This window comes from Paenibacillus sp. FSL R10-2771 (genome assembly GCF_038000205.1).
GTDB lineage: Bacteria > Bacillota > Bacilli > Paenibacillales > Paenibacillaceae > Paenibacillus_AQ > Paenibacillus_AQ phytohabitans.
Map to the genome: position 1 here is coordinate 2,479,876 of NZ_JBBOBM010000001.1, position 57,671 is coordinate 2,537,546.

Genomic DNA, 57,671 nt, shown 5'->3' on the forward strand with positions numbered 1-57,671 from the left:
TGTTGTACTCGATCATTTGTCTGAGTATGGTGTAATCAACCGGGCTCGTCCATTTCATACGCACCAGCAGCTTGGTATGATCTAAGCCAGCCTGCTTAATGGCATCGGCAAAATGATCCATTCCCGCCTTCTCGGGGGCAACCGCCATATGCGCTTTGGATACACTGAAGCCGATAATATAGGTTCCGTGATCGGTGAACATCGGCTGATTCCAGGCGATTTTCGGCGTTAATTGGGGAAATTCCTGGATCACCCAAGCCAGTACCTCTTCCGTCGCAGCGCGGTGTACCGGATTATCGATTTTAGCTAAATACTCTGCAAACTCTTCCACGGCTGTCCCTCCTGATCTGTAATCACTCTCATGCCATCTATCTTATAGTTTCGTACCCGGTTAGTCAAAAAAATGAATACACAAATTAAGGGATTCGCCTATCCGTCAAAGAATGTTACGACAGAGTGCTGCATACCATCTTTTACCTGTATTATAATAAGAATCCAATAGATTTTTATTATGAACGTAGTGGGGGAAGTGAATGGAAAAGTTGATCACACATCAAGGCAAACGTCCTGCTGAAATTGGGGTGACGATAAGCTTTACTTTACTGATATTATCCTGGCTATACTTATTAATAATATATAATAGAACTAACCGATTTGATCTTTTCTTGTTTTATTTACTCATCATAATATCAGGTGGAATTATCATGGGGATATTAATTTATCGCTTGTTGACATGTCGCAGAGTGTTCGTCATTGAGATTAAACCTGAAGCCCTTCAGATCAAGAATATTGAGATAGAAGCGGGCAAGGTTAAGAAGATTTTTATCAAAGGATACTTTAAGCCCGTAATCGCGGTTAAGCCCAAAGCTAATTTGCTGGTGCCGTACAAGTACTGCTTCTGTTTCTCAGCCAAAGAGGATCAAGGGATAAAGGACCTGAAGGAATGGGCAGATCAGCATCAGATTGAAGTGTTGCACAAACGGTTTACGCGATGGCTGTAGTTATTAGACCATTAACACAGCTTCAAGCTGAAGATATTGCATACCATTGGCATTATGCAGGTGAATATTCTTTTTATGATATGGATGCAGACGAGGATGATTTAATCGAATTCCTGGACCCGGCCGGACGTGGGGATCATACATACGCTGTATCGCAAGACGATGAGTTTATAGGGTATTTTACTGTTCAGCCGGTTGAGGGTAACATTTGTGATATAGGTTTAGGCATGAGACCCGATCTAACCGGGCGTGGCGCAGGGCAAGCTTTCCTGAAGTCGGTGCTGCATTATGTTACTGTGAATTTCCATCCTGAACGGATAACGCTGGCTGTAGCAACCTTTAATGCGAGGGCTATCAAAGTGTATTTAAAAGCCGGATTTACCGCAGCAGATACCTACATGCAGAATACAAACGGAAGCACTTACGAGTTTATGAGCATGGTATACAAGTGCTAAAATCATCTGAAGAGGTAACTCTTTAAAACATAAAGGAGGCACCGCAATGAAAGTAACCGGATTTAGCCATATGACACTCAATGTTCGCGACCTGCAGACGTCCCTTGATTTCTATCATGGCATTCTCGGTATGACCTTAAGACACCGAGGCAGAACGGATGCTTATCTGGAGTGGGGAAGTGCCTGGGTCTGCCTTGTTGAACGTGCGGGTACTGAGGACCACGCAGAAGGATTTGCCGGGATGGATCATGTGGCTTTTTATATCGCAGAGAACGATTTCAATGAAGCTGTGGGCATCCTGAAGCAAAGTAATGTAACCATTGTAAGAGGCCCGATACAGCGTGGAGTAGGCTGGTCCGTTAATTTCTTGGATCCGGATGGAATCCAGCTAGAACTGCATACTTCTACCCTCGATGAGCGGATGAAGATCTGGCGCTGAGAAACGTTTCGGGTATATGATTATAGAATATATTTATAGAAGCCAAACCAGAATCGAGGACGCTAGATGAATAATCCTTTTACAGAAATTCTGACTTCAGAAGCTGAGCTTAGAGAACTCCTGGGCTATCCCAGTGAGGTGGTGAAGCGTAAATCGATCCATCATCTGGATCATAATTGCCGCAATTTAATCGCTATGTCACCGCTCTTATTCCTGTCCACCGCAGATGAACACGGCTCTTGCGATGTCTCTCCACGCGGGGATGCACCCGGATCGGTAGTGGTGCTGGATGACGGTCATTTGGTGATTCCGGAGCGGCCGGGCAACCGCAGATTTGATTCCTTGCTAAATATCATCGCTAATCCCAATGTAGGACTAATCTTTATCATCCCGGGGCTTGAAGAGACCCTGCGGATTAACGGGCAAGCTTACGTGATCAGAGATGAGCATATTCTGGATAGGATGAAGGCCCGGGATAAACGGCCAACCTTGGGAATTGGTGTGAAGGTGGAGGAGTGCTATATGCATTGTGCCAAGGCTTTTAAAAGATCGCAGCTATGGGACAGCGGATCCTGGCCTGCCGAAAACTCGCTTCCGTCTGCTCCGGCGATTATCGCGGATCATGTGAATTCTGCCGAGTTTACTGTGGAAGTAGTCCGGCAAGGCATACAGGAGAGCTACGAGAAACGACTCTATTAATGAATGGGGTGACCGGCGCAGATGGATAAGCAGAAGCTGATCCGTATTTTTGATAAACAGGCCACAGACTATGCCCGCAAAAGAGAAGATCCCAAACAGCAACGCTGGCGCCGGAATCTTATAGGTCATGCCGAGGGGGATGTGCTTGAGCTGGCAGTGGGGGCGGGGGCTAACTTCCCTTACTATTCCCGGGAGGTCAAGATTACTGCAGCGGATTTCAGTAGTGCAATGCTTGAGAAAGCGCGGCAGGCAGCACAGCATTACCACGTGAACGCCAATTTTGTATGTGCAGATATGGAAGAAATGAGCTTCCCCGGGCAATCCTTCGATACTATTGTTTCTACGTTATCCTGTTGCAGCTATCAGAATCCCCTGGAGATGCTGAAGAAGATGAACCGCTGGTGTAAGCCGGACGGAACCATCCTGCTGATGGAGCATGGGATCAGTTCTAACTTCGTGGTGTCAACGCTGCAACGGGCACTGAATCCGCTGCTGTACCGGGTCTATGGATGCCATCACACCCGGGATATTATTGGACTGGTCCGGGAGTCCGGGATGCAGATCAGCAGGGTTGAGAGCTACTCGCTGAATATGATTCATCTGATCTGGGCCCGGCCGCAGCCGCAACTACGAACTGAACGTTAGGAGAAGTGGAATGGACAGCATTATTTTTGATCTGGATGGCACGTTATGGGATTCATCAGATGTAGTAGTGGCGGGATGGAATAGTGTGCTCAGTAATTACCAAGGCGTTGTGAACGGAGTAACCAAGGAAGATTTACAGGGAATCATGGGTCTGCAGGTAGATGAGGCTGGCCGGAAGCTGTTCCCGAACATCGATGAGGACACCCGGCATAGAATTCTCAGAGAATGCTGTGAAGTAGAGTGTCTTTGTCTGGCGAAGCAAGGCGGAAGGCTGTATGAAGGGCTGGAAGAAGTACTCAGGGCGTTATTGGCAAAATATAAGCTGTTCATCGTGAGCAACTGCCAGGCGGGGGATATTGAAGCTTTTTATGAATACCATCAGCTGCAGAAGTATTTCATAGACTACGAGAATCCGGGCAGAACGGGGCTATCCAAGGGTGAGAACATTAAGCTGGTGATGGAGCGGAATCACTTAAGCATTCCTGTCTATGTGGGCGATACGGAGGGAGATAGGAGGGCGGCGGGGATTACCGGGATTCCTTTTGTGTACGCAAGTTACGGATTTGGCGAAGTGAGCAGCTATGATTATGTGATTGATCGTCTGGATGGGTTATTGGGGTTGTTTGATGAATAGTATAGGCTGGGCGAAAACACATCGGCAGTAGGATACATTTTATTAAGCACTATAGACAAATTAAGCGCTATAAACAAAATTGTTGTACGTTTTGCAACTTTGATGCTTAGATACCCGGGTACTAGGGAAGATTGTTGTATGAAATACAACAATAATTCTGCTAAGCTGCTTGGAAGAAGAGAAATCCTGCCTTTTGTACAACAATTTTGATTTTGGGCCGATTAAATCAGGATAATGTTGTATTATGTGCAGGATTTCACTAGGTGATCTTACGTTCAGCCTACATAAATCCATGGGATGATGAACAAGCTATGGATGAGGTGGTCCATATGCCATTATTAAGCAAAGGCTCAGCAATAATCTTATCCCTGTTACTCGCGCTTGCTACATCCCCCATAACTATTAATGCTCAAAATTTACCAACGTCTGGGGTCGGTAATCCCGAAGAGACCGCTAAACAAATGGAACAGCTGAAATTTCGCCTGAAGCAGCTGGAGCCGCGCGAACCCGTTACCATTATGAACTCGCCAGAGGAAGCGGCGGCTGCGGCTCACCAGCCTACAGATACAATATCCATTTCCAGAGTAATACATGAAGGCACGAGGATTCCTTTCTTTATTATAAAGAATGACCCTCTCTATCAGAGACCTGTGTACGAAAAGCACTGGCATAGCACCTATAGTGGAGGAAGATGGAGTTACATGCCTACGCGGATACAATACGCACTCCACCGGTTATTTACAACCTACGACATTGGTCTATCCAGCCAATACGATTTCCAGCAAAATGTAGGCATTCAATTCCCGCTGTTCCAGAACAAAACGGATCTGGATCTGTATATCATTGCTTTTCAAACGGAGATTACAGCTGTGTATACCAAAGGCAATCAGGTAGTTGTCACAGGTACCCCCAAACATGGTGGCGTTCAAGTCGCAACTATCAAAACAGGTGATCTGCATCCCTCTGATCTCAAGAAGGCATTGCTCATTCAGTTATCCACTCGGCAAGGTGATGAATTGGATTATTCATACATCGGCTACGCACAGCCGGATTTCTGGTCACAGCAAATACGGAAGCGAAAAGAGCGTGAAGAGTAAGAGGAGTGTAACATAGCAAGCGCCGGGAAGCGGGAGTATCCGCAGGTACCGGCGCTTGCTTTTTTATAGGAGGGTATAACTGAAATATAAACATAGCGAGAGTACACAGCGGACAAGCACATGAAGCAGATGGATATGCCCCTGAAGCACGTATCCGTTGCGAAGTGCACAGCAAAGTAACACGATTAGCCCAAACGGTAGAAAAAGCGAAAGAAACGGTGTACAGAGCAGCGCTAATGAACCAAGAAGGTTAGCCGCTGTCAGAGGGGGCGGAGGAAAATGCAGATTGGAGCGTTTGTCAGAGAGATGGGGACAACGGCAGATACCGTGCGCTACTACATGGAGCTGTCTTTGCTGGCACCGGAGCTGAAGGGGAAGCGTTATTCTTTTGGAGAGAAGGAAGTCCGGGATTTCCAGGCCATCGCACAGCTGAAGCAGTGGGGCTTTGCGGTGAAGGAGATTCAATGTCTGTTCGGACATAAGGCGCAATCCGGCTGCGGGACAGCAGAGGTGCTCCGCTTCGCCCGTGACATGCTGCAGGAACGTGTGCATGCCATTGACAGCAGTATTGCGGAGCTGGGCAGGCAGCGGGAAGGGGTTCTGGTGAATCTGGCTGAGGTGGAGGCGGTGCTGGGGCGGGTGGAATAATAGTGCAACTCATGCTCATAGCTTGCGGATTGCCGGGAGAGATTTAGAAGATATCCGCTCCTCATTAATCACTCCACTTCCCCCGCATCAAACTCATACACACCTGGGATTCCTCATCAACGCTTCTGCAGGGTTCACACACCTCAAATCCAAACTTGTGCACACTGGCTATTGATGCAGCATTGTGTGGATGGGTCAGGATATAAATGCAATCCACTTTAAGATGTTCGAAGCAGAGCTTGATGAGTACAGGCAAGGCTTCGGACATATACCCCTGTCTCCAATACTCTTTCCAGATATCATAGCCGATCTCGACTTGCTTCAGCTCACGATCCCAGTAATGATAGCCGCAGGTCCCGATAAATGCATCCGTTTCAATATCAAACATGCCGTAACGGTGATGGCCTTTTCCCTCTGGACTGGCGTAATGTTCAATGATTTCTAGGGCTTCTTCATAGCTGCATGGCGGTTCGCTGAAATGTTTGCACATCTCCGGATCTGAGAATTGTTTATACACTACATCAATATCCTCTACATTCAGCAAGCGGAAGTGCAGCCGCTCCGTCTTAAACGCTTCTGATAATTTCATAATTGCTCTCCTGTTCATAAAAAACCATTAATATACAATCATTATGATTTTTTGCCTCTATATTGTCTATGATAATTCACAAGACGCTACTTAATGGAAGTGAGGAAAGCGATCATGCTCTTATTCAGCTCAGCAATAGTATTTTCCGGTTTGATTTGTATCATCATTCTTTTTCAGGCTGCGTTGGCTCTTGGTATGCCGTGGGGAGAATTCGCGATGGGTGGAAAGTTCACAGGGAAGCTTCCAGCGCCAATGCGTGCCGCTTGCCTGGTCCAGATTACGGTTTTGGCATTCCTGGCGCTGATTGTGCTGAGCAAGTCGGAGATTATACTTCCTGGGTGGCTTGGATTTGCAGCTGCGGCCATTTGGTTTGTTGTTGGTTTTTCAGTGCTTGCTTCGATCCTGAATATCATTACACGGAGTATGTGGGAGAGAAGAATTTGGGCACCGGTCAGTGTGATGATGCTTATTACTAGTTTAATAGTTGCTACTGCAGTCTAACTAAGTCACCGGAGGGTTACACAAATGGAGAATGCTATTAAGGACATATTTGAACAGAAAGATATTATGCGTATTGCCGCAAACCGCTATGGAATCAACCCTGATGAGTTAACTTACATAGGCGGGTTTCAGAACTTCGTGTACGAATACCAGCGGAGCGGTGGAATGTATATTCTAAGAATTACTCCAGGAATCCATCGTACTGCAGAGCAGGTTAGGGCAGAGCTGGACTGGATTATGTATTTGACCCGCAACGGAATTTCGGCATCGGGCCCGATTCTTCCTACTAATGGTAACTTGACTGAAGCTATTGAGACGGTGGAGATGTGTTTTACAGCTGTCTGCTTTGACAAAGCCAATGGCAACAGGATCGGTTATCCCGAATGCCTGAACGATAACGCAACCTATGAGGAGCTGGGCCGGATTACAGGGAAGATGCATGCGCTTGCCAAGCGGTATGACAATCAGGATGCTACTGTGCGGCGGCATGACTGGAATCTTAATTATTATCTGCAAAATATAGATATCCTGCCCCCCTCGCACCATCGCGTAAGAGAGACGTATTACAGCATCATCGATACTCTCCAAGAGTTACCCAAGGACAGAGAGGTTTACGGACTTATCCATGGGGATATGGGTTTCGGGAATTTCCATGTGAGTGATCAAGGCAAGATCACGTTATTCGATTTCGATGAGGCGCAGTACAGCTGGTTTGTAGAGGATATCGCCATTCAGCTATATTATCTGGTCTATGTATACGGCGGAGAAGAGGGCCGGGACAACCGTGAGGAACAGGCACTTCGGTTTATGGATCATTTCATGAAGGGGTACAGCCGGGAGAACACCTTGGAGCAGTATTGGCTGGAGCAAATCCCTGTATTCCTCAAGCTTAGAGAGCTGATTGTTTACATCGGGGCATACCGGAATTTCGACGGTGACGAAACATTCAGTTCATCAGATAATGAATGGTTCAAGGACTGGATCAGCGAAAGCAGAGAGAGGCTTGAGCATAACGAACCTATTGTTAATGTGTGGTAAAATGATAGTTATATCTCAGGATCTCTGAAAGGTGTGTGTTCATGAGACAAACTATATTTACGAAAAGCATAGCAGCCGCACTCGGCTCAGCAATGCTATTGACGGGTGCCGGTATTACCGTCTTTGGTGCCTTCCCTCAATATACAGAGGCAGCGGCGGTGAAGCCTACGGAAGCCTTCAGCTTATTTGAGCAAAGAGTGAAGAATCCTTCCACGCTCAGTCTGGCCCAGGCGACCTTAGTTAACCGTATTAGTCAAATGACGCAGGCAGAGGCCAATCTGGCCGTTTTGTATCTGGAAAATGCTTTGAAAGCTTATCTGCCCACAGCCACCAAACGCATGAATACACCTGCCATTCAAAAAGATATCAAAAGCATATACACCTACGGCATGACCATGGTGCTGGCGCGCTCCAAGGTGAAGCAGTACGATTCCCGCGTGGTACTGCAGGACTTGACGGCCATGGACTATAAGCTGGGAACGGACGGCGGCCGGTTTATTCCGCTCATTCAGTACAAGAGCTTCAAAGTATTCAAGCCGTACATCAGCAAAGATCTGCAGGCTTACATTGATCTGATGGCAGCAGAGTCGGAGCAGCCGTCTGTGATTAACGGGACTTTACAGGTGGACTGGTACCAAGTCGTGGAACGGGCAGTGCAATATGAAGCCTTTGTACAGACTTACAAGAACTCTAACCGTAATGCGGCGATGAAAAAAGCTTTTGAAGTATCCAAAAGGTATGTGTTCTACGGAACCCCCAATACCCCGTTGTTCGACCAGAAGACACAGGTCATCAATGAAGAAGCAGTTATCGCTTATGAGAATACACTTTCCGAAGCCGGTCCAGAGCAGACCGATGGCAGCAGGCTGCTGACACAGCTTGGTGATTTCCTGTTGCTACTTGAGAAGAACGGCGATAAGAAAACGCAGGCGGTGATTGATTTTCTGGAAGCTATGTGAAGTGAGCGGTAAAATAATCATGATCAATTTACGGATTTATAGAAAAACCGGGCTGTTACCGTCGCAGCTCCGGTTTTTTTGTATGTATTTTTGGCTGATAAGACCCACAATGCATAGTATCCAATAGGCCGGAAGCGTCATTAATCACAGAAAAGGAAAACGATTACAATTATAATGTAAGCGTTATCTAAATGCTGTTTACATTATTACGCAAAGGGAGGAAGAAGACTTGAGTTTGCACAAGGTTTCCTTTAACATGCTTGTAATTATGGGTTTTAGCATTCAGTACGCATTAATGCATCTTTTTTCTGCAGGCGAGGTCATTGCGATATCATCGGCTGAGCTTATTATTTATATGGTGTTCACTTTTGCCGGGCTGGGCCGGTTCTTTCAACGCAGAAGACAGGTGCTGAACGAGCATGGCTGCGGGTCTGCCGGACTTTTTTTCAGCGTGTTATGGACCGTTTCGCTCTGTTCTCAGTTCCGGAAAGAGAACTACCCGGACGCACTGACAATCATTAATTCACTGGGCGTGTCTGCTGCCGGGCTAATTCTGATTACCGAAATTGTTATCTTATTTAAGGCTTGAGATACATAAAGTTATTTGTACTGGAGCAGTGCGGTCTGCCGGATGAAGGAGCTTCTGTCATTTTAGATGACAGAGGCTTTTTTGATTTATTCAATCCCCGTGCGGGTGTCCCGGTTTACTGTATTAACAAACCGTTTGCCCCATTCACAAAGCGGATCAAGAACCATCCTAATTGACCGTCCGCTATCCGTCAGCTCATACACCACTTTAGGAGGCACTTCCGAGAATACGGTCCGGAGAATAAGCCCGTCTGCTTCAAGCTCCTTTAACTGCTGGGTAAGCATTTTTTGGGTGACGGGTGACAGCGTGCGAAGCATCTCTCCATTGCGCATGCTTCCTTGCTCGGCCAGCAGGCAGAGAATCGCTGTCTTCCACTTGCCGCCGATCCGCTCCAGGGTGGCTTCGGTAGGGTTCTGGTACTTTGTATTGCCGGGTATAGCGTTAGCATTCCCCTCGTTCGGCTCATATGTCATAATCATCGATCTCCTTCAACGTACCCGATTGGTAACTATATTACGAATAAGTGCGTACTTTTTTGTTTTGATTATAACGGTTATATTCAATCGTGTCAGTACAACGCTAAATGTGGAGGTAACAATATATGGCTATGTTAAAAAAAGCATCATGGGGAGCAGGAATCGTCGGAGCAGGCGGATGGGGTGGATTGGCTCACATTCCCGCACTTGCAGCGCTTGAGAATTATGAGGTGAAGGCAGTGACCGGCACGCGTGCAGAAAGCGCACAGGCGGCAGCTGAGCTCCACGGCATTGGCTCTTATTATACAAGTACATCAGAGATGGCAGGGCAGCCTGGAATTGATGTTGTAGTGGTAGCTGTGAAAGTGCCCGAACATGATTTGCTGCTCCGCGAAGCCTTGGATGCCGGTAAGCATGTATACAGTGAGTGGCCGCTGGCCCGGACTACTGCGGAGGCGGAAGCGCTGCTGGAACTTGCGGAAGAACGGGGAGTGAAGCATGTGACGGGCCTACAGGCCCGGGCCAATCCAACTGTCTGCTATATCAGGGACTTAGTCGCTGAAGGTGCTGTTGGCCGAATATTGGCTGTGAATACAATAGTTACCCTGCCTGTATTTCCAACCTCGAACGGAACAGTGGACCAGGCGCATGTCTATCTGCTGGATGAAGCTAACGGGGCAGATCAACTGACGATCGGGGCAGCGCATGTGCTTGATGGGATTGAATATATGGTCGCACCGTTTGTTGAGGTATCCGGTAAGCTGGACACGCATTATCCTGAAGTTCACATACTGGAGACTGGTGGATCAGTGGCCGCAACTGCACCGGATCACGTGCTTGTTAACGGCAAGCTGGCACAGAATGCACTAATTTCGGCCCAGTTTGTTAATGGCGGTGCCCCCGGATTTACGCTGCGGATCATAGGAACCGGGGGTGAACTGGTCATCACCCCACGGGATCAGCTGATGTTTCAGATGGACCGGCTGAAGCTTCAGCTCGTCCGAACTTCCGGTGAGACAGAGATACTGGAAACACCAGAAATGTATACCTCACTGGTACGGCATCTGCCTCCCGGTCCCGGGTACAATGTGGCTCATCTCTATGCCCGACTGGCGCAGCGGCTTGACGGGGAAGAGGTGGAATTGCCCGATTACACCCAGGCGGTCCGCGTGCATCGTCTGATGGATGCGATCCGTAAGGCAAGCGCTTCGGGTGTCCGTCAAGAAGTGAGATAACTAATACTTACTGCCCGTCCCGCTTTCCTGACTTTTCTCAATTCACCATTTAATTTTTGTATTCTATCCGCTATATGCTATGATTTGAGATATGGTATTTTCTGAGAAAGGAAGGGGCGGGCTCTTTATGATTACTTTCAAAAAAATTCTGCAGATCATTGGTCTTAGTGTTCTTGTAACAGGTGTTGTTCATCCCCCCGTTATGGAAGCAGCAGCTACTAGTACAGCACAGACCGCGAAATTACCGGCTATCCGTATCTATTTGAACAACTCGCAGATCACCTCTTCAGCAGGAGGAGCCACCCTAATGAATGGAACGGTAATGCTCTCGCTGGACATGCTCTATGTCAGGGGGGCAACGGTCAGTTATGATGAACATTCCAAAATGATCACCATCGGGAATCTGTTCACGAAGGGCAGTATGAAGATCGGGAGCCGTATTGCAACGGTGAACGGGAAGCAAAACACGTATTCCGCAGCCTTCCAGCAGGTGAATAAGCAGCTCTACATCCCTCTGCGGTTCGTGAATGATGCTATTGGCGGCTCGCTGAAATGGAATGCGGACAGCCGTGAAGCGCTCATTAGCTATCCTGAATTTGTCGGCGACGGCCAGGCCAGTAAAGACGCGTATTTCTTAAACGGGGTGGACGGCACTTTATATAAGCGGGATGCAGCCGGAGTGGTTCACTCTATGGGCGCCTCTACAGCCAAGCTTGAACCTTATTATATTGCGGGAACACAGCTGACATCGGTGAAGATTTCAGAAGATGCGGATTTGGTGACCATTCAGAATTCCAGCGGTGAACCTTCGGTCAACCTGACGGTATACAATCTGTTTGTCAAAAAAGGGGCCATCCTGCGCCAGTCTACAGCGCATTATTGGCAGTTCTCTCCTGAGGACTTGAAGACGTATGCCGGGAACGCCGTTATGAATGACGGTCATATTGTCCGGTTAATTGCCCCGGATGCAACGGTCCTGCAAACCTGGAACGTTTCGAAGCTGGCAGGTACCCCGGATCAAACCTACGCCATTGAAGCCATAGGCGAGAATTATCTGGTTGCCCGCTCTTCACAAGAAGGCCTGCTGACGTTAATTGATGCCGGAGCTAACCGGGCGATCCTTCTCTACAAAGAGTTCGGAATTAACCCTATGGATATGCCGGGATTCAAATATGATGGGATTAAATTCATTGACAGTGGCGATGATAAATCAGAATTGCGATTTGAATTTACGAGCAGCAAGAAAGACAGCAAGACTTATACGTACCGGTTGGGTGGTTTGTAATTGGGTTGGTCCATGGTTTGTTGAATGTATAAAAGTAAGAAACTTCTCCTTTGATTAGAAATGGTTGGGTAGTGCCTCCATTTTACACAGGAGCGGTTTCTTTTTTTGTGCTTTTAAAAGATTGAAGATTCGCTTTCCGCTTAAACAGTCCGTTCGCGGAGCGTCCACTCAAGTGCACACGTTGATCTTACTCAAAAAATGAAGGCCTCCCTGATGCCAATAGTAGCTTTTGGGGCAGGCTCTTTTTTGCGTACCCAATCTCTTTTTGATATTTAATTTCAATTAAACAAAATTAATGTTGAAATAATATTTCAGTAATGCTATTCTTCACTTAGAGAGCGATTTCATAAACAGAAAAGGATGATGAGGAAATCATGTTAGAGCATTTGACAACAGAGACCCGCAATAAGAAAACAATGAACCTGGATGAATTAACTCCTCTTGAACTTCTGGAAGTGATGAATGAAGAAGATCACAAGGTCGCACAAGCGGTTAAACAAGAGATTCCGCAAATTGCCAAAGCAGTAGAAGTGATTACCATGGCGATCAAACAAGGCGGACGCTTAATTTATATGGGGGCTGGAACAAGCGGACGTATCGGCTTACTGGATGCTGTTGAATGTCCGCCAACCTTTGGAACAACGCCAGAGGAGGTCATCGGGCTAATTGCCGGGGGAGAGAGGGCGTTTATCAAGGCGGTCGAAGGTGCAGAGGACAACGAACAATTAGGGGTGCAGGATTTACAGGATATTAAGCTGACAGCCAAAGATGTTGTCGTCGGAATTGCCGCCAGCGGACGCACTCCATATGTTATCGGCGGATTAGAATATGCCAATTCTATAGGTACACCAACTGTAGCCGTAAGCTGCAACAAGGATTCAGCGATTGGTAAAATAGCCAGGATTGCGATAGAAGTCGTAAACGGGCCGGAAGTTTTGACCGGGTCAACACGTTTAAAGGCCGGTAGTTCGCAGAAATTAATCTGCAATATGCTGTCTACAGCTTCGATGATCGGTACGGGCAAAGTGTATGGAAATCTTATGGTGGATGTACAGCTAACCAATGAAAAGCTTGTAGAACGTGCCAAACGGATTGTTATGGATGCGACAGATTGTGATGCTGAAACAGCAGAGAGTTATTTGAAGCAGGCAGATCAGAAACCGAAAATTGCTATTGTGATGATTCTTGCGGGGCTAACTAAAGAGGAAGCTGTGCAACGGCTCGAAGAATCACAAGGCTTCGTCCGTCAGGCGATTCAATAATACGATAAGAAGAAAGGGGCACAAACATGAGTAAATATCATGATTTAGCGGTCAAAATACTAGGGGCGATCGGTGGCCGTTCCAATGTATCCTCATATACCCATTGCATGACCCGTCTTCGTGTAACTGTTGTGGACCGCAGCCGGATCGCTGAAGCAGAGTTGAAGCAAATCGACGGGGTTCTGGGTGTAGTGGATGATGATACGTATCAAGTCATTCTCGGACCTGGGGTCGTGACCAAGGTAGCAGAAGAGTTCGGTATCGTGCTTGAAGAAAGTGCTTCAGCGGGCGAAAGTACAATTTCGGCTGAACAATTACAGGCCAAAGGCGCACAAATGAAGGCGCAGCTTAAAAAGAAGAATGATACTCCATTCAAAAACTTTTTACGGAAGATCGGGAATATTTTCATTCCGCTTATCCCTGCGTTCGTTGGAGCCGGATTAATTGCGGGTATTGGCTCAATTCTAGCTAACAATATTACAGCGGGCAACTTAGACACTGCAACCTGGCAGCAGTATGTAACGATCTTAAATGTTATCAAAAACGCAATTTTCAGTTACCTGGTGATTTATGTCGGTATTAATGCAGCTAAAGAATTTGGAGCTACTCCTGCGCTTGGTGGCGTGATCGGCGGGGTGACGCTCTTAACAGGGGTTACAGCTGACCTGCCCATTTTTAATATATTTACGGGTGCACCCTTAACGGCAGGGCAAGGTGGGGTTATCGGCGTTCTAATCGCCGTATGGATTCTATCCATCGTGGAGAAATATTTGCGTAAAGTGATTCCGGATGCCGTTGATATTATTGTTACGCCTACAATAGCTTTACTAGTCGTGGGTCTGATTACGATATTTTTCATTATGCCATTCGCCGGATTTATTTCCACCAATTTAATCGGAGCTATCAACTGGACGCTAGAGGTTGGCGGTGCATTCTCAGGCTTCGTATTAGGAGCAGCGTTCCTTCCGCTTGTTATGTTAGGACTGCATCAGGTATTGACGCCGATTCACATTGAGATGATCAATGATTCAGGGATGACGCTGTTGCTTCCGATGCTGGCTATGGCTGGTGCGGGTCAGGTTGGGGCTTCCATTGCATTATGGATTCGCTGCAAGAAGAATAAATCATTAACGAACATGATTAAAGGCGCACTTCCGGTAGGTATTCTGGGAATCGGCGAGCCCTTAATTTACGGGGTTACCTTACCGCTGGGCCGGCCGTTTATTACAGCTTGTATTGGCGGAGGGATTGGCGGTGCGGTCATTGGCTTATTCGGCAACGTTGGAGCGATTGCCATTGGGCCTTCCGGGGTTGCGTTAATTCCCTTGATTGCCAATGGATTATGGCTGAAATACGTCATAGGCTTAATTGCAGCTTACGCTGGCGGATTTATTGCCACTTATCTCTTCGGCACACCCAAAGAGGCTATGGCAGAACAGGATTAACTTGAACTGAAATAATGAGGTGATTCCAGTGCTCGGAATTTCAATTTTTGTGGCGGACCGCACGTTAGAAGATAATGTCAAGTATATGGAACAAATGAAGGCTGCAGGCTGTACGGAAATATTCACATCCCTTCATATGCCGGAGGATGACATCGGACAATTGAAGGAGAAATTGCTGGAGATCGCCAACGCTGCCCGGCGGTTAGGAATGGACCTGATGGCGGATATTTCCGGAAAAGCATTGGAGAAATTTTCATTTCCCTTTCTATTGGATGCTGGTGTTACAGGTTTGCGGACTGATTTTGGTTTTAGCGCCGATGAAATTGCAGCCTACTCACAACATCTGAAAATCGCCTTAAACGCCAGCACCTTAACACCAGAATTTTTAACTGCCTTACAAGAGCATCCTATTTGTCTTGAGAATACCCAGGCCTGGCATAATTATTATCCCCGCCCGGAGACAGGTCTGGATAAAGAAGCATTTATAGCGAAGAACAGATGGCTGCAGGCGGAAGGCATTACGACAATGGCCTTTATTCCGGGAGACGGGCTGAAGCGAAAACCGTTATTTCAAAGCTTGCCTACCTTAGAGAAGCACAGGAATCAATCTTCTTTTCTAGCTTATCTGGAATTAGAGAAGGATTGTGCGGTGGACAAAATTTTCGTTGGCGATTTAACCCTTTCAGAAGGGTCTCAGGTTCAATTTCAGCGGTATGAAGATGGGATTATTCCTTTGCGGGTAACCCAAGAACTGCCTTATGCCCTATGGGATACGGTTCACCGGAACCGCCTTGACGCTGCCCGTGATGTGGTCCGGTCGGAAACTGCGAGGACAGATCAGGAACGTTTTGTAATGACCCGAAGTATTGCGCCTATGCATACGAACAAGCGGCCTAGAGGAACGGTTACCGTCGATAATTATTTGTATGGCCGCTATGAACATGAGCTGCAGATCACATTAACGGACCTGCCGGCACATGAAGGCGTGAATGTAATTGGTCATGTGATAGAAGAGGACCTTCCTCTATTGGACTACGTCAGACAAGGCGGAAGGCGCTTTAGCTTCACAGCTGCTACTTAATGATTTATCCCCTCTATTTTGTTACAATAAGGAGAATAGCCTGAGGAGAGGAGCTTGGAACTTGGTAGCAGGAAGTATGATTTCCCAAATTGAACTGGTATTAAATGAATTGCCGGAATCAGAAAAAAAAGTAGCTGAGTACATTCTTGCCAATGCTAAAGAAGTGATGCATATGACCATACATGAGTTAGCAGCCAAAGCGGAGGCAAGCAGTGCGGCGGTTGTCCGTTTTTGCCGGTCAGTGGGTATCGAGGGTTTCCCCGCTCTGAAGATCCGTTTATCCGCTGAAGTAGAGAACACGAATTATGTGGGCTACTTTGATGTTGAATCGAATGAAACCGTGCATTCTATCATTGATAAAATGCTGTCAAATACCATATTGACCTTTCAGAATACGGCCAGCCAGCTGGACGCGCAATCCATTGAGCAGGCTGTGCGCCTGTTACAACAGGCAGAGGTTATTTATGTGTATGGGATTGGCGCCTCTTTTATCATTGCAGAGGATGCAGCACAGAAATGGCTTAGGCTCGGCAAAAATGTATATGCGATTTCAGACCGTCATTTATTGGCAGCAGCCATGGCTACGAAATCAGAAAACGCCGTCTTTTGGGGGATTTCGTATAGCGGTGAGACGAGAGAGGTCATTCAATTAACGAAACGGGCCAAGGAGCAGGGGGTCAAAACGATCAGTCTCACCCGCCCCGGAAATAACAAGCTTGCCCAGCTTGCGGATGTCTCTTTATTTACATCACGCGCGCCGGAAGCTAAGCTTCGCAGTGCGGCAACTAGCTCGAGATTCGCCCAGTTATTTGTACTCGATATTGTCTTTAGCGTATATGCCTCTGCCCAGCATGATTTAACGGTGGAGCAGCTGGCGAAGACAAGGCAGATGATTGAAGTCTTGTATGATTAATGTTGAACCTCTCTATAGAAACTCCTGCGAATCTATTAGCGGGAGTTTTTTAGTGCGCCTGCAGCAGGGTACATTATTTTCAATATTCAACGATTTACAAAATATGGAATGTATGTTATCTTTGCTATGAAAGCGCATCCAAGACTTGATAGATTGATCAAGTATTTACCATTTTATCATGGGGAGGAAAGGTGGAAATGAAAAATTTGCTCAAGAAGGCAAGCACAATGATCCTGGCATTTACTCTGATGCTTGGAGTGATGACAGCGCCGCCCGTTCATGCAGACAACGCACTTTTCACAATTGAAAGCGAAAATGCTCAGCTCACCTCCGATCTTCAAGTGACGACCCAAATTTACGGACAACCTAAGCCCGGCTACACCGGGAGCGGTTTTGTCTGGATGCAGAATTCAGGCACCATTACCTTCAATGTGACGGTCCCGGAAACAGGCATGTACACGATCTCTACCCGTTATATGCAGGAGCTTAGCGCAGACGGCCGGCTTCAATCGTTGAACGTTAACGGCGTTACGAAAGGTTCGTATATGCTGCCTTACACGACCACATGGTCGGATTTCGATTTTGGCTATCACAAGCTGAATCAGGGCAGTAACACCATCCAGCTGAAGGCGGGCTGGGGCTTCGCTTATTTTGACAGCTTCAGTGTGGATGTTGCCGATCTGGACCCCCTGGATGTGCAGCCTGTCCTCAGTGATACTCAAGCTACCCCGGAAACTCAGCTGCTGATGAATTATTTGACAGAAGTGTACGGCAATCACATGATCTCCGGCCAGCAGGAGATTTACGGGGGAGGCAATGACGGGAATTCCGAGCTGGAGTTCGACTGGATTCACAATTTAACCGGCAAATATCCGGCCATCCGCGGGTTCGATCTGATGAACTATAATCCGCTATACGGCTGGGAGGACGGTACAACCGCGCGGATGATCGACTGGGTGAACAACCGGGGCGGGATTGCGACTAACAGCTGGCATCTCACTGTTCCCCGGGATTTCACCGCCTATCAGCTGGGGGAATTTGTGGATTGGAAGGAAGCTACCTACAAGCCGACGGAAACTAATTTTAATACAGCGAATGCAGTCATTCCCGGGACGAAAGAGTACCAATACGTACAGCTGGCCATAGCCGATTTGGCGGAGCAGCTGCAGATTCTGCAGGATAACAACGTGCCGGTTATTTTCAGACCCTATCACGAGGCCGAAGGTAACGGCGGGTTGAACGGGCAAGGCGCGTGGTTCTGGTGGGCATCAGCAGGCGCAGAGGTATATAAGCAGCTGTGGGATCAACTATATACCGAACTTACAGAAACCTATGACCTGCACAACCTGATCTGGACGTATAACAGCTATGTTTACAGTACTTCTCCCGCCTGGTATCCCGGTGACGATCAGGTGGATATTGTAGGCTACGATAAATACAATACAGTCTACAACCGCTATGACGGTTTGTCCGGTGTGCCCAATGAGGATGCGATTACCTCGATATTCTATCAGCTGGTGGATCTAACCGGCGGCACCAAAATGGTAGCCATGACCGAGAATGATACTGTCCCGAGCGTACAGAATCTGACCGAGGAGAAGTCGGGCTGGCTCTATTTCCTGCCGTGGTATGGTGAGCATCTCATGAGTTCTGCCTTTAATTATCCGGCCACACTGACCACGCTATATCAGAGCAATTATGTCATTACACTGGATGAGCTGCCCGATTTGAGTGTCAATAATCCAAACCCAAGTGCATCCATTACACCTGCAAGTATCGAATTTAACAAGTATGCAGCGGCTCAGAGTGACAAAGCCATAACCGTGAATGCTAACGGCAATACGTTAACTGCCCTCCGGACTGGGGGCAATGCCTTGACCGCGACGCAGGATTATACTGTAAGCGGAAATACGCTGCTGCTGAAAAAGTCATTCCTGGCAACGCTCCCGGTTGGCGAGCATTCGATTGTCTTTGATTTCAATCAGGGACAAGATCCCGTATTGAAAGTTACAATTGTCGATACCACACCGAGTGCATCTATTGCACCTGTGAGCGCGGCCTTTGATAAAGCAACGGCTCAAGCGCAGGATATTTCCGTAGCCCTTACCTTAAACGGACATCAGCTTGCAAACCTGACGAATGGAAGCAACACGCTTGTATCGGGCCAGGATTATACGGCATCAGGCGCAACAGTCGTCCTGAAGAAATCCTATCTCTCTACGCTGCCGCTCGGCCAGAATCCGATCACCTTCCATTTTAACGGAGGAAATAACGCTGTACTTACAGTGAATGTTGCGGATAGCAGCGTTCTGCTACCAGCGGGCGGCTTGACGATCCAGGCTTTTAATGGCAACACAAGTGCCTCTACTAACGGGATTTCGGCCAAATTCAAAGTCGTCAATAGCGGTAATTCGGCAGTTCAGCTCAGTGATGTGAAGCTCCGGTATTACTACACGATTGACGGCGAGAAAGATCAGAGCTTCTGGATCGACTGGTCCAGTGTCGGTAGCGCGAATGTAACCAGCAGATTCGTGAAGCTGGCAACCCCGGTTGCCGGTGCAGATTATGCTCTGGAAATTGGCTTCGCAAGTTCGGCTGGAACGCTAAACCCCGGCCAGAGCGCGGAGATCCAGACCCGCTTCTCCAAAACCGACTGGTCCAATTACAACCAGGCTAACGATTATTCGTTCAAGGCCTCCGCCAGTCAATTTGTTAACAATGAGCAGGTCACCGGATATATGAATGGCCAACTGGTGTGGGGGATTGAGCCTTAACACAGGTCCAGCCCTTTTTGTATATTTGATTCTTTAGCGGCAGGGTGGGGACTTCATGGGAAGCGCTGTAGACATAAATGTTGTACGTTTTGCAACTTTAATTCATGGATAGCCAGGTATTCGGGAGGATTGTTGTATGAAATACAAGAATAATCAAGCTGAGCCGTTTGAAAAAGGTGAAATGCTGCCTTTTGTACAACAATTTTGGAATTGGGACGATCTTAGGAGGCGAATGTTGTATTATGGGCAGGATTTTATAAAAAGTTACCGGATCTCTGTCACAGAAAGCGGATGAATCGAGGTATTCATGCGCCAATCACCCTATTACTCAAATACAATGTAATCCGCTTGAAAGAGAGCCGGAATGACTATTAAATGTGAGTCGTTTGGAGGATAACTTGGTCCGGGAATTCATCCGGAATATCCAGATCTACTTATAGGGCTAGAAATGAAAGAAGCTCCTGTGATGATCACAAGAGCTTCTTTTTGTTGAATACTATTTTATTTTTGCGGATAGCGCTTGGGATTATGGGTCTGCCCTAAAATGTAGTCGATACTTACTTTATGGAAATTCGCCAGCGTAATTAATACGGCACTCGGAACATCCAAATTCCCATTCTCGTAGCGGGAGTAGGTGGCTTGTGTGATATGTAAAAGCTCAGCCATTTGTTGCTGCGTCAGATCTTTGTCTTCGCGTAAATCGCGGATTCTTGTGTACAATGCTCATCACCCAAGCCAAATTTACTTTATGCGAAAAATGCATATTTTTATTTATGCAGTTTTCGCATAAAATTTATACATGATTGAAGTATTAGTTTGTGAAAGAAGATTCTGTTTACGAAGGAATATAATACGTTAGTAATGGAAACCGGGGTGAAAATAAAGCTTCGGTTCTTTTATTGGAAAAAAATCACATGAGGGAAGTTCTTTTGGAAGGGCAGAAGGTGATATTGTCGAATATTAAAAAGATTATGAGAAGCAAGTCGGTCAGGGAGTGTGCCAATAGTGAACAAAAAGTTTATTGTGTCTAGTTTTCTTATTATGTTGTCAGTGGTATGTCTATCCATTACGGTCTATGCAGCCACTGCAGCATACTCTTTAAGGGTAAACGGGGCTGCCATTAAAGGGGAAGCTAAAGTCATTGATGGAGTGACCTATGTACCTTTGCGTACAGTTATTGAAGGGATGGGAGGGTCATATCATGTCATGCCTGAGTCGAATACAATGAGTCCAATCCATTAAATTTTGGTTCAAAAGCATATTTCGAAAAAATGAAAATTTTGATAAATTCATTGGTTCAGTCTCTATTGAAGAAGCGAATACGGGAAAGGATGTTTTGAAAAACCTTAATTCCTGAAGGTCATCCATCTGGGATGATGGTTTTATCAAGTCCAGATGACCGGCAGAATGCTCTATGGATGAAGGTAGAGTAACATCGTAATACTTAAGGATAATTACATAAGCTTCCGGTACCAGGTCTCTTGACTCTAACGTCGCGTAAACCTGTATATTTACTCTCAGAAGGAGGGATAGTCATCGAACTGCAAACCATCAGTCAGGTGTCAAAGCACTTTTCAGTCTCCACCCGTACCCTTAGGTATTACGAGCAAATCGGGCTGATTACGCCTGCGAAAAAGGAAGATTCCGCATACCGCGCATACGATTCAGAAGCCATCACACGTCTGCGTCAGATTATCGTTCTGCGTAAACTGCGGATTCCGCTCAGACAGATTGCCGAAATTCTGCAAAGCGCGGAAGCGCGTGTTGCAATCGAAGCTTTTGAGCGTAACCTTGCGGATATTGAGGACGAGATCACCGCGCTCTCCACCATTCGCAGTGTTATCAAAGCCTTTGTCGAATATCTGAATCTCAGAGGTGCGAAATTCGCACTGCCTGACGACGCAAGTTTACTGGAGGTTGTGGATTCCTTGACTGTCTCGAAAATCAACTTCAAGGAGGAAAAGTCAATGGAAGAATTAAACAAGGCAAATGAAAATTTAAACAAGCTGGCGGACAAAGATGTGCGGATTGTCTATCTGCCGCCCATGACTGTGGCTGCTGCTTATGCAACGGGAGAAGGCTGCGAAGGCAAAGCGCTGGATATGATCACGCAATTTGTAACAGAAAGCGGATTGCTAACAATTAAACCCGACGCCCGGAGTTTTGGTTTTGACTGCTCTAAAGGGGCAGCAGGAATCGGAGAACCCTCCCATGTATATGAGGTGTGGGTATCCATTCCGGGCGACACAGAGGTTCCCGCGCCTTTAGTCAAACGTACGTTTGACGGCGGGTTATATGCCGCACATGTGCTCAGGGCATGGGACTTCGAGGACTGGCGTTTATTAAAAGAATGGGTTAACGCAAGCAATAAATATGATAATGATTGGGATTCTCCGCGCTGGGCATCGCTTGAAACGGTTGCAGGGCAAGGATTTGAGGAAACATTGAATTTTTATAATTACGTACAAAATGGCGGTAAAATGGACGATTTACAGCTTGATTTATTGTTTCCGATTAAGGAGAAGGTATAAGAGTAAGATCGCCGGGTAAGGCAGATTAAAATCGGCGGTTATAATTGGGTGTCCCGACATACAAAATTACACAGCTGTGATTATAACCGCAGATATTATAGAACAATGCGCCAGTGAATTCCAATCGGTATTTCCTCTTACATACGATAATCCTCCCAAACCATGAACAACTACTCCATATATATCTGCGTACGTGTAACAAAAGCTGAATTCATTTCGTTATAGTCAATGAGTAATGGTTCCCAATAAGAGCGAGAAAACAATGGAGGAGGGGACGGTTTGGTCAGAATTGTCTTAACATTAATGACGCTTCTATTCAGTTTAACGGGCTGTTCCGCTTCGCATAATGCCACAACATTAGACCACAATGCTACTGCGGCAAAAGATTATTTGGAATCTAAGGGTTACAAGGTCTCTTCGTATGAAGGCTCCAGTGAAGTCTACACCTTAACAAAAGAAAAGTTAATGAATTTACCATATTCCAATTACTGGGGGCTGCAAACCGAAGATCCCAGTGTTTATCTGGACAAAGAGGTTAACGTACAGAAGTTCATAGTAACAAACCATCCATTGGATAACTGGAAATCCACAAGCGCCAAACCGGAGAATATTGTTAAATCTAAAGGGAAAACCGCAATTTGGATCTATGTCGTGGATAACCAGGCAGTAGGCGGACATTCTTATCCAGTAATCGATCAGGCCATGGATGGCGGCGTATGGTCATTAGATGGAAGAACATTAGAAGAAGTGCATTCTATGAGTTATAAAGCTTGGTTAGAGCAATGGGAAGCAAAGTTTGGCAGCTAATGAAATATTAAGAATCGCAAAGATTCGTTATGCCGTGGGTGTCACATATCTAAGAAAGGGTGGGTTCAATGTTCTACGTTAATTCAAGAGCATTCATTGAACGATTCAATGATGGAGAACCTGAGATCGTCATACAAAGAAGAATGAAAACAGATACCTCCTTTAAGTTCGAACTTCCCGGGGGGAGAATTGAACCCTTTGAGTCGTTGATCCAAGCCCTGATCAGAGAGGTTAAAGAAGAGACTGGATTAGATGTATACGAAATAGAAGGAAATGAGACAAGAATTGATACCCTAGGGATTAATCCAGAATTTGATGTGGAATGCCTTCAACCATTCGCAGCCTATCATACGGTTAAAGGTCCGGTCGATTCCATCGGGTATTATTTTAGATGTAAGGCAAAGGGTGAAAGAGCAACGAACATGTAAAGCAAGCTGCGTTTCAGGAAAGAGAAGCCTTTAAAGCCAAAATTAAAGAATGCTACAAAATTGGAGCCGAAAATAGCGAATCAATCACAGACACGGGTACGATGTTGCATCTCCTCGGGTTCAGTTGGCATGGGAATTCAGGGAGCTATGGCGATATTCACTGTTAGTTTAAAACGAATATTGAAACTTATGGGGTAGATAAAAGTCGAAGAATTAGGTGAGAAAAAACGACGACCATTCGGAGGGACCGAATAGGCGTCGTTTTTTTTGATACATTTTTCAGTGGCCTCAGATGGCGAGAGCAGTTTTTTCAAACTTAGTATTTCTGGATGTCCCCAATTGGCCCTGATCGTTCGTTGCACATGTATACACATCCCCGTCTTCGGCAAGTACTGCAGAAAAATCATATCCTGTTAAAATTCATTTACTTCTCGAAAGCCCTTGCACTTGTACAGGCGAAGAGCGAAACGTCGTCGCCTAGTTGTCCTATGTCATTCATCCCCCAAGGGTCCGAAGCTTTCGTCATCCTTTAATATAAGACCATGATTCGATAGAAACGATACTTTCACAAACTTTGGACTGGACGTGGATGCAAAGATAGGCGTCGGATCAAACTAGACATATCATAAATAATAATAGTACATACCTTTTCATGTTACTCATTCTCCTTACCTCCGTAATTTCTTCATTTAATATAATCCCAGATCAATAACACCGTATCACCATTAATGATAACTGGGGCAGATTTATGTGCAATTGCACATTTTATATTAATCAACCTAAAAATATTTTAATAGTTGATTTAATTTTCAATTACGCTTACTGGTTTAGTTTGGTCTAACTTAGTTTCAAAGCGGCTTTAAATCTTACTTACTGCATCAGTGAAGCTCCGTAAGAGGTTCGCTCACGAGCTCGCCATCATTGTTAAGTTCAGCTTATATAGTGACATTTTTCATGAATTATATTAGTAATTTATGGTAAATTTCTTATATCAAAAAAGAAGGGATTGGTATTAATGAAAAAATTATCCTTGTATGCATTTTCATTTGCATTAATTGTGAGTCTTTCTCTCTCTTCGGTAGTTTTGGCAGCTCCAATTGATAATAGTACATTGAGACAGGTGCAAACATCTGGGGCAGATAAGACTTGGGTCGGTGAATGGCAGGGAGAGGATACAATTATCGTTGACTCCCTTGGCAATGTTACTACCTCTGGTGAACTCAAAAAAACATCAAGTTTAGTATTTCCAACAGAATCCACAACTATCCGAGACGTATTAATTCAACCGGACTTACTAACTCCCACTTTTGAACTCCCAAACGAATCTTTTGCCACCTTGGCATCCGATTATGGTCATGCATGGCCCTATTCGGCTGTTAATAGTTCTGCAGTTAACTGCTATGGTTATGCTACCTAAGCCCCATGGAAAATGAATCCTGGCGATGGAGATGGCGTTTCAAATCTCGCAGATTCACAATATTTTACGAATGTGAATTATGTTGCTAACCTGGTAGTCCAAGATGGAAATACAAATTCATTATATTTTATACCTGGCTGGCGAATACTAAGTAGCAGAACTGCGGCCGTTAACGCCGATGAACATCGAATAGCTTTAAGAATAGGTTGGATTGATACCAATGGTAATGGTAAAGTTGATCTTCCTGACCAGTATGGTTTTGGTGGAGATAATGTTGATTATCATTTTATGCTTCAAAATAGCACAGGAACCTGGTCTGAAAAACACGGTCCAAATCCATCACAAAATACTGGAATTACTGATCCAAGTAATTTTATCTGGAGCAATGGTATCTACTATAATTTTTATAACAGTTCTACGGTTTATATTGCTGCCAAGGTTCACTAATATCTAACACACAAACAAGCGGTTTTGTTGTCATTTCCGTGTGAATCAATCTTTTAATGAAACTTCTGCTAATAATTTGACAGGAGTTTTTTATTTGGAAGCAAGGTATATATTCGCAGGGAACGGGATGGAATGAACGTCTAAATTAAGAACAGCATAGTGACTTAGGGATTTTGAATTTGATATACGAATTCAAAGGAGAACGACAATGCAGAAGAGTACTAGGAGAAAGGAAACTATTGTAACAGTAAGTGCAGTCCTGCTGATCGTGCTCATCGCTACTACTGCATGTTGGCATTCGATTGGAAATTTATTTGGATCGGGAAATTATGCTATTGAGCAAAACATGGTGAAAACCATTATGAGCAAAACAGCGACTCCAGGCGTTGCCATCGTATCATCCAAACAGGGCGAGACAGAATTTAGGGTGTACGGCTACGCCGATGTGGAACAAGAAAAGCCGGTCACTGAGGAAACACTTTTCGAATTGGGCTCGACCACCAAAGCGTTTACGGCTCTAGCTGTTATTTTGCTACAAGAAGAGGGAGCTTAGCTTATTCCGATTATATTTCAGATTATCTTCTCTGGTTTGCTCCAGATTACAAGGGGGAGAAAACTGAGATTTCTATTAGACAACTATTGGCTCATACAAGCGGTATACCGTCATGGAGCATCAGGTTAATTCCTGAAGGTACAACGGAAGAAATGCTTGGAACAACCATACATAAGATTTCTAATATTGCGCTAGATACAAATCCGGGGACTGAATATCAGTATGCAACTGTTAATTATGATATTTTAGCAATGATTATCGAACAAGTTACAGGTATGAATTATCAGGATTATGTAACTGGGCACATACTGATTCCGCTGGGGATGACTGACAGTTATTTTTCAACAGGACAGGAAAAGAAGCTGGAGCAGCTTACTCAAGGTTATCGCGCGTTTTTCGGGAAAAGCTTAGCATACAACGCCCCCAGATATTATGGAGATATTGCAGCGGGATATCTGGTAACGAATTTCAAGGATTTGGAGCACTGGATCACTGCCCAGATGGAAATAGGCGATCTACCGGATAATCTGAAGAACGCAATTTATCAAACACATGAGGTTGACATCCGGGCAGCCGGATATGAGTCTGTAAACCAACTATTCCTTCCTCAACGGCACCCTCGTTGATTGCGCAGAACAGGTATGGGCAAATGAATTAGAGCCCTATGAACACCTATAAATATGACGATATCTACATCATAACTGATCTGGTATCATCGTTGTTAGTTCTGTTAGCCGCTATTGGCATCATTCTTAAGGTAATGATACTAGCCGTAGGGACACCCCGACACATAATAGATGAGCAAGATAGACGCAGGAAAAAGACCAGGGTTCGTATTACTCTACTCTTTAGAATGCTGCTGTTAGTTTTGACACTGATCTGGCCTTATCTGTTGAACTATAGTTACCCTATGCTTACCGTATGGATGTCCTATTCGGTATTGTTGTGGATGGGGCTTACTGCTATTAACTGCGTTGTTATCCATTTTATTGGCTGTCCGCTCTTTGAATCATTATAAAATAGACAAAGGAAGTGTCGATAGATTATGAAGATTGGAGTAATTGCTGATATCCACGGTAATGCTCCTGCCTTAAAGGCAGTTCTTAATGAGTTTGACCTGAGGCGGGACATTGAACATATTTATTGCTTAGGAGATATGATAGGGATTGGACCAGATACAAATGAAGTTCTGACAATCTTATTTGCCAGAAGTGATGTCTCAATGATTACCGGGAATCACGATGAAGCAGTTTTAGCACTTCAAAAAGGGGAAGATTATCCATTAAGCCACTCTCACGCTAAAGAGCATCACCAATGGATAGCAGATCTTATGGACAAAGGCTTCATCACCAGATTAGAACAGTTGCCTCGGACAATCACTTTAACAATCGAAGGCAAGTCTATATTGTTTATCCATTATCATATTGAGCAGACCCAATTAAATGAACATATAAGCAAAGATCCTTTTAGTGAAATTGTTGAGCCGAGTTTAGATAATTTACTCTCTCTATTCAAAGGAAGCGAAGACAAATTAATATGTTTTGGGCATCATCATCCAATTCATTTTTTTGAGGGTAAAGATACTATCTTTTTAAATCCCGGTTCTTTAGGATGCAATTCACAACCAACTGCCCGATATTCAGTAGTAGATATAGCAAAGGACAAAATTACAGTCAGTTTAGAGGAAGTCTCCTATGATAACACAAAATTTTAGAGTCATATGAATTATTGCAGGTTCCAGTACACGACTTTCTTATCAAAGTATTTCATGGCAATCAGTAAAGGCAGAAAAGAAGGAGTGAAAAAGCTGGTGTTGAACCTGGTAAAGCGGAATTAGAACAAGCTCCTGTGATTATCACACGAGCTTGTTTGCGCTGGCAATCGGAACATCCAAATTACCGCTCTCATAGCGGGAGTAGGTGGCTTGTTATGTAAAAGCTCAGCCATTTGTTGTATTTACATACTTTTTCGGTTGAACGAGGCACGGAGTCATCCTTGACAATATTTTGCAAATGGCGTACTGTATGCGGTAAGTGATAAGTAGTAAGTAGTAAGTAAAACGATTTCAAAAGGTTCTTCATACACACGAATCACGAACCGGCTTATCTAAATCATGAGTAGGGGTGGATGGCTATGATGGATTTGAAATTAGCACAAAGTTTTGCACTGATCGCCATGGAATAGAGTTAGGGGCAAACAGTTCCTGCAAATGAAGTCCTCGTTTGTGAAGACATATGCGGGCAGCAGTATTAATTTTTTCTTCCCTTTCCTTGAGCGGTCACAGGCTGTCTTTGTAGAGACAGAGGCTTGGTTCGCTAATTCTAATAAAAGGCTAAACTCCGTCCTTACAAGGCTAGAGTCCTATGGACATGAGGTTAAGGTGATTGAGGGAGGATCAATTGCGACCATCCAAATAGATAATTTGTTATACGATGCGATGCCGCATTATGTGATGATGAGAGTACCGATTCAAGGTGTGCGTCTTGTTCCGAAGCGCCCGCTGTAAAGGAGTTGTATCCATGTCTAGGCAACGTTCCATGGAGGCGATTCTGGCCTCAGAGCATGTGTCAATAGGTGAATTGGTAAGAATCACAGGTTCCCGTTATAGCACGCTGAAACATTACACCGAAGAAGGTATGCTGCCCTTTGAACAGGCTGAAGAGAATTTAACACGCAGGTATAAAAGAGAGGAAACCGTCGCACGCATTATTTGGATAAAAGAGCTGAAAGCGAACGGTTTATCTATCCCGCAAATTAAAGAAGCTATAGGCATGAGTTAGTTAAAATATTGAAGGTGGCATATATAATGAAGGTTAAGATTTTATTTATTTTATTGACAGTTTCGTTAGCAATAAATGCTGTGATATTTTATGGATTAACTAAATATGATTTAGTTGAGAAAGGAAGTACTCAATTACCTAAAACAAGTATGGCAGCAGATTCATTGAAATTAACAGAAAATAAAGTTGACATAGAAGAAAAAGTAAAATCTGGTTACGGATATATCTATAGTTTAACGGATGATCAAATCATGAAAGCGATCAATGAAGGAAAAAAAGATGGTGCATATTTTGGTGAAGACTTCAAATTACCTTTATTATCATCGACCAGCAACGATAGTACATTTGAATACAGGGACGTATTTATTAATACACCTTACAGATTTGTGGCAATACATTCAAGTAATCAATACGCAAAATATGATAGGACGTCATCTATAGAAGAAGTGTGGAAATTTATCAGCTATGATCATATTTCATTCTCTGCTTATGTGATGCGTGGATGGGCTAAGATGTTAGCCATTGAAATGATACAGGAAGGTAGAATAATACAACCATACAAGACTGAAAATAATGCGAATGGAGATATGAAAAGTGTCAATTTTTCAGTCAATGATATAGATTTTCGGGAACCTGCTTCTTTGAAAATATTTGAAAAAAGTAATCCTGAAAAATATGCAGAGTATAAGATCGCTTTCGAGGATTATGTGAAATAATATCCATGTAGAATGAGGTGAATGATATGACGATACTGCCTGTTATAATATTTATCCTAGTATTTGTACCTTCCATTGTACTCATCGTGAGTATGCCGTATTTAACAAAAGAGACGATTAGTTTCGGAGTCACCGTCAGCGCTGTACAATTCCTCAGTGAGCCGCTGCGCCAGATGCGGAGGTCATATGCCAGGACTAGTGCTATTCTACATACCATCCTATTCATTGTTGGCATCCTATGCCTAATCTACAGTGATGAACATTCGAAGCAAGTCAGTTGGATTATTATTACCTATGCACTCGCCATGCTCGTAATCTCCCTGGTTATGAACACTAGCTATCATTTGAAAATGAAAAGTGTACTGCCCACGCTGCCTATTGCTCCAGGACCATCAATCATGAAAGTGGACACTGAATTGCCAAACAGAAACAGGGGCTTATCTAATTATTGGTTCTTCATTCATGTTGTCATTATGGTTGTTAATATTGTATTTGTGCTCCGCAACTACGATCTGATTCCTGATCAGCTTCCAATTCATTATAACAGCAGTTTGAGCATAGACCGCTATGCAGCTAAATCGTATACCTCTGTGTTTATGACTACGCTAATTCAAGGGCTCGTAATACTGTTGTTCCTATTTGAGAATTGGAGTATTCGCAGAGAGAAACAGCAGGTTAGAGAAGACGTAACTTACCGCCGGGCTTGGTCGTGTTTTATGATTACAGCCAGCTTCCTAATAGTGATCCTGTTATCCGTCGTGCAGCTCAATATGATATCTCTGCTTAACATGAATTTCGCTATCCCCCTTATCCTAATCATAATAGCGTTTATCATCCTATACGCCTGCACCTTAACGTTCTGGAATGGTCAGCGCGGAAGCCGCCTCACATGAGCAGGCGGCTTCCGCGCTAGATCAGCCACACGCTAAACGATAACGAAGCTGCTTCTACATATAGCCTAGCGCTATTTCCTCAAACATATTTCTCAATCCGCATGCCGCTTCCCCACCGGCACCCACACTTCGACTTCGGCATCCATAGGGTTGCCATTGGTCAATACCTCCGCGACCGGGTGTCCGGTATATACATACTCATAATCTTCATTCAGGATGCCACCAAAAGCCTCATCCTCCAGCCGGTCAAACGCGAGGCGTGACAATCCCCCTTGACCTGATAACACCAGATACTGTCCCCCCGGGAAAAGCACTTCACCAGCAGAATTCGGCAGAGGCTTGGCCGATTGAACGCCTGCAACATACAGAACCTTTCCATCCTCCTGAGCAATGGCGGCAAATCCGTAAGGGCTCTCAGACAGAGGGCGCAGGGAGGCCATGGAGCCGTTCTCCAGCGTGCTTTTGAAAAAAGCCGTTTTGAGTAGAGAATAGTCTGGAGCGTGAACTGCTCCACCTTCACTTAGAGTGGCCTTGAACCCAATCATGCGGAATGCTTCTTTCGTTTCAATTCTGGTCGAAATCATGACAATGTACCTCCTGGATAGTTGTTTTGGTGTATTTCAAGGTAAGCATAATCTACCAACTGTGACAGCTGTATGGCATACTTGATCTGAGGTGGTCATCATGAAAATGGATCGCTTGATTGCGCTTGTTATGATCCTGCTGGAGCATGAACAGATAAGTGCGCGGGAGTTAGCGGAGCGGCTCGAAGTCAGCCGAAGAACGATTTACCGGGATATTGATACACTGAATCGGGCCGGCCTGCCCATATATACCCAGTATGGCGCGTCGGGCGGTGTCGGTCTCATGAGGTCCTACAAAGTAGGCAAAACCCTGTTCACCCCTCATGAAATCCAAAGCCTGCAGAACGGGATGTACAGCTACAAGCAGCTTTTTGGGAGACGGGAGATGGTGTATGCAGCGGAGAAGCTGAAGACTCTCTTTCCGGACAACGCAGCGGGTAGGCCGAATCCGCCGTTCGTTATGGATCTGTCCTTGAACAAGGGAAACGAATCGCTGCGCAGCCTGTTTGGCTTGATCGAGAAGGCGATGAATGAGCATTATGTGTTGGCCTTTTCATATACAGATGCCCGGGGGCAGGGGAGTGAGCGGCGGGTGGAGCCGTATCAGGTGGTTTACAAGGAGAGCAGTTGGTATCTGCAAGGCTATTGTCTGGACAAAGAGGACTACCGGATCTTCAAGCTGGCAAGAATGAGCGGTCTGCAAGTGACGAAGGTGCTGTTCATTCCAAAAGAGTTCACACCCCTCCCCATGGACGGCGGCGATTGGCTGAACCAGGGATGGGTGGAGGTTACGCTCCGGCTGGAACGCTCCGTCATGGATCGGGTGATTGAACGGTTTGGATCTGACCATATCCTGCAGACGGATGAACACCATTGTTTCGCCAAGTATCCGATTATTCCTAATTCCTATGGCTACGACCGGCTGCTTGCTTTTGGGGACAAGTGTGAAGTGCTGGGGCCGCCCGAGATACGGAATGGGTTCAAGGCATATGTGCGAGGGATTATTAGTAAGTATGAGGGGGATTAGCGGGGGAGGGAGCGGATGAATGGAATGAAGTATTCTATTTGGATTGAAGCTGAAGAATGGGCTGAAGGGGAATGGAACATCGTTGATGGTAACACGGATGCTATAGTAACCTTTGAAGACGGCTCAAGGTGGGTGGCTTCATTTTTTACATACCAGAACATTCAGACACTGGCTGACAAGAATAAACAAACGGGTGAGTGCTTGCACGGGAAGTATTATTGGGGAAGTGATATGGTGCTTGTGGACGAATGCAGCCGTAGACGGATTGAAGAGGTAATTGCACATTTTATAATGAGCGGTGACTTTGAAGTGATGTTTAGCAGGTGTGAAGAGGATAGTTATGACATTGACATTCCAGAAAAGGACTATGTAGATTATTAACGATCTGAGGAAGTCCGAAAAGAAGTGTACGAGCGTATTAAAAAATTTGTTCTGAGCGAAGATGAATATTCAGATGTGATGATAGAGTATTGGGAGGAATCCTAGAAGAGGTGAAAGTAATAGTGTCTAAGCACGCAGTATTTGAGATCAAGTATGAGTTGCTTGAAGATCAGATAGAGGAACTGGGAACGGTGGATACAGCGACATTCGATAAAGAGTGGCATCAGATCTATGGGGCATTTACTCTAGTTGTAGACGGACATGAGTTCATTCCTTACCCTACTCCCAATATGCCTTTATCCGCTAAGCATATTTATTCTGAACTCATTCTAACCAATTTAGATCTACTTGTTGATGCCTGCAACTCCTTAAATTCGCATAAATACATAGCCTTGAAGTATGTTGAAAATTCCTGGACCTGGTTAGAAATACAAGTTGATGATGAGGTTCTAATCTTAAGCGAGTTAAATCATGAAATACCCTATAGATATTTAATTCAAACGGATAAGTTCCTATTGATAGATGCACCATATGGGTCATTCTCGAATGTTAGAATAAACAAAAGTGAATTCGTAAATGAGATAAGAACTAAAATCATTGAATTTATTCAGGAGATTCAAGCGATAAACAGTGAGATTTTGAAATCCGTTTATTTTTCTAAGTTGTTGAGGTTTTGTGATAGCGATCATTAAATATGCAATTAATGTAGATTAATAATCAGTATAAAGGAGATACCACATGCTACCATCACTTGCGTTTCTGAAACATCAATTAGAGGGAATTCTGCGTAATAAATTTGCACAGGGGCACCAAACCTCCGGTTATTTGGCCCGATTGGAACAGCTTCCCGCAAGCTATGATGCTTATCTGGAATTCGCCCATAGCTTGGCTGACATTCCAATGCGGGACAACTGGCCTTACTATGAGCCGGACGATTTGGAAGAGATATGGCGTGAATGCGACCCGGATCGACCTTTAAGTCAGATCGGAGTTTTGAATCTGAAGGATAGCTCCAAGCGTGTAGAGGCAGGCTTCCTCGCTTCAGTCTGTGGTTCGATGCTGGGCAAGCCGATCGAGGTCAATCCCACCTTGTCGGAATTACGCCAAGCATTGACCGCTGTAGGGGAATGGCCGCTGAATGATTATATTTCGGAAGAAGCTCTACATGCGTTGGATCGTCGTCATTGGTCCTGGTTCGAGACGGCGCGGGGGCGGATTCGCTATGTGGCACCTGATGATGATATCAACTACACATTAATGGGAATGATGGCGTTAGAGCAATTCGGTAAGGGTTTTACCAAAAGGAATTTAAGAGATTTATGGATAAATCATCTTCCGATAAGTACAACATGGGGGCCGGAGAGGGCCATCCTGGTTCGGTCGGGGATTAGCTATTTGGAGCATGACCGGGAATTATTCAATCACTCTGAAATAGAGGCTTGGCCCGACTTCCTGGTGCAAGATACAGAATTATGCGGGGCGGAGATTCGTGCAGATGCTTACGGCTATGCCTGTCCTGGTCAACCCGCTCTTGCGGCTGAGCTGGCTTGGCGTGATGCCAGTTTTACACATCGCCGGACAGGGATTTATGCCACGATGTTCATTGCCGCTGCAATTGCTGCCGCACATGTGCTGCGCGATCCGCTTGAAATAATAAGTACTGCACTGCAATTCGTCCCTAGAAGGAGCCGATTCTATGAGATTACTGCGGATTGCCTGCAGATCGTAGAGAATGCAGATAACTGGCTGGAAGCTTATCAGGGCATTCATCAGAAGTATGCGAATTATTCCCACTGTCAGGTGTATCAGGAAATCGGCACCTTGATAAATACATTTCGATTTGCGGACAATGCCGGTGACGGAATATGCAAGCAGGTCATGCAAGGCAATGATACCGACAGCTTCGGAGCAACAGTCGGTTCTCTGCTTGGGGTGTATTTCGGCCCAGACAGCTTGGAAGCGAGATGGCTCGAACCTTTCCAGGACCGGATTCATACGGGATTATCTAATTTTCATGAACAACAACTCTCCCGTTTGGCTGAGCGCATAGGGCGTTTGCCAGAGCTGTTACACACCGGCCAGCATCGAATTCAATCCAGCGAGCTGTATGTATGAACGAGGTGAGTAACATAGCGAATTTAAGAAATGAAATAACAGAAGCCATTGGAATAATATCTCCTAATCCCATAACTAATATTGAGTATAGAATACTGGATTCAACAAAGGAAGATGGATATACAAGGCAATTAATTGAATATGATTCATACGGGGACATAGTTATTGCCTACCTTTTGCTTCCGGAAGTACTTGATAAAAACCCAGCGATTCTCATCCATCACCAGCATAATAGGGAGCATCATTTTGGAAAGAGCGAAGTGTGTGGATTAGCAGGAAATCCGTTGCAAGCTTTCGGACCTGAATTGGTCAAAAAGGGATTTGTTGTGTTAGCTCCTGACTCCATATGCTTTGAGGATAGACGTAAATATGCACACGGAATTGAACCTCTCTCAGGCGACAGTGACTTTTGGCAACATTATAATGAAATGTGCTACCGTATAATACAAGGCGATTGTTTGATGAAAAAAGTGATAGTTGACGCTATGAACGGTATAACATTGCTTTCTAATCTCTCTTTTGTTGACAATCAATGCATTGGCACACTTGGACATTCATATGGAGGTAATACTGTTCTATTTCTATCTGCGTTAGATGTACGAATAGCTTTTAGCTGTGCAAGCGGCAGTGCTTGTACTTATGCAAATCGAATCAGTAACAATGTTGGGATCGAGATGGCGAGTGTAATTCCGAACTTTCACAGTAAATACGATATATATGATCTAGTATCTTGTATTGCACCAAGACGACTGCTTATTATATCTGCGGATGATGATAAATATTCAAGAGATGCTGCATATATTGTTGAAAAAGCCAGTCCAGCCTATCTGGAACAGAAAGCTCTACATAATCTGCAACACAAAAGACTTCAAGGGAGTCATGGATTAACGGAAGAAAGATTCGATTATATTATTGGCTGGCTTCAATCAAATGGGAAACATTGTTAATCGCGTAATTTATATTCCCGCCATGCGTTTTCATAGTCTTGGCTTTTTATGAAATAACGGTCTTCAAAGTCATTGCTTTTGTAGATTTTAAGACCCAGTTGAATTCCATCTTCCCTATCAGTTACGTCTCCTGTATCTATTAGAGTGGTCTCATCCATACTGTCATAAGTAGTTGTGTAGTAGTATTTACTTCCGTCAATTGTGAGCCAAGTCACGGGATCGCTATTTGACAAATGATTGCTGCTTGTCGCTTTGCCATTTGAACATCCAATTAAAAGAAAGAAAATAGATACAATCAACAGAAGTTTTTTCATATAAGTCCTCCGGAGTTTTTAATTTATATTAGTCGGGGTGAAACTATGAAGGTGCCTGCAAATATTGAAATTGTTTCTTTAACTCACTCAAATGCATATCATTCAAGAAGTTTATTCTGTGGCTATAACAATTCTTCGTCTAATGGTGTAGACACAAAGGCAGCTTCAATCGAGGAGCTGGAGCAGAGTGGTCAGGTCATTAAAAGGATTCTGGATGCTGATCTAGCAATTTGCTATTTGGCTAAATTTGAGTCGCATTATGCAGGATTTATTATCTGCTCCTGGGGGATTTCGGTTTCGAATGGGCATCCGGTATTAAGAATAGATGGATTATATGTAGCATCTGAATTTAGAAATAAAGGAATCGCAAAAGCATTAATGAATCATGTAATTGAATTGGCAAATGAAAAAAGGGCAACCCGTATACAGCTTTAGACCGATGCGGATAATATTCCGGCCAGCAGCTTATATGTAAGTTTTGGTTTTGAAAAAATTCATGGCAAAGAAGTGTATATGCTTTTTTACAGGTGAAGCAGATATTCCTTTGCAATGAGCGGGAAAGCATATAAGCTTATCATTTATATTTATGTATTGAATGGAAGCAATGGTTCCAACGAACAACAAGCTCATGGGTTCGCCACTGAGCTTGTTTGTGCGAGTCTGTTCTTTGTCTTCATGCAACTCGCGGATTTATGTGTATAATGATCATAGCCCAACGGGTGTAAAGAAGATAATTTTAAAGCCTAAAGTAATCTACGTATTATACTAATTATACTAATTTAACTTTTGGGGTAAGGTTTCTTTTGGTTCGTTCGGTTAAGTAGATAGTCAGTACTCGTCATATGAAAATCTGCCAGCTTGATCAGGATCGCTGTAGGGATATCGACATCTCCGCGTTCATAATTACTATAAATCCGCTGGCTGCATTGTAAATACTCCGCCATTTGAGTTTGCGTCAAATCCTTATCTTCGCGTAAATCCCGCATACGTTGATACATATCGAACACCTCCAACGCAAGCATATATTAGCGAATTATTCGCTATTGTCTTTTAGCGAATAATTCGCTAAGATAATCAAGAAGATGATGATTTGGGAGGGGATATAAGTGAGTCTTTTAGAAGATCTATATTACGGAAAAATCTGCCAAAACGAACAAATCTGTTTCAATGATCCCGAGTATGCACAGAACTCTAAGCTAATCTCGGAGCGTATACAAACCCTGCAAGCAAAGCTGTCTCCAGAAGACTTCACCGTGTTCGAAGAAATAATGGATCTGAATAGCTTGCTGATCTCTATTTCATCCGCTTCTGCCTATACCCTTGGCTTCAGAACGGGAGCTGTGATGCTCGTAGAAGTATTGGAACATAAGGAAGAACCTATACAGACTAAAGAGAAGTTGATCTTCGAACAAATAAAGTTGGGTAGGAGAGAGTTATGATACTTTTAAATCTGAGTTGCCTATGCTGATCGACGAGCTACTTCAGGCACAAAGTTGGGGCACAGTTCAAGAGAAGTGGATTCCTGCTGTTAAGGAAGCTATTGCCTTGGGAGAGGTTGAAAAGCTGATTGAGCTTAGAGATAGGTTCCCATATTCTTTTGAGAATTCATTAAAGCAATTGAAAAAAGCGGAGCGGGAATTTATTCGGAATAGTTTGAGGTAAACAAGCCATGCGTATAAATACTTACGCATTGGCTTGTTTTTATTTTGTTAAGGTTTGGGTTTGTCTTGTGTAACTGGTCATAGTTAAAAGTTTCATGCTTCATAGAATCGCCCTTGAAACCGTCAGTTTGGCTAATTGTATTATAATTACTCAATCGCGCAGCTTCCCGTCAACCTGAGCCATGGTTAGTGAATCCGCACCATGTTATGCGGAGGGCCCCCTGCCTATTGATAATAAGGGACGGAATCCGCTAAATAATCATGCCCTGTCTTGACGCCGGGCTGGAGCAGCCGTATGGTACAAGTGACAAGAACATACAAACATAGGGAGGTACATGCTCAAGAAGGGGGAACTATGAATACATTCACAGCCTATGCAAGGCAGATCCGGCGGCAGATCGCCAGCAGGTATTACCGGATATCCATCAAGCAGCGGATTCTGTTCTCGTTCATCATGCTGATCACACTGTCCATCAGTGCGATGGGCAGCTTCTCGTATTGGATCGCCGCGCAGGAGATTGAGGATAATGCTTACGCCAGCAGCCAGGAAACGGTCAGCAAAACTACCCAGCTGCTGGATTCCCGCCTGAATGATGTGGCACTGTCCGTGCAGTCCCTGATGCTGAGCGATGCGTACCGGAAGATGATGATGGATGTGCTCAGCCATGATGTGTCGAATTATTATGTGCATCTGTCGGATCTGCAATATGTGCTCTCACAGGCAACGTTTAATCAACCGATTATCGAGAATGTGCTGATCGTCACGCCGATAGGCGACTTCTACTCCACCACGCAAATCCGCGCGCAGGATAACTCGTTTTACGGCTCGGAATTATATGATCTCAGCAAGGAGCAGCCGGGCGGCTACTGGGCCAAGGGGCATTATGACCGGCTGTTCACGGGCAGCCAGCGGGTCGTCTCCTTCGTGGTCCGGGGAATCTATGAATACCCGTATACTCCGGTCAGCAATGTGTTTATCGTCGTCAATATCCGGGAGAGCCGGATTGACGAACTGCTGAATCAGGGCGGGCAGCAGCCCGGCCGGAATTATTACCTGATGAGCGGGGAGGGGGATGCAGTGGTGGAGTCGCGCTGGCCGTTCCGCGGCAGATTTCCCTGGAAGCCGGTGCTTGCGGAAGGCGGCGTAGCAGCCGAACCGCAGGAGCATACCTACAGCTATGGCGGCAAGGAGTATCTGGTCAATTATAAAAGCTCTGCAGCATCTCCTGACTGGATCATCTCCGGCATGCAGTCGCGCGACCAGCTGCTGGGCAAGCTGGAGAGGGTGCAGCGCATCACCCTGTATGTAATCGGTGTCTTTCTGCTGACTACCTGGCTGATCTCCAATCAGCTGACGTCTGTGCTGCTGAGGCCGCTGTTCAAGCTGCGGCGGCTGATGCGCAGGGTCGAAGAGAACCAGCTTAGTGTAGTTTATGAGAGCCGCTATGAGGATGAGGTCGCCCAGGTCGGCTTTCAGTTCAACCGGATGATGTCGGAGATTAAGGCACTGATTGAGGATGTGAAGTCGAAGGAGGAGGACAAGCGGCATGCGGAGATCCGGGCCCTTACCGCGCAGATGGAGCCGCACTTCCTGTACAATACGCTGAATACGATTTATTGCAAATCGGTATTGGGCGTGAATGAGGATGTGAATGAGATGATCCTGTCATTATCGCAGATGTTCCAGATCGGGCTTAGCGGAGGGAAGGATCTGATTACCCTCGAGGATGAGCTGTCCCATGTGCGGCAGTATTTCTCCATTCAGCAGAAATGCTATGAAGGACTGTTTGAATACAGCATTACGGTTGAGGATGAAGAGCTGCTGTCCTGCCCGCTTCCCAAAATCATCCTGCAGCCGGTTGTGGAGAACAGCATCCAGCACGGGTTCAGTGACCGGTCCGGGGGAGGCCGGATTGACATCACGGTCAGCCGGGAGCTGGAGATGCTGCATATTACTATTACCGACAACGGGCGGGGGCTCGATGCCGGGAAGGTTAGGCAGGGAATGAGCAGCGCCCCGCAGTCCAAGAAGGGCTACGCCCTGTTCAACATCAGACATCGCCTGGCGCTCTACTACGGAGAGGAAGCCCTCATGGAAGTGGACGGAGAACCGGGCAAGGGGTCGCAGACGGAGCTGTGGATTCCGTTAAGAGAGGAGCGATAGATGATGGACCAGAAGCTGGAGCCGCGAAGGTTCAAGTTATGTATCATCGACGATATTAAAAGTGTGGTGGAGATGATCTCTCGCAAGCCGGCGTGGCAGGAGCACGGTATTGAGGTCGCCGGCACGGCGCTCGACGGTGAAGAGGGGCTGCGGATCATCCGCGAGACCCGGCCCGATATTGTGCTGACCGATATCCGGATGCCGAGAATGGACGGGCTGAAGATGACCCGGGCGATACTGGAAGATCTGCCGGACTGCAAGATTATTATCCTTAGCGCTTACTCGGAATTCGCTTACGCTCAGGAAGCCATCCGGCTGGGGGCGCTCGATTTCGTGAAGAAGCCTTTTTCGCTGGATGAGATTGTGAATGTGGTGCTGAAGGCCAAGGAGCTGTGCCGGGAAGAACGGCAGGAGACTGCGAGACTGGCGGTGATGGAGTCCAAAATCAGGGAGAGCCTGCCCATCCTCCGCCAGGAGTATCTGACCTTCCTGCTGCATCACCAGACGACAGAGGCGGATGCCCGGTCCAGGTGGGCATATCTCGATATCCCGCTTGCGCAGCATGACTTCTTCGTGTTTGTCGCAGAGATCGATCATTTCGCCGAGAAGCTTCAGGGCCAGCCTGTGCAGGAGGTGGAGCTGCTGCGGTTCAGCCTGCACAATATTCTCGAAGAGACGATTTCCGCCTGGACCCGCGGTGTGATTATCCGTGAGGCTACAGACCGGTATGTCTGCATCATGAACGGCTCGGCCCCGGATACCGCTGCGCTGATTACGGAAGCCTGCTGCACGAATGTAAGCCAATTCTCCCGTAATACACTCTCTATTGGCGTGGGGCCTGGTGTATCAGCGATTCATGAGCTGGCTACCGCCTACAGGCAGGCGCTGAGCGCTCTGGGTTATCATTTCTATACCGGAGGCAACGGTGTATATCATTACGGCAATATCGAGAATAAGCCGCTCTCGCTTCACAGCTATTCCGCCGCCGCCGAGCAGGAGCTGCTGTTTGCCCTGCGTTCCGGCAATTCCGGCAAAAGCCTGCAGGTGCTGGACCAGCTGTTCTCGGAGCTGCTGGACAGCGAGCTTTTGCCTGAGCCAAGGTATGTCGAAAGCGTCGGCTATGAGCTGAGCTCCAAGATCTGCCGGGTTCTGCTCGAGCAGTTTCCCTATGAGCAGGTGGAGCCGCTGGAGCGCGGAATTGAGGCAATGAAGAACCGGGTGCATCCTTCCCTTCAGGATATCCGGAGCCTGCTGTCCGGGCTGTGCCGGGAGGCCTGCGCGCTGGTGGAGGAAGCCCGTTCCCTGGAATCCACGCGGATTATCCATCAGGCGATCGCTTATATCCGGAGTCATCTGGATACGGGACTGTCACTGGAGCAGGTTGCGAAGCAAATTAACCTCAGCCCAGGATATTTCTCCAACCTGTTTAAGAAGGTGCAGGGGGGTTCCTTTCAGCAATACGTGATGCATGAGAAGATGGAGAAGGCCAAGGCAATGCTGATCGGCGGCCTGCAGGTACAGGAGATTGCCCAGGATCTCGGCTACGAGCACAGGCGCTATTTCAGCGAGGTGTTCAAGAAGTATACAGGAATGACCCCGTCGGAGTTTAAGCTGCATTACCTTGGAAAAGAATAAAGAAGGACAAGGGAGGGGCTTCCGCCAAGCGGAGAGTCACTCCCTTTTGTATGATGGGCAGCTTCCGACCGGCAGTGTGCCGGCAACTCCCGCAGAAACCTGCCCTCAATGTGGGCTTACCCGCCTTATGTGAAAGCGTTACCCATTCTATAATCAGGTTGTAAGTTAAATTCAGCAGCGATAAATAAGGGGGCACTACCAATGATGAAGCGTACGCTAATGACATCAATGAGCCTGGTTCTGGCACTTGGCCTGGCAGCCTGCGGCAACGGTAACAGTGGCGGCGGCAATGCAGCAGAAGGCTCAGGAGATGCAGCGACAGGCGGTTCAGGGGAAAAAACCAAAATCAGCTACTGGACGGGCGACCGCCATGACGCCGATTTCGTGAAAGAGAAGGTGGCCGAGTTCAACAGGGCCAATACGGACGGTATTGAGGTGGAGCTGGTCGTCAAGGGCGATGACTTCGATACCGCACTGGATCTGTCCTTCCAGACCTCGGATGCCCCGGATGTGATCCGGGTGAAGGAGAACACCATCCAGACGTTCTACAAGAAGGGCTTTCTCGCGCCCATTGATGAATTCCTCACCGATGAGCTGAAGGCGAAGTTCCCGGCCATGCCGGATCTGAATGAATTTGACGGCAAACGTTACAGCCTGCCGAACTACGGAACGACGATGCGCCTGGTGTACAACAAGGACCTGTTCGCCAAAGCGGGCGTCGAGAATCCGCCAACCACGTTGCAGGAGCTGGTGGATACAGCCAAAAAGCTGACCGAAGCGGGTAAAGCTGACGGCGCTTACGGCTTTGCACTGAATTTCAAGAGTCCCTCCAGTGCATTCGCACGTTCGGCACGGGTCATTGCGGAAATGAGCGGTTATGGCGGCTTCGGGTATGACTTCAAGACTGCCCGCTACGATTTCAGCGGCCTCGAGCCGATTATTAATGCCTTCAAGCAGATCAAGGATGACGGCAGCATGCTTCCGGGTGTGGAATCGTTGGATATCGATCCGCTGCGGGCCCAATTTGCCGAAGGCAAGATCGGAATGTATATCTCCTACTCCTCTGAGCCTGGTGTATATAAGAACCAGTTCCCGGCCAAGATCGACTGGGCTGCGGCTCCGGCACCTACAATTGACGGCATGGTGAAGGGCGCTTCCGGCTTCCTCGGCGGCCAATGGCTGAGTCTCAGCTCGAAATCGGAGAATAAGGAAGCGGCCTGGAAGTTCATGCAGTTCATGTACGGGGATCAGGTGCTGACGGATTATCAGGAGAAAGGCTTCGGCATCTCCATGGTTCCATCCATCAGTGCGGTTGCCGCAACACCGGATGTCAACGGCATCGAAGGCTTCCTTCCCAATAAAAATGACGGGGTATGGCCGATCTATCCGGCGGTTGCACCGGAGGGCATGAAGTCGGATGACGCCTTCTTCAAATATATGCTCAATGGCGGCGATCTGAAGGCGGTCATCGCGGATTTGAACAAGCGTTATAATGCTGCGCTGGACAGCGCCATTGCCAATGACGGAATCAAGGCTGAGCCGGATGCAGGCTTTGATCCGGCCGGCCTGGGCGGCAAGTTCGCCAAGTAACCGGAAGGCGAAACATAGAGAAACAGGTCAGATGACGGGGAGGGGGAAGCTGCGTTCTCCACCCCTCTGCTCTGACCGTAAGGGAAAGGAGCCGGAAGAAATCAGATGAATAAAACAAAAAATGCCTTATTCTCATACAGCTTTATCTTTCCAAGTGCCCTTCTGACCATTGTGCTCGGAATCTACCCGATTGCCTGGGCGTTCCGCTACATGTTCTATGACTATAAGGGTTATGGAACGGCCCGGTTTACCGGTCTGGACAATTTCAGCCGCATTCTGAAGGATACCCAATTTTGGGATTCGGTGGTGAATACCTTTGTCTATGCAGGCGGCAAGCTGCTGATCACGATTCCGCTGGCTCTGCTGCTGGCCGCAATCCTGAACCGGGGGCTGCGGGGCAGACAGCTGCTGCGGGGGATTTTTTTCATGCCTACCGTCATCAGTACAGCCGTTATGGCTGTCGTTTTCTTTACCATTTTCAACTCCTATAACGGGATTCTCAATCAGTTCCTGATCAAACTCGGTCTAAGCGATTCCGGGATTGACTGGCTGGGTCCGAAGTATGCCATGCTCACCGTCATTCTGGTTGCGGCCTGGGGCGCGGTCGGGAACTATATGCTGCTCTTCCTCGCCGGTCTGCAGAATATTCCTGAGGATGTGTATGAAGCCTCTGCCCTGGACGGGGCAAGCAAAATCCAGCAGTTCCGCTTCGTGACGCTGCCGATGCTCGGACCTGTCATGCAGATGGTTATTATGCTGGCGATCATTACAGCCCTGAAGGGCTACGAGAGCATTATGGTTCTGACCGAAGGCGGTCCGGTAGGCAAGACGGAAGTAATGTTCCTGTATTTATACAAATTATTCTTCCCTGTAGGCGGGGGGAGTGCCGGAGTTCAGGTACAGGAGTTCGGATATGGAAGTGCGGTCGCCTTTGTGTCCGCGATAATCGTCGGGATCATATCACTCATTTATTTCTACGCCTCCCGGCGGATGAATCAGACCGATTGAGGAGAGACGCGAGATGAGAATAAGAACCATACTGGGCAACACTGTACTGTGGATTTTTCTGCTGGCCTTTGCTTTTATCACCCTGATTCCGATCGTCATCACCGTGCTGGGCTCCTTCAAAACGAATGCCGAGCTGACCACCGGAGCGACCTTCCTGCCAAGCAGCTGGCACTTCTCTAACTATGCTGAAGCCTGGACACAGGCGAATTTCTCCAAATATACGCTGAACAGCCTGATTATTTCACTGTCAGCGGTAGTAGGCACTTTACTGGTTTCTTCCATGGCAGCTTATGTGGTGGACCGGATGGATTTTTTCGGCAAAAAAATATATATCGGCCTGCAATCCTTCACCATGTTCGTGGCCGTGGGGGCAGTGGTGCTGCGTCCGCAATTCGATCTGATGGTTAAGCTTCATCTGCACAGCAGCCTCTGGGGCGTAATTCTGATCCTGATCTCCGCACACGCGTCGATATTCTTCATTCTGTTCAGCTTCATGAAGGGAATTCCCCGGGAACTGGACGAGGCGGCGCTGATCGACGGCAGTTCGCTCGGCCGGACCTTCTGGCGGATTATTCTGCCGCTGCTCGGACCCGGACTCGGCGTAGGTGCGCTGTTCACCTTCCGCGGCGCATGGAATGAATATCTGCTGCCGCTCGTGTTCACGATGACGAAGCCGGAGCTGCAGACGCTGACTGTCGGGCTGGCGAACCTGAAATACGGGATTTCGGCCGCTTCCCAGACCCACTATATGATGGCGGGCGCCTGCTTGTCCATTCTGCCGATTCTCGTGGCCTATCTGTTCGCCAACAAATCCTTCATGCAGATGACGGCCGGTTCCCTCAAAGGGTAACGGTCCGGCCCTGCGCAACCCATATTCCATATTTAACATTCAAGGAGGTACACCCCATGACTCAACACGCTCCGGCAATTCTGCAATCTGCCCCGTTCATCCGGCGGTATCCGGGCAATCCTGTGCTGGATGCAACGAAGGTTCCTTACCCCACCGCACTGGTATTCAATGCCGGTGTAACGAAATTTAACGGCAAGTATGTGATGATCTTCCGTAATGATTACGGCTCACTGGTCGATCAGACGCTTGAGCCGCACCACACCACGGATCTCGGCATTGCTTACAGTGACGACGGGCTGAGCTGGACCGCCGGCCCGAAGCCAGTGTTCAAAATGCATGACGAGGAAATTATCCGCGCCTACGACCCGCGCCTGACCGTGATCGGCGGCCGTTGTTATATGTGTTTTGCCGTGGATACGCACCATGGCATTCGCGGCGGAATTGCCGTTACCGATGATCTGGAACACTTCGAGGTGCTCAGCCTGTCTACACCGGACCTGCGCAATATGGTACTGTTTCCCGAGCCCATCGGCGGCAAGTATGTCCGGCTGGAGCGTCCCTTCACGGTATACAGCCGCGGCGGCCGGGACCGCTTCGATGCCTGGATCTCCGAGTCGCCGGACCTGAAGCATTGGGGCAACTCCAGCCTGCTGCTCGCCGTCGAGCAGGTGCCGTTTGCCAATGACAAGGTTGGCCCGGCCGCACCTCCGGTCCGGACGGATAAGGGCTGGCTGACCACCTTCCATGCGGTGGATGTGGACCCGGCCAGAGGCAAGCAAGGTTGGGAGGACACATGGAAGAAGCGCTATACCGCCGGAATTATGCTGCTGGATCTGGAGGACCCCCGCAAGGTGATCGGCATGAGCAAGCAGCCGCTGCTGGCACCGGAGACAGACTATGAGATTGGCGGGGGCTTCCGCAATCATGTGATTTTTCCGGGAGGAATGATTCTGGAGGATGACGGCGAGGTCAAGATCTATTACGGCTCTGCGGATACGGTGGAATGTCTGGCAACGGCCCATGTGGACGATCTGCTCCGGCTCTGTCTGGAGCCGGAGCAGAGATAAGAGTATTTTCTGAAAATATGAAAGGGGTGTTTATTTATGCTAAAAAAGTTAAACTTATTAAGTTTAATTGTTTGTATGCTCGCCAGTCTTTTAGCTGTCGTTCCTTTGACAGCAAGTGCAGCGGGTACAATTGTAAGTTATCCGTTACCGTCGATCTATACCACGACCAATCAATACACGGTAACAGCAGACTCTACCAATATACCGGTAATCGACACTTCGGAGGTATTTGTAAACTATAATTATTGTAATCTCTCTTTTTCAGGTACGACTACAATCACAATTACAGCAAGCGAGCCAATCAATACCTATAATATTTCTCCCAAAGCTTTGGGAATCACTGCAGCCAAGAGCGGAAATACACTTACCTTTACACTTTCATCACCAACCTATCTTATCGTTAAAATCAATAACCTGAAAGATCTGGTGATTGCGGCAGATGCTCTTGAAACCAATGTTCCGGCTTCATCCGGTACAGGGATATACAATGTTAAAACCGGGTACGGTGCCGACAGTACCGGTGCCGCTTTGGCTACAACTGCCATACAAAACGCCATTAATGCGGCTAACGCAGCAGGCGGCGGTATAGTATACGTTCCAGCCGGCGTGTACAAGAGCGGTAACATTGTTCTAAAAAGCAACGTTTCGGTTTATCTGGAGGGTGGTTCTGTGATAAGGGGTTCAGGAAATCCAAGCGATTACACTACCCATTTCCATAAGAATTCTCTGAATAAGGATGGAACCTGGTTTATTTATACCGAAACCAATGCAAACAATATTAAGATATACGGCAGGGGAACGATTGACGGCAATGGCCATTATATGAGAAATACAAACAATTATTTGAACAATATTCTTGTACCCTTGCAGTGCAGCAACTTCACGGTTGACGGCATAACCATCAGAGACAGTGGTGGCTGGGCTACAATCGTTACAAGATCTAATAACGTAACCTTCCAGAATACCAAGCACTTCAACAACAATGAACTTGATTATGAGAATGATGCAATAGACATTCAAGAGAGCCAGAATGTACTCATTAAGCACACTGTAGCAGTATCGGAGGATGACACCTACTCATTTAAGACCTGGGATGTAGCAACTACCGATATAGCTGCAAACTGGCCTGGAACTCCTGAAAACCAGTCAAATGTAGTGGTGGATGATGCTTTGGCCTGGAGCAGATGTGGAGCATTCAAGGTCGGCGATGGAGTGAAACAGCTTCAGGATGGCATCGTTGTTAAAAACTCTTATGTATACCGGTGCTGGCGCGCTTTAGCGGTAGGTCATCTTTATGGGACTCCAGCAGCACAAAACATCATATTTGATAATATAGACGTAGAAGGCTTCTGGCCAAGATCCGGTGTTCACTCCAGATGGTTTGATCTTTCTGCAAAAACCGGTCCGATAAAAAATGTGGTCTATAATAATATCAATTTACGCGCTTTAGGTGAAGTTTCAATAATGAAGGGTTGGAGTGATACATCTACTGTCTCCGGAGTTACATTAAACAATGTTCGCGTCGGTGGAGTTGCGGTAAATAATTTGGCAGATTTGAAAATAACAGATACGAACAGCTATGCTGCAGAGCCAAAATTCAACACATTGAAATTTGAAGCGGAAGGCTATAACCTTAGTTCAGGTGTTATGTCCTATGAGTCAAGCACGGACGGCGGGCTGGATGTGGGTGGAGGCAGTAATGGCGACTATATAGCATTTAAAAATGTAGACTTTGGCAGTACAGCTAAAACAAGTATTGATATGAAGGTTGCATCCGCTAACTCCGGCGGAAGGGTAGAATTCCACCTGGATAGCCCTACAGGCCCTATGCTGGGTTATTGGACGGCAGAAACCACAGGCGGATGGCAGACATGGTCCCTCAAGAATATCCCGCTTAATGCCGGGACAGCGGTAGGAACTCATACGGTATATGTTACTTTTGTGAAGTCAGATTCAACCACAGTTGCAAATTTAACTTGGTTCCAGTTCAAATAGCCAACTAACACAAAAAACAGCAAGTCTCCTAAGTGAAGTGAAATAGGGACTTGCTGTTTGAGGTTTCAATTAATTCTTAAAGCTATGAATTGGAGCTGGGTTTCGTCCGCACGATTAACGAAGTTCGCGCAGTTGAAGCCGTTTACTGCAGAGAATAAATAGACAGCATAGTCGATATGCTTAGAACCATACGTTCAAGATACCATTTAGCAGTTCAGTTGGGACAGATAAATGTTTTTCACAATTATGATTTGGCAAAGTGGTTTGATGAGATTAGAGATTTATTGCAATAGAAATGAAAAAATCTACAAATAGAAATTCCGAAAAGATAAAGGTTAAGAACCGTTTAATTGCTCTAACTAAAGATACATTCGAAAAGTTTGGTCATTTGATGGGACAAGTCTTCCTGAGCATGTGTGTAGATATAAATTAGGTGTTTATTACGAAGTACCTTTTTTCCTTTACCTGCGCCTTCCCTCACTTTTTTGGGTAAACTAACCGTAGACAACACTTTACCTAAATTATCCGAAATGAGGGGACGCCCCGTGACAACTCACAAATCTTCCAATAGATTAGCCAACGAAAAATCACCCTATCTCCTACAGCACGCCCACAATCCCGTGGACTGGTATCCATGGGGAGACGAGGCCTTTGCCAAGGCGCAGGGCGAGAAAAAGCCGATCTTCTTATCTGTCGGCTATTCGACCTGTCATTGGTGTCAGGTCGGTGAATTCCACTTGTTTAATCTCAACGTTTTTGTCACATCCCTGAGTCAGATTCCTGTTAAATTCCAAGTCTGTCGAATTAACTTGCTGAATTCGCATTTCATTTGTTGATAAACTATGCTATAGGTTTTCTAAGCGTTTTTGATAGGAAAGCGTATAACAAAACAATGAAGGATATATTTTCATAGTGGCAAATGGGGCTTTAATATACTTCGAAATATGATAAATTCCATAGATATGGAGTATTTGAAGATGATGTTTATTTACATATCGGGATGATGAGAACACACTTGCTCGGCTGGTAGAACGTTTGCATGGCATGCATGAGGCCGTCGGTTCGATCCCGATTTAAAATTGTTTGAGTGTACGATGTATAAGAAGCTTGAAGTCTGTGCAAGATATTTTTGACGGTGTGAAGAGAGGTGTGGTTCCGTTGGACCATTCGGTGCTAGGGCTACAAGAGGAATTTAACTAATCACTAAGTCAACTGAAAGCGAGGGGTTGTGTCGCAGAGCATCTCTGAACACACACGCCTAGTAGCATTCCTTTAAAACGGAAAGTGAACAAGCGGTGCCCAAGTATTTCTAATGATGTGAAGTGTGCCTTTTAAAGATACTCGAACGATCAAACACCGTCGAAGGGAGCCTGTAAAAGGGCTCCTTTTTCTATTGCTTAAACGCAACAATCCATTCCGAAAATGTTATGGTTTTAAAGAGGCTGTCCCAAAGTAGGGAGCACGTTAATTTCTGTAACGGAACCTGATCGAGGTGGAGTAAACCTATCTCTTAATGCTAGAATTACAGCTAACGAATTAACCTCACTGAAAGATTATGTATTTTAAAGTCTATTCAAAGAGCAAGGGTTGTCATAGGTCCTGATTAAGTTTCGGTAGTTGAGTCAAGCAATACTTTATAAAAAAGACACTAACGAGGTTAGTGTCTTTTTGTTCACCAATGGGTAATAATGAAAATGGCAACATACGTGCTCAAGGAGGCTACATGAATAGAGATAAAAGAAGGCCAAAAGCCAAATCGACTAATAAACGAAAAATCACCCTATCTACTGCAACACGCCCACAACCCCGTGGACTGGTTCCCTTGGGGAGAAGAGGCTTTTGCTAAGGCGCAAGCCGAGAACAAGCCGATTTTCCTTTCAGTTGGATACAGCACATGTCATTGGTGTCATGTCGGTGAATTCCACTAGTTTAATCTCTACGTTTTCGTCCCACCCCGAAGTTGCTTCCTGTTTTGTTCTCATTAGGTCTGTTTTCACTAATCTCTTGCTGTACTTGAATTCATATAGTTTTAAACTAGATATGCACCACTATAAATTATCTCTCAGTCTATCAAGTTGACTTGCTGAATTCGTATTTCAGTTGTTTGAATGATGAAACTCCTATAGCACTTATATCGCTCGATAAAGTGAAATTTGAAGCGATACGAATAAAGAAGTTTGTCCCAGTATATGGTATTATTTAGTTTGATGAAACCGACCCTGTTCAATTTGTCGAAGAAGATACACCATTTCGTTAGAACTTCACAGAGGGACTTATTGCAACTTCATATGGGTAGAACTTCTGTAGACTTGGGATGGTATCAAGAGTGTAGAATCGAAGAAAACTACTTGTTGGTACTTATTAAAGATGATATTTGGGTATGCCCAATTTTTAGTCTTGAATCAAGGGATAACAGTTATCATTCATGAAATCGTAAAACTTTTACTAAACATTATTACATAAATGAAAGCAAGATCTCATTGAATGGAGGACATATAATGAATGGCGACTTCATTTTCAATATGGATTATGAAAGGAGGGACGGGTTACTAGGAATCACTGGAGAGTGGATTGCAAAAAGGGGCACAGGAAGTGTCCGACGCTTTGAGTTTATTGACGTAAGAGTTTTAAAGCAACTAATTGAAAACAACTATATTGACCCACTTGAAGCCCATAATAGTTCTCCTAGTGTAGAAAAAATGTTTAACTTCATGGCTACATACCCCAATGTATTGACTAAAGGCTATGCCACCAGCCCATTGCGTAAAGATTATAGAGTGACATTAGATACGCTTTTTGTACCCAAAGAACAGATAAGAGAGCAATTTCATTCACCGATTGAAGAATGGAGCATGAACAATGACCGTAGATAGAACTGATGAATTATTGCGTATACACGGATTAATCCCAAAGCAAAGTGATATAGATGATATTCGCAAGTTGTTGCTTATTGAACTGGACAATCAGGAGTCCGAAGACAATGAGTATATAAAGACGTTATGTATTCAATTGTTTATTCTTGGTCAAGTAGAGGATAGTTTGTTAATTTGGAAGGCGAAAAAGAAAAACTTCGATTCATTTATTTATATTGATGTTCAATTGCTTTGTGGGGCAGGACTAGAGCAAACCAAAATCTTTCTGGAAAATACAATAACTATTGATGCCCTGGATGAAATTGCATATTTGAAAAAGGCAGAACTAACAAGGGATTTTGTTGAATTCAGTAGAGATAACCTAATAAATTTTTACAAAGGATACTATGGAATAAGTTAAAAAATCATAAAGAGTGTTAAGTCGCTGAATTAATCAATCACCACTTGAGAACAACGCCTTCTGTTCAAACCAATTTAAAGAACCCTCTTCTTAAGAAGTTACATTTTTTCTCTCCCTTGCGACTTTCCCCACCCATTTGGGTAAAATACCCCTAAGCTTTATTTTACAAACAATCCTACAACGAAACGAGGTGATGTCCCATGACTACTCATAAAGTACCCAATAGATTAGCCAAGGAGAAGTCGCCATATCTGCTCCAACACGCACTTAACCCAGTGAATTGGTTCCCTTGGTCTGAAGAGGCGTTTGAAGTCGCCAAGCGCGACAATAAGCCTGTCTTCCTTTCAGTCGGCTACTCCACCTGTCATTGGTGTCACGTAATGGAACGCGAATCCTTCGAGGATTCAGAAGTCGCGCAGCTCCTTAACGATAACTACGTAGCCATCAAAGTCGACCGCGAGGAGCGGCCGGATATTGATGCGCTGTATATGTCGGTCTGTCAGGCGCTGACGGGGAGCGGGGGATGGCCGCTGACGGTGCTGCTGACGCCGGAGAAGAAGCCGTTCTATGCCGGTACGTATTTCCCGAAGCGGCAGATGTTTGGCCGGATCGGGCTGATGGATGTGCTGGAGCAGATCCACACGAAGTGGGAGCAGGATGGCGAAGCGCTGAATAAGCTGGGCGATGACCTGCTGGATGAGCTGCATACACTTGACCGTAAGAATGCATATAACTCGGCTGATGTAGACGGCGGTATCCCGGGCGATGAGCTGCTGCATGAGGCGTATGAGCTGTACCGGCGCCAGTTCGACGAGGAATATGGCGGGTTCGGCAATGCGCCGAAGTTCCCTTCGCCGCATAATTTGTCCTTCCTGCTGGCGTACAGCCAGCTGCACAATCAGCCGGAAGCGCTCCGCATGGTGGAGAAGACGCTGGAGTCGATGTACCGGGGCGGCATGTACGACCATGTGGGCTTCGGGTTCTCGCGGTATTCTACGGACCGGGAATGGCTGGTTCCGCATTTTGAGAAAATGCTCTACGATAACGCACTTCTGGCGAACGTCTATCTGGAGGCCTTCCAGATTACCGGGAAACCGCTGTATGCGGAGATTGCCGAGCAGATCTTCACCTATGTCCTGCGCGATATGACTTCTCCCGAAGGCGCTTTCTACTCTGCGGAGGATGCGGATTCGGAAGGCGTGGAGGGGAAGTTCTACGTCTTCTCCCGTGATGAGATCGAGGAAGCCCTGGGACTGGAAGACATGCATTCATATTGCCATGTCTACGGGATTACCCCGGAAGGCAACTTCGAGGGTGCCAATATTCCGAATCTGCTTCAGGGACTGCCGGAAGAAATGGCGGAACGCCTGGGCATGAACCCGCTGGGCCTGCGGACCCGGATGGAGGAATGGCGCGGGAAGCTGTATGAGTACCGGGAGCAGCGCATTCATCCGCTCAAGGATGACAAGGTGCTTACTTCGTGGAACGGGCTGATGATCGCGGCGCTGGCTCAAGGAGCCAAAGCGCTGCAAAAGCCTGAATATGCCAAGGCCGCCGAAGCGGCAGCAAACTTCATCTGGGACAAGCTGCGGCGCGAGGATGGCAGGCTGCTGGCACGTTACCGTGACGGGGAGTCAGCGATTCCCGCTTATGTGGATGATTATGCCTTCCTGATCTGGGGACTCAGCGAACTATATGAAGCTACGGGTCAGGCGGTCTATCTGGAACGCGCTCTGATTCTTAAGGATGGACTGCTGGAGCTGTTCTACGATTCCGAAGGCGGCGGCTTCTTCTTCACCGGCCATGACGGGGAAGAACTGCCTATCCGCTCGAAGGAATTGTATGACGGGGCTATTCCATCCGGGAATTCGGTAGCGGCGAAGCTGCTCTGGAAGCTGTCGGTGATTGCCCAGGACGTGGAGCTCAAAGGCATCGCCGAGCGTACCGCTGCGGTGCTCTCCTCTGCAGCAGCGGAGTATCCGCCGGGTTATGCGATGTATTTGCAGGCCCATCTGGCGATGACCTCGGGCGGCAGGGAATGGGTGCTCTCCGGCAAAAAAGAGGACCCGGCGCTGCACGGCATGCTGGCTCAGGTTCAGCAGGCCTATCTGCCTGACGCTGCGCTGATCGTTAACTGGGAAGGGGATAGCGAAGGCATTCTCCGCCTCCTGCCGCATCTGGCGGACAAACCGGCGGTCCGCGGCGATGCGACGGCCTATGTGTGCCGGAATTTTGCCTGCCGTGCGCCGGTTACGAATATGGAGGCGGTCCGGGAGCTTTTGGCCTCCGGCAATCGCGAGGGTTAGTATATAACACAAAGAGCAGCCTGCGGTTTGGGCTGCTCTTTGTGTTAAGTATCCTTCCAAGATCATCTTATCTGACGAAAGGGGCATAGAAAGAATCCGCAGGAATTGCCTGTGCGGCTCTACGCATATGCTTGTTCATTGCGGCGATAATCACTTTACCCGGCCAATGGTCCGGCAGCAGCTCATCCGGGAGATACGGGTCGGCCATAAACAGCCCGCTTAATTCCTCACCCATCTGCAAATATAGCAGGAATAGCTGTAGAGGCTGCCCCGCCTGAAGTGCCTCGTGCAAAGATGGAACGAATTCTTCCTGCAGCCAGTCCGATTTCTTCTGATATAAGGCTTCGATTTCATCCAGCTGCCAGATCGCTTGTGCTTTCTGTGGCGTAATGGAGCCTTCCTGGAATTGGCCTTGCAGGATGGACACCTTGCCTTCCAGCTCCAGCTTTTGGATATATGCTGCGACTTCATCGCGATAGTTCCATGGTGAAATGTACACACTGTTATATAGAAGACCATAGCCCAGCTGGCCGAGCGCCGTACGGAACTGGTCGCGCTTCTTGCGTTCAGACTCAGGAACCTCCAGCATGACCACATCCCAGGTGTGATCCCACTTTTCCTGATACCGGGCGGGCTTGCTGTTAATCGCCTTAATGTAGGCGAGGCCCTCGGCGGTGACGCTGTACCAGGAGCGTGACGGGGAAGCGATATAGCCCTCTTTTTTCAGACGGGACAGGGCATTGCGGATATAGGTGGAGGTGTACCCCCTTTGCTCGTAAATCTCAACAAACTGCTGGGCGCCCATCTGCTCCACCTTGGACAACAGGAACAGCATGGTTTTCTCAACGGACAGCAATGTTCTTCACACCTCTCTTGACAGCTGGCAGAAATGAATATATCATAAAAACTAACGAACGTATTATAATTTGTTATATTGTAAAAATTCAGTAGCATGTCTGGCTTCAGAGCAGCTTGGTGTCATTGTAACGTAAACTTTGGGTTTTTGCACGATTCAATCCCTGAAGACCCATTGAAATTAACAGCGAAGAGGAGAGAAAATCAATGAAAATTATCTACCATGGCCATTCCTGTGTTCAAATCGAGGTAAACGGCAAATCGCTGATTATCGATCCTTTCATTAGCGGCAATGCTGCAGCAGTGACAAAGGTTGAAGATATTAAGACGGATGCGGTGCTGCTGACTCATGCCCATATGGATCACATTCTGGATGCCGCGCCGATTGCCAAAAGTAATAATGTTCCGATTGTAGCTAATGTGGAGTTAGCCTCTTACCTGGAGGGGAAGGGCGCCCAGACGATTGGCATGAACATCGGGGGGACGGTGGATCTTGGTTTTGCCAAAGCGACGATGATCCATGCCTTCCACACCTCCAGCATTACACTCGAAGATGGACAGAGGATCTACGGGGGGACGCCTGCGGGCTTCATTATTGAAGCTGAGGGCCGCACCATTCTGCATGCAGGGGACACCGGGCTGTTCGGAGACCTGAAGATGTTCGGGGAGCTGTACGAGATTGATCTGGCCATTCTGCCGATCGGCGGACATTTCACGATGGGGCCTGAGCATGCACTCATCGCCGCTAAGTGGCTGGGAGCGAGACATGTACTTCCGGTACACTACAATACCTTCCCGCCGATCCGTCAGGATGCAGGTGCTTTCGTTCAGGCGCTGGAAGAAGCGGGAATCAGAGGCTCGGCGCTTGCCTATGGTGAGACGCTGGAGCTGTAAGGTTGTATACAGAAGGATTAAGGATGAACTAACTGATACGTGATTTAAAATGTAAAATGACTAAACAGCCGTTTTTTTGCTTCCGCAAAGAAACGGCTGTTGTTATATGGCGGATGATTTCTACTTGGCGAACCGGGACAGCTCCAGGTTGAATTTGTCGCGTTCGTCATAGAATAATCCGTGTCCGCTATTCTCGAAGGGGATCAGTACCGAATTGCGGATTCCTTGATGCTGTGCCTCGGCCAGCGGGAAGAAGCATACCTGATCATGAACACCGTGCAGAATCAGCGTAGGCACCTGTATCCGGGGGAAGTCATTAAACAACTCTTCCTCCAGCCAAGCCTTGGAGACAGCGATGGTCGACCAGCTTGCGGCCTCAAGCCCTAACTGGAAGAACCAGTCTGAGAACGGCTGGGATACTTTTTGATAGAAGAAGATTTCGCCGAAATCATACAGCATCTTGGGCCGGTCATCGTAGGTAGACTGAATGATCTGCTCGATAGCTTCTCTGGTCGTTCCGTAAGGGAAGCCCGGCCGCTGAATCAGACTGGGGGCTGCCGAAGCGAATAGCGCAAGCTTGGAGACACCATATCCCTGGTGCCGGGCCATATACCGGATGGCTACGGCTCCGCCGGTTGAGTGTCCGCCGAGTGTAATATCCTGCAGCCCAAGTGCCCCGATCACGCAGCGGATATCATCAGCTAAGCGGTTATAATCGTACCGGCCCAGCGGTTTATCCGAATTGCCGAATCCCCGCATGTCCATCCCGATGCAACGGTAGCCCATAGGCACCAGCTGGTTGTACTGATATTCGAACATCTGGTGGTTAGCAGGCCAGCCATGGACGAAGAGAATCGTTCTGCTGCCCAGCGGGTTGATATCATTAACATAAATCTTCACGTTCGGTTCGACTCTGATCCAATGTTCCATATAGCTTCCCTCATTTATCCGTTGTATGGTTTAATTGGTTTATATTATTCAGGTATCTGAGGAAAGTGCCTAGAATACAAGCAATTGGATTGACAGCAGCTGCATAATGACAAGCGAACAAGAATCAGTCAACGGAAAGGAAGATTCATAACCATGAATAATGTTCTAAGCAATATCCGCTGGAAAGAGCAAAGTGCGGAATATGAGGCGATTCTGCAAAGGGCAGATGAGGCGGTCATTACCCCGCTCGAGGGTGGTCTGGAAGCCGAGGTGTACAGAGTTACACTGCCGGATACAGAGCTTGTGTTCAAAATATGGAACCGGGATTCACGGCCGGATATCTCTATCCAATATAAAGTGCTGGAGCAGATGTACCGGCAGGGCCGTGCGGTGTCACAGCCGTATGCCTGGGGATTGGACCCCGGGGACAATCAGGTGCTGTTAACCAGCTTTGACGGTGTGCCTCTCACGGAAGCGAATACCACCGTTCTTACAGCAATAGCAGAAAATCTGCTGGATATACATAGGCTTCCACTCGATTCCTTAAGCGGTATAGAAGTACCCGCATATGATTTCGCAGATTACTTCTTCCCGGAGTGGGGAGGTCAGCCGGAGATCAGAAGGCTGGCGCTGGGGCTGGCGGACAAGGCGGGAATAACCTCGCATCATCTGATTCACGGAGACTATCATGCGGGCAATATCCTGGAGGCAGCAGGAGCCTACACCATTATAGACTGGACGAATGTCCAGCTGGGCGATCCGAGATATGATATAGCGTGGTCTATTCTAATTATCCGGGTCTATGCCGGGGAGCAATACGCTGAAGTCTACCGTTCAGCATTTCTTGCAAAGAGCAGTTACACTGCAGCAGAGCTTGAACTATTCGAGGCGCTGGCTTGTCTGCGCTGGCTCCAGCTATATAGAACTACTGGTATTCCGCTGCAGCCGGATACGCTTGCGATGATGCAGGCTATTCTGGAGCGCAACAGGCATTTGCCGGAAGGTCTGCTCTAAAGGTGCCGTAAATGATATTGGAATTTGACTGTGGTATGATCAGGGCAGACAAGGTATCAATTTCAAATCGGGAGGCGGAAGCAGGGAATGAATACTAGAATGCTAGGCGGTAAGCTGCAGGTGTCTGCACTTGGACTCGGCTGCATGGGGATGTCCGATTTCTATAGCGGCCGGGATGAAGCGGAGTCCATCCGCACGATTCACCGGGCCATGGACCTGGGAGTTACTTTTCTGGATACGGCAGATATGTATGGTGTGGGACGGAATGAAGAGCTGGTCGGAAAAGCCGTTAAAGGCAAACGGAACGATCTTGTGCTGGCGACCAAATTCGGCAATGTACGCAGTCCGGAAGGGCAGATGCTCGGCATAAATGGCCGTCCGGACTATGTGAAGTCAGCTTGCGATGCCAGTCTCCTGCGGCTTGGCGTAGATCATATTGATCTATACTATCAGCACAGGGTAGATCCGAACACGCCAATTGAAGAAACCGTTGGTGCGATGGCCGATCTCGTTGCAGCAGGCAAAATCCGCTACATAGGGCTGTCTGAGGCAGGGACGGCTACCATCCGCCGCGCTCATGCCATTCATCCGGTAACGGCGCTGCAGACCGAATATTCCCTGTGGAGCCGTGAGGTGGAGGACGAAATTCTGCCGCTTGTCCGCGAGCTGGCTATTGGCTTCGTTCCGTACAGTCCGCTGGGGCGCGGTTTCCTGACCGGGCAGA

At 46.7% G+C, this 57,671-nt stretch carries 59 protein-coding genes and 4 pseudogenes (2 of these 63 only partly in view); 54 read left to right on the top strand and 9 right to left on the bottom strand.

Annotated features, from left to right (window positions below):
• Positions 1-331, bottom strand: partial view of an iron chaperone gene (locus tag NSU14_RS10570; protein WP_336101833.1) — the 5' portion only. The gene continues 41 nt to the left of window position 1, outside the view; 331 of the gene's 372 nt are visible here — the first part of the coding sequence; it begins with the start codon at positions 329-331; its stop codon lies off the left edge, out of view.
• Between the two features lie 202 nt (positions 332-533).
• Here NSU14_RS10570 and NSU14_RS10575 point away from each other — a divergent pair, with 202 nt between their 5' ends.
• The 8 genes from NSU14_RS10575 to NSU14_RS10610 all read left to right on the top strand — a co-directional run bounded on the left by NSU14_RS10575 (position 534) and on the right by NSU14_RS10610 (position 5,618).
• Positions 534-1,001, top strand: coding sequence for a hypothetical protein (locus NSU14_RS10575; RefSeq protein ID WP_042138291.1), 468 nt, complete (start codon positions 534-536; stop codon positions 999-1,001).
• Entirely contained in the window at positions 992-1,456 is a 465-nt protein-coding gene (locus NSU14_RS10580) for a GNAT family N-acetyltransferase (RefSeq protein WP_042138290.1), read from the top strand. Before NSU14_RS10575 ends, NSU14_RS10580 begins: the two co-directional genes overlap by 10 nt.
• A 46-nt stretch (positions 1,457-1,502) precedes the next feature.
• The gene (locus NSU14_RS10585; RefSeq protein ID WP_042138287.1) at positions 1,503-1,895 is read left to right on the top strand and encodes a VOC family protein; all 393 of its coding nucleotides are present in this window, start codon (positions 1,503-1,505) and stop codon (positions 1,893-1,895) included.
• A gap of 66 nt (positions 1,896-1,961) precedes the next feature.
• Complete coding sequence (locus NSU14_RS10590; protein WP_042138286.1) at positions 1,962-2,594, top strand: pyridoxamine 5'-phosphate oxidase family protein; 633 nt, start codon at positions 1,962-1,964, stop codon at positions 2,592-2,594.
• Between the two features lie 21 nt (positions 2,595-2,615).
• Positions 2,616-3,239 (top strand): class I SAM-dependent methyltransferase, encoded by a 624-nt coding sequence (locus NSU14_RS10595; protein WP_076243222.1) that lies wholly within the window; start codon positions 2,616-2,618, stop codon positions 3,237-3,239.
• Positions 3,240-3,249: 10 nt separating this feature from the next.
• Positions 3,250-3,873: an HAD family hydrolase gene (locus tag NSU14_RS10600; protein WP_340944672.1), complete on the top strand. Its 624-nt coding sequence runs from the start codon at positions 3,250-3,252 to the stop codon at positions 3,871-3,873.
• Positions 3,874-4,136: 263 nt separating this feature from the next.
• Positions 4,137-4,970 (top strand): hypothetical protein, encoded by an 834-nt coding sequence (locus NSU14_RS10605; RefSeq protein WP_340944674.1) that lies wholly within the window; start codon positions 4,137-4,139, stop codon positions 4,968-4,970.
• Between the two features lie 279 nt (positions 4,971-5,249).
• Positions 5,250-5,618, top strand: a complete 369-nt coding sequence (locus NSU14_RS10610; RefSeq protein ID WP_171716163.1) for a MerR family transcriptional regulator — start codon at positions 5,250-5,252, stop codon at positions 5,616-5,618.
• 64 nt (positions 5,619-5,682) lie between these two features.
• Here the strand turns inward: NSU14_RS10610 and NSU14_RS10615 are convergent, their stop codons facing one another.
• Positions 5,683-6,207, bottom strand: a complete 525-nt coding sequence (locus NSU14_RS10615; protein WP_340944678.1) for a GNAT family N-acetyltransferase — start codon at positions 6,205-6,207, stop codon at positions 5,683-5,685.
• A gap of 93 nt (positions 6,208-6,300) precedes the next feature.
• Between NSU14_RS10615 and NSU14_RS10620 the strand changes: the two genes are divergently transcribed.
• The 4 genes from NSU14_RS10620 to NSU14_RS10635 all read left to right on the top strand — a co-directional run bounded on the left by NSU14_RS10620 (position 6,301) and on the right by NSU14_RS10635 (position 9,294).
• Positions 6,301-6,708, top strand: coding sequence for a hypothetical protein (locus NSU14_RS10620; protein WP_340944680.1), 408 nt, complete (start codon positions 6,301-6,303; stop codon positions 6,706-6,708).
• 24 nt (positions 6,709-6,732) lie between these two features.
• Positions 6,733-7,746 carry a phosphotransferase enzyme family protein gene (locus NSU14_RS10625; protein ID WP_340944683.1) on the top strand — a complete coding sequence of 338 codons (1,014 nt, stop codon included), beginning with the start codon at positions 6,733-6,735 and terminating at the stop codon, positions 7,744-7,746.
• Between the two features lie 41 nt (positions 7,747-7,787).
• Positions 7,788-8,705 (top strand): hypothetical protein, encoded by a 918-nt coding sequence (locus NSU14_RS10630; protein WP_340944685.1) that lies wholly within the window; start codon positions 7,788-7,790, stop codon positions 8,703-8,705.
• A 229-nt stretch (positions 8,706-8,934) separates the two neighbouring features.
• Positions 8,935-9,294, top strand: coding sequence for a hypothetical protein (locus tag NSU14_RS10635; RefSeq protein ID WP_042138272.1), 360 nt, complete (start codon positions 8,935-8,937; stop codon positions 9,292-9,294).
• An 86-nt stretch (positions 9,295-9,380) separates the two neighbouring features.
• Here the strand turns inward: NSU14_RS10635 and NSU14_RS10640 are convergent, their stop codons facing one another.
• The gene (locus NSU14_RS10640) at positions 9,381-9,767 is read right to left on the bottom strand and encodes a winged helix-turn-helix transcriptional regulator (protein ID WP_042138270.1); all 387 of its coding nucleotides are present in this window, start codon (positions 9,765-9,767) and stop codon (positions 9,381-9,383) included.
• Between the two features lie 128 nt (positions 9,768-9,895).
• Between NSU14_RS10640 and NSU14_RS10645 the strand changes: the two genes are divergently transcribed.
• The 8 genes from NSU14_RS10645 to NSU14_RS10680 all read left to right on the top strand — a co-directional run bounded on the left by NSU14_RS10645 (position 9,896) and on the right by NSU14_RS10680 (position 20,060).
• Positions 9,896-11,005 carry a Gfo/Idh/MocA family protein gene (locus NSU14_RS10645; RefSeq protein ID WP_340944687.1) on the top strand — a complete coding sequence of 370 codons (1,110 nt, stop codon included), beginning with the start codon at positions 9,896-9,898 and terminating at the stop codon, positions 11,003-11,005.
• A 127-nt stretch (positions 11,006-11,132) separates the two neighbouring features.
• The gene (locus NSU14_RS10650) at positions 11,133-12,290 is read left to right on the top strand and encodes a copper amine oxidase N-terminal domain-containing protein (RefSeq protein ID WP_340944690.1); all 1,158 of its coding nucleotides are present in this window, start codon (positions 11,133-11,135) and stop codon (positions 12,288-12,290) included.
• Between the two features lie 374 nt (positions 12,291-12,664).
• Positions 12,665-13,552: an N-acetylmuramic acid 6-phosphate etherase gene (gene murQ / locus NSU14_RS10655; protein WP_042138263.1), complete on the top strand. Its 888-nt coding sequence runs from the start codon at positions 12,665-12,667 to the stop codon at positions 13,550-13,552.
• Positions 13,553-13,578: 26 nt separating this feature from the next.
• Positions 13,579-14,997, top strand: coding sequence for a PTS transporter subunit EIIC (locus NSU14_RS10660; RefSeq protein WP_042138260.1), 1,419 nt, complete (start codon positions 13,579-13,581; stop codon positions 14,995-14,997).
• Between the two features lie 28 nt (positions 14,998-15,025).
• Positions 15,026-16,078: a DUF871 domain-containing protein gene (locus tag NSU14_RS10665; protein ID WP_340948920.1), complete on the top strand. Its 1,053-nt coding sequence runs from the start codon at positions 15,026-15,028 to the stop codon at positions 16,076-16,078.
• Between the two features lie 61 nt (positions 16,079-16,139).
• A complete protein-coding gene (locus tag NSU14_RS10670) occupies positions 16,140-16,991 on the top strand; it encodes a MurR/RpiR family transcriptional regulator (RefSeq protein WP_340944693.1) in 852 nt (283 codons plus the stop codon).
• A gap of 197 nt (positions 16,992-17,188) precedes the next feature.
• Complete coding sequence (locus NSU14_RS10675) at positions 17,189-19,765, top strand: glycosyl hydrolase (RefSeq protein ID WP_340944696.1); 2,577 nt, start codon at positions 17,189-17,191, stop codon at positions 19,763-19,765.
• Positions 19,766-19,901: 136 nt separating this feature from the next.
• Entirely contained in the window at positions 19,902-20,060 is a 159-nt protein-coding gene (locus tag NSU14_RS10680) for a hypothetical protein (protein ID WP_340944698.1), read from the top strand.
• 206 nt (positions 20,061-20,266) lie between these two features.
• Here the strand turns inward: NSU14_RS10680 and NSU14_RS10685 are convergent, their stop codons facing one another.
• A complete protein-coding gene (locus tag NSU14_RS10685; protein ID WP_340944700.1) occupies positions 20,267-20,485 on the bottom strand; it encodes a helix-turn-helix domain-containing protein in 219 nt (72 codons plus the stop codon).
• An 839-nt stretch (positions 20,486-21,324) separates the two neighbouring features.
• Here NSU14_RS10685 and NSU14_RS10690 point away from each other — a divergent pair.
• The 11 genes and pseudogenes from NSU14_RS10690 (at position 21,325) to NSU14_RS35970 (ending at position 30,337) form a co-directional block, all read left to right on the top strand.
• The gene (locus NSU14_RS10690; protein ID WP_340944702.1) at positions 21,325-22,296 is read left to right on the top strand and encodes a MerR family transcriptional regulator; all 972 of its coding nucleotides are present in this window, start codon (positions 21,325-21,327) and stop codon (positions 22,294-22,296) included.
• 279 nt (positions 22,297-22,575) lie between these two features.
• The gene (locus NSU14_RS10695; protein WP_076243214.1) at positions 22,576-23,103 is read left to right on the top strand and encodes a hypothetical protein; all 528 of its coding nucleotides are present in this window, start codon (positions 22,576-22,578) and stop codon (positions 23,101-23,103) included.
• Positions 23,104-23,171: 68 nt separating this feature from the next.
• Entirely contained in the window at positions 23,172-23,531 is a 360-nt protein-coding gene (locus NSU14_RS10700; RefSeq protein WP_083705408.1) for an NUDIX hydrolase, read from the top strand.
• A pseudogene (locus NSU14_RS10705) lies at positions 23,513-23,729 on the top strand (IS5/IS1182 family transposase); the annotation flags it as partial. The gene NSU14_RS10700 and the pseudogene NSU14_RS10705, both read left to right, overlap by 19 nt.
• A gap of 817 nt (positions 23,730-24,546) precedes the next feature.
• Positions 24,547-24,948: a hypothetical protein gene (locus NSU14_RS10710; RefSeq protein ID WP_340944704.1), complete on the top strand. Its 402-nt coding sequence runs from the start codon at positions 24,547-24,549 to the stop codon at positions 24,946-24,948.
• 12 nt (positions 24,949-24,960) lie between these two features.
• Positions 24,961-25,395, top strand: coding sequence for a hypothetical protein (locus tag NSU14_RS10715; RefSeq protein WP_340944706.1), 435 nt, complete (start codon positions 24,961-24,963; stop codon positions 25,393-25,395).
• A gap of 361 nt (positions 25,396-25,756) precedes the next feature.
• Positions 25,757-26,574, top strand: a pseudogene (locus tag NSU14_RS10720) (serine hydrolase domain-containing protein).
• A gap of 419 nt (positions 26,575-26,993) precedes the next feature.
• Positions 26,994-27,662, top strand: a complete 669-nt coding sequence (locus NSU14_RS10725; protein ID WP_340944708.1) for a metallophosphoesterase family protein — start codon at positions 26,994-26,996, stop codon at positions 27,660-27,662.
• Between the two features lie 823 nt (positions 27,663-28,485).
• The gene (locus NSU14_RS10730; RefSeq protein WP_340944709.1) at positions 28,486-28,728 is read left to right on the top strand and encodes a helix-turn-helix domain-containing protein; all 243 of its coding nucleotides are present in this window, start codon (positions 28,486-28,488) and stop codon (positions 28,726-28,728) included.
• A 26-nt stretch (positions 28,729-28,754) separates the two neighbouring features.
• On the top strand, positions 28,755-29,444 hold the full coding sequence (locus tag NSU14_RS10735) for a hypothetical protein (RefSeq protein ID WP_340944712.1): 690 nt from the start codon (positions 28,755-28,757) through the stop codon (positions 29,442-29,444).
• 473 nt (positions 29,445-29,917) lie between these two features.
• Positions 29,918-30,337 carry a DUF1648 domain-containing protein gene (locus NSU14_RS35970; RefSeq protein WP_445670088.1) on the top strand — a complete coding sequence of 140 codons (420 nt, stop codon included), beginning with the start codon at positions 29,918-29,920 and terminating at the stop codon, positions 30,335-30,337.
• 92 nt (positions 30,338-30,429) lie between these two features.
• Here NSU14_RS35970 and NSU14_RS10740 read toward each other — a convergent pair whose 3' ends face one another.
• Positions 30,430-30,921 carry an effector binding domain-containing protein gene (locus NSU14_RS10740; protein ID WP_340944714.1) on the bottom strand — a complete coding sequence of 164 codons (492 nt, stop codon included), beginning with the start codon at positions 30,919-30,921 and terminating at the stop codon, positions 30,430-30,432.
• 100 nt (positions 30,922-31,021) lie between these two features.
• Here NSU14_RS10740 and NSU14_RS10745 point away from each other — a divergent pair, with 100 nt between their 5' ends.
• From NSU14_RS10745 to NSU14_RS10765, 5 genes are all read left to right on the top strand, one after another.
• On the top strand, positions 31,022-31,948 hold the full coding sequence (locus NSU14_RS10745; RefSeq protein ID WP_340944717.1) for a helix-turn-helix transcriptional regulator: 927 nt from the start codon (positions 31,022-31,024) through the stop codon (positions 31,946-31,948).
• A 15-nt stretch (positions 31,949-31,963) separates the two neighbouring features.
• A complete protein-coding gene (locus tag NSU14_RS10750; protein WP_340944719.1) occupies positions 31,964-32,329 on the top strand; it encodes a hypothetical protein in 366 nt (121 codons plus the stop codon).
• A 122-nt stretch (positions 32,330-32,451) separates the two neighbouring features.
• On the top strand, positions 32,452-33,021 hold the full coding sequence (locus NSU14_RS10755; protein ID WP_340944720.1) for a hypothetical protein: 570 nt from the start codon (positions 32,452-32,454) through the stop codon (positions 33,019-33,021).
• Positions 33,022-33,067: 46 nt separating this feature from the next.
• Positions 33,068-34,444, top strand: a complete 1,377-nt coding sequence (locus NSU14_RS10760) for an ADP-ribosylglycohydrolase family protein (RefSeq protein WP_340944722.1) — start codon at positions 33,068-33,070, stop codon at positions 34,442-34,444.
• Positions 34,441-35,391, top strand: a complete 951-nt coding sequence (locus tag NSU14_RS10765; RefSeq protein ID WP_340944724.1) for a hypothetical protein — start codon at positions 34,441-34,443, stop codon at positions 35,389-35,391. The genes NSU14_RS10760 and NSU14_RS10765 overlap by 4 nt, the downstream gene beginning before the upstream one ends.
• Here the strand turns inward: NSU14_RS10765 and NSU14_RS10770 are convergent.
• Positions 35,388-35,705, bottom strand: coding sequence for a hypothetical protein (locus NSU14_RS10770; RefSeq protein ID WP_340944727.1), 318 nt, complete (start codon positions 35,703-35,705; stop codon positions 35,388-35,390). The two genes, NSU14_RS10765 and NSU14_RS10770, sit on opposite strands and share 4 nt — an antisense overlap.
• Before the next feature lie 45 nt (positions 35,706-35,750).
• Here NSU14_RS10770 and NSU14_RS10775 point away from each other — a divergent pair, with 45 nt between their 5' ends.
• Entirely contained in the window at positions 35,751-36,140 is a 390-nt protein-coding gene (locus NSU14_RS10775) for a GNAT family N-acetyltransferase (RefSeq protein ID WP_340944729.1), read from the top strand.
• Positions 36,141-36,484: 344 nt separating this feature from the next.
• Here NSU14_RS10775 and NSU14_RS10780 read toward each other — a convergent pair whose 3' ends face one another.
• Positions 36,485-36,703, bottom strand: a complete 219-nt coding sequence (locus tag NSU14_RS10780; protein WP_340944732.1) for a helix-turn-helix domain-containing protein — start codon at positions 36,701-36,703, stop codon at positions 36,485-36,487.
• A 108-nt stretch (positions 36,704-36,811) separates the two neighbouring features.
• Between NSU14_RS10780 and NSU14_RS10785 the strand changes: the two genes are divergently transcribed.
• The 14 genes and pseudogenes from NSU14_RS10785 to NSU14_RS10850 all read left to right on the top strand — a co-directional run bounded on the left by NSU14_RS10785 (position 36,812) and on the right by NSU14_RS10850 (position 53,254).
• Entirely contained in the window at positions 36,812-37,144 is a 333-nt protein-coding gene (locus NSU14_RS10785; protein ID WP_340944733.1) for a DUF6809 family protein, read from the top strand.
• A gap of 22 nt (positions 37,145-37,166) precedes the next feature.
• A complete protein-coding gene (locus tag NSU14_RS10790; RefSeq protein WP_340944736.1) occupies positions 37,167-37,367 on the top strand; it encodes a hypothetical protein in 201 nt (66 codons plus the stop codon).
• A gap of 354 nt (positions 37,368-37,721) precedes the next feature.
• Positions 37,722-39,530 carry a cache domain-containing sensor histidine kinase gene (locus tag NSU14_RS10795; protein WP_042138233.1) on the top strand — a complete coding sequence of 603 codons (1,809 nt, stop codon included), beginning with the start codon at positions 37,722-37,724 and terminating at the stop codon, positions 39,528-39,530.
• Positions 39,531-41,165 carry a response regulator gene (locus NSU14_RS10800; RefSeq protein WP_340944741.1) on the top strand — a complete coding sequence of 545 codons (1,635 nt, stop codon included), beginning with the start codon at positions 39,531-39,533 and terminating at the stop codon, positions 41,163-41,165.
• A gap of 201 nt (positions 41,166-41,366) precedes the next feature.
• Positions 41,367-42,755 carry an ABC transporter substrate-binding protein gene (locus NSU14_RS10805; protein WP_042138230.1) on the top strand — a complete coding sequence of 463 codons (1,389 nt, stop codon included), beginning with the start codon at positions 41,367-41,369 and terminating at the stop codon, positions 42,753-42,755.
• 105 nt (positions 42,756-42,860) lie between these two features.
• Positions 42,861-43,763, top strand: coding sequence for a carbohydrate ABC transporter permease (locus tag NSU14_RS10810; protein WP_340944745.1), 903 nt, complete (start codon positions 42,861-42,863; stop codon positions 43,761-43,763).
• A gap of 13 nt (positions 43,764-43,776) precedes the next feature.
• Complete coding sequence (locus NSU14_RS10815; RefSeq protein ID WP_340944747.1) at positions 43,777-44,613, top strand: carbohydrate ABC transporter permease; 837 nt, start codon at positions 43,777-43,779, stop codon at positions 44,611-44,613.
• A 56-nt stretch (positions 44,614-44,669) separates the two neighbouring features.
• Positions 44,670-45,680, top strand: a complete 1,011-nt coding sequence (locus NSU14_RS10820) for a glycoside hydrolase family 130 protein (RefSeq protein WP_042138224.1) — start codon at positions 44,670-44,672, stop codon at positions 45,678-45,680.
• A gap of 36 nt (positions 45,681-45,716) precedes the next feature.
• Positions 45,717-47,675, top strand: coding sequence for a carbohydrate-binding protein (locus NSU14_RS10825; RefSeq protein WP_340944749.1), 1,959 nt, complete (start codon positions 45,717-45,719; stop codon positions 47,673-47,675).
• Between the two features lie 530 nt (positions 47,676-48,205).
• A pseudogene (locus tag NSU14_RS10830) lies at positions 48,206-48,407 on the top strand (DUF255 domain-containing protein); the annotation flags it as partial.
• Between the two features lie 1,001 nt (positions 48,408-49,408).
• Positions 49,409-49,588, top strand: a pseudogene (locus NSU14_RS10835) (DUF255 domain-containing protein); the annotation flags it as partial.
• 585 nt (positions 49,589-50,173) lie between these two features.
• On the top strand, positions 50,174-50,548 hold the full coding sequence (locus NSU14_RS10840) for a hypothetical protein (protein WP_340944751.1): 375 nt from the start codon (positions 50,174-50,176) through the stop codon (positions 50,546-50,548).
• A complete protein-coding gene (locus NSU14_RS10845; RefSeq protein WP_042138221.1) occupies positions 50,535-50,948 on the top strand; it encodes a hypothetical protein in 414 nt (137 codons plus the stop codon). The genes NSU14_RS10840 and NSU14_RS10845 overlap by 14 nt, the downstream gene beginning before the upstream one ends.
• Positions 50,949-51,148: 200 nt before the next feature.
• Positions 51,149-53,254 (top strand): thioredoxin domain-containing protein, encoded by a 2,106-nt coding sequence (locus NSU14_RS10850; protein ID WP_340944756.1) that lies wholly within the window; start codon positions 51,149-51,151, stop codon positions 53,252-53,254.
• Between the two features lie 67 nt (positions 53,255-53,321).
• Here the strand turns inward: NSU14_RS10850 and NSU14_RS10855 are convergent, their stop codons facing one another.
• The gene (locus tag NSU14_RS10855; RefSeq protein ID WP_042138217.1) at positions 53,322-54,110 is read right to left on the bottom strand and encodes a PaaX family transcriptional regulator C-terminal domain-containing protein; all 789 of its coding nucleotides are present in this window, start codon (positions 54,108-54,110) and stop codon (positions 53,322-53,324) included.
• A 206-nt stretch (positions 54,111-54,316) separates the two neighbouring features.
• On the opposite strand from NSU14_RS10855, the gene NSU14_RS10860 reads away from it, so the two are divergent.
• Entirely contained in the window at positions 54,317-55,003 is a 687-nt protein-coding gene (locus tag NSU14_RS10860; protein ID WP_076243204.1) for a metal-dependent hydrolase, read from the top strand.
• Positions 55,004-55,123: 120 nt separating this feature from the next.
• On the opposite strand, the gene NSU14_RS10865 is transcribed toward NSU14_RS10860, so the two are convergent.
• Positions 55,124-55,933 carry an alpha/beta fold hydrolase gene (locus tag NSU14_RS10865; RefSeq protein ID WP_076243203.1) on the bottom strand — a complete coding sequence of 270 codons (810 nt, stop codon included), beginning with the start codon at positions 55,931-55,933 and terminating at the stop codon, positions 55,124-55,126.
• Between the two features lie 153 nt (positions 55,934-56,086).
• Here NSU14_RS10865 and NSU14_RS10870 point away from each other — a divergent pair, with 153 nt between their 5' ends.
• Together NSU14_RS10870 and NSU14_RS10875 are read left to right on the top strand one after the other, a co-directional pair.
• A complete protein-coding gene (locus NSU14_RS10870; RefSeq protein ID WP_340944758.1) occupies positions 56,087-56,947 on the top strand; it encodes an aminoglycoside phosphotransferase family protein in 861 nt (286 codons plus the stop codon).
• An 87-nt stretch (positions 56,948-57,034) separates the two neighbouring features.
• Positions 57,035-57,671, top strand: the 5' portion of a protein-coding gene (locus NSU14_RS10875; RefSeq protein WP_340944760.1) for an aldo/keto reductase. Its footprint extends 347 nt past the window's final position; the window shows 637 of its 984 coding nt (coding positions 1-637); its start codon is at positions 57,035-57,037; the stop codon falls past the right edge of the window.

Coding starts and splice junctions, on each gene's coding strand:
- NSU14_RS10575 (WP_042138291.1), top strand. CDS start 534: ATGGAAAAGTTGATCACACATCAAGGCAAACGTCCTGCTGAAATTGGG.
- NSU14_RS10580 (WP_042138290.1), top strand. CDS start 992: ATGGCTGTAGTTATTAGACCATTAACACAGCTTCAAGCTGAAGATATT.
- NSU14_RS10585 (WP_042138287.1), top strand. CDS start 1,503: ATGAAAGTAACCGGATTTAGCCATATGACACTCAATGTTCGCGACCTG.
- NSU14_RS10590 (WP_042138286.1), top strand. CDS start 1,962: ATGAATAATCCTTTTACAGAAATTCTGACTTCAGAAGCTGAGCTTAGA.
- NSU14_RS10595 (WP_076243222.1), top strand. CDS start 2,616: ATGGATAAGCAGAAGCTGATCCGTATTTTTGATAAACAGGCCACAGAC.
- NSU14_RS10600 (WP_340944672.1), top strand. CDS start 3,250: ATGGACAGCATTATTTTTGATCTGGATGGCACGTTATGGGATTCATCA.
- NSU14_RS10610 (WP_171716163.1), top strand. CDS start 5,250: ATGCAGATTGGAGCGTTTGTCAGAGAGATGGGGACAACGGCAGATACC.
- NSU14_RS10615 (WP_340944678.1), bottom strand. CDS start 6,207: ATGAAATTATCAGAAGCGTTTAAGACGGAGCGGCTGCACTTCCGCTTG.
- NSU14_RS10620 (WP_340944680.1), top strand. CDS start 6,301: ATGGAAGTGAGGAAAGCGATCATGCTCTTATTCAGCTCAGCAATAGTA.
- NSU14_RS10625 (WP_340944683.1), top strand. CDS start 6,733: ATGGAGAATGCTATTAAGGACATATTTGAACAGAAAGATATTATGCGT.
- NSU14_RS10630 (WP_340944685.1), top strand. CDS start 7,788: ATGAGACAAACTATATTTACGAAAAGCATAGCAGCCGCACTCGGCTCA.
- NSU14_RS10640 (WP_042138270.1), bottom strand. CDS start 9,767: ATGACATATGAGCCGAACGAGGGGAATGCTAACGCTATACCCGGCAAT.
- NSU14_RS10645 (WP_340944687.1), top strand. CDS start 9,896: ATGGCTATGTTAAAAAAAGCATCATGGGGAGCAGGAATCGTCGGAGCA.
- NSU14_RS10650 (WP_340944690.1), top strand. CDS start 11,133: ATGATTACTTTCAAAAAAATTCTGCAGATCATTGGTCTTAGTGTTCTT.
- murQ (WP_042138263.1), top strand. CDS start 12,665: ATGTTAGAGCATTTGACAACAGAGACCCGCAATAAGAAAACAATGAAC.
- NSU14_RS10660 (WP_042138260.1), top strand. CDS start 13,579: ATGAGTAAATATCATGATTTAGCGGTCAAAATACTAGGGGCGATCGGT.
- NSU14_RS10675 (WP_340944696.1), top strand. CDS start 17,189: ATGAAAAATTTGCTCAAGAAGGCAAGCACAATGATCCTGGCATTTACT.
- NSU14_RS10680 (WP_340944698.1), top strand. CDS start 19,902: ATGAAATACAAGAATAATCAAGCTGAGCCGTTTGAAAAAGGTGAAATG.
- NSU14_RS10700 (WP_083705408.1), top strand. CDS start 23,172: ATGTTCTACGTTAATTCAAGAGCATTCATTGAACGATTCAATGATGGA.
- NSU14_RS10710 (WP_340944704.1), top strand. CDS start 24,547: ATGAAAAAATTATCCTTGTATGCATTTTCATTTGCATTAATTGTGAGT.
- NSU14_RS10715 (WP_340944706.1), top strand. CDS start 24,961: ATGAATCCTGGCGATGGAGATGGCGTTTCAAATCTCGCAGATTCACAA.
- NSU14_RS10725 (WP_340944708.1), top strand. CDS start 26,994: ATGAAGATTGGAGTAATTGCTGATATCCACGGTAATGCTCCTGCCTTA.
- NSU14_RS10730 (WP_340944709.1), top strand. CDS start 28,486: ATGGAGGCGATTCTGGCCTCAGAGCATGTGTCAATAGGTGAATTGGTA.
- NSU14_RS10735 (WP_340944712.1), top strand. CDS start 28,755: ATGAAGGTTAAGATTTTATTTATTTTATTGACAGTTTCGTTAGCAATA.
- NSU14_RS35970 (WP_445670088.1), top strand. CDS start 29,918: ATGGTTGTTAATATTGTATTTGTGCTCCGCAACTACGATCTGATTCCT.
- NSU14_RS10740 (WP_340944714.1), bottom strand. CDS start 30,921: ATGATTTCGACCAGAATTGAAACGAAAGAAGCATTCCGCATGATTGGG.
- NSU14_RS10745 (WP_340944717.1), top strand. CDS start 31,022: ATGAAAATGGATCGCTTGATTGCGCTTGTTATGATCCTGCTGGAGCAT.
- NSU14_RS10750 (WP_340944719.1), top strand. CDS start 31,964: ATGAATGGAATGAAGTATTCTATTTGGATTGAAGCTGAAGAATGGGCT.
- NSU14_RS10760 (WP_340944722.1), top strand. CDS start 33,068: ATGCTACCATCACTTGCGTTTCTGAAACATCAATTAGAGGGAATTCTG.
- NSU14_RS10765 (WP_340944724.1), top strand. CDS start 34,441: ATGAACGAGGTGAGTAACATAGCGAATTTAAGAAATGAAATAACAGAA.
- NSU14_RS10770 (WP_340944727.1), bottom strand. CDS start 35,705: ATGAAAAAACTTCTGTTGATTGTATCTATTTTCTTTCTTTTAATTGGA.
- NSU14_RS10775 (WP_340944729.1), top strand. CDS start 35,751: ATGAAGGTGCCTGCAAATATTGAAATTGTTTCTTTAACTCACTCAAAT.
- NSU14_RS10780 (WP_340944732.1), bottom strand. CDS start 36,703: ATGTATCAACGTATGCGGGATTTACGCGAAGATAAGGATTTGACGCAA.
- NSU14_RS10790 (WP_340944736.1), top strand. CDS start 37,167: ATGCTGATCGACGAGCTACTTCAGGCACAAAGTTGGGGCACAGTTCAA.
- NSU14_RS10795 (WP_042138233.1), top strand. CDS start 37,722: ATGAATACATTCACAGCCTATGCAAGGCAGATCCGGCGGCAGATCGCC.
- NSU14_RS10800 (WP_340944741.1), top strand. CDS start 39,531: ATGATGGACCAGAAGCTGGAGCCGCGAAGGTTCAAGTTATGTATCATC.
- NSU14_RS10805 (WP_042138230.1), top strand. CDS start 41,367: ATGATGAAGCGTACGCTAATGACATCAATGAGCCTGGTTCTGGCACTT.
- NSU14_RS10810 (WP_340944745.1), top strand. CDS start 42,861: ATGAATAAAACAAAAAATGCCTTATTCTCATACAGCTTTATCTTTCCA.
- NSU14_RS10815 (WP_340944747.1), top strand. CDS start 43,777: ATGAGAATAAGAACCATACTGGGCAACACTGTACTGTGGATTTTTCTG.
- NSU14_RS10820 (WP_042138224.1), top strand. CDS start 44,670: ATGACTCAACACGCTCCGGCAATTCTGCAATCTGCCCCGTTCATCCGG.
- NSU14_RS10825 (WP_340944749.1), top strand. CDS start 45,717: ATGCTAAAAAAGTTAAACTTATTAAGTTTAATTGTTTGTATGCTCGCC.
- NSU14_RS10840 (WP_340944751.1), top strand. CDS start 50,174: ATGAATGGCGACTTCATTTTCAATATGGATTATGAAAGGAGGGACGGG.
- NSU14_RS10845 (WP_042138221.1), top strand. CDS start 50,535: ATGACCGTAGATAGAACTGATGAATTATTGCGTATACACGGATTAATC.
- NSU14_RS10850 (WP_340944756.1), top strand. CDS start 51,149: ATGACTACTCATAAAGTACCCAATAGATTAGCCAAGGAGAAGTCGCCA.
- NSU14_RS10860 (WP_076243204.1), top strand. CDS start 54,317: ATGAAAATTATCTACCATGGCCATTCCTGTGTTCAAATCGAGGTAAAC.
- NSU14_RS10865 (WP_076243203.1), bottom strand. CDS start 55,933: ATGGAACATTGGATCAGAGTCGAACCGAACGTGAAGATTTATGTTAAT.
- NSU14_RS10870 (WP_340944758.1), top strand. CDS start 56,087: ATGAATAATGTTCTAAGCAATATCCGCTGGAAAGAGCAAAGTGCGGAA.